This window comes from Plantactinospora sp. WMMB782 (assembly GCF_049179135.1).
Lineage (GTDB): Bacteria > Actinomycetota > Actinomycetes > Mycobacteriales > Micromonosporaceae > Plantactinospora.
In genome coordinates this window covers 7,840,149-7,897,819 of record NZ_JBMHMC010000007.1, presented here as the reverse complement: position 1 = coordinate 7,897,819, position 57,671 = coordinate 7,840,149, and the positions used below count along the sequence as shown (strand labels likewise).

Sequence of the window (57,671 nt, the reverse complement as noted above, 5' to 3'; positions counted from 1 at the left end):
CCCCGGACCGGGTGGGCCTCGGCGACGATCCGGGCCAACGCCCGCATCAGGTCAGGCTTCCCGGGCGCCCCTCCGTCCGTTCCGCCGTGCCCGGCCGCGACGACTCCGAAGTGGTCGACAGCGATGGCCGCACGGTGGTCGGAAGCAACGACCGGATCCAGTCGGCGACCTTCGTGGCTGCCGGATCCTCTACCAGGGAGAGGAAGACGGTCGGCAGCGTACCGCGCCGGGCGGCGGCGTCCCGGGCCATCACCGACAGGTCCGCACCGACAAGTGGGGCCAGGTCGGTCTTGTTCACCACGAGCAGGTCGGCGGCGGTCACGCCGGGGCCACCCTTGCGGGGTACCTTGTCACCACCGGCCACGTCGACAACGAAGATCTGCCGGTCCACCAGACCACGGCTGAAGGTGGCGGTCAGGTTGTCTCCGCCACTTTCCACCAGGATCAGGTCCAGCGGTCCGAGCAGGACCTCCAACTCCTCCACCGCGTCGAGGTTGGCCGAGATGTCGTCCCGGATCGCGGTGTGCGGGCAGCAGCCGGTCTCCACCGCCCGAATCCGCTCGGCCGGCAGCACTCCGTTGCGCAGCAGGAAGTCGGCATCCTCGGTGGTGTAGATGTCGTTCGTCACCACGGCCAGCCGCAGCTCCTCGGCGAGGGTCCGGCACAGGGCCGCGACCAGGGCCGTCTTGCCCGAGCCCACCGGACCGCCGATGCCGACCCGCAGCGGGCCGGCACCGACGGACCGGTCGACCGGCGGGTGGGGGTCCACCTCCGGGTCCGGATGCCGGTGTGGGACCTCGGTGTTCGACAGGTCAGGATGCAAAGAGACGCACCTCCCAGCTCGCGTGGACCTCGGCACCGATCTCCAGCAGCGGTGTGGAGTCGGCGGGTAGCAGGTCGACCGGATCGTCCGCACCGGCGGCAGCCAGCGCTGCCGTCCGGTCGCAGGCGTCAGCCAGGTCGGCCAGAAGCGAGTGCACCGCGTACGGGTCGAGGCCGAGAAGGCGTACGGCGGCGCTCGCCGGGCCGCTGACCGTCCCGTACGCCGCGGCGACCGCCGCCTCGGCCGGGGAGAGCCCGGCGGCGGCGGCCACCACACCGAGCGCCACCGGATGGTGCGAGTCCCGGATCGCGGGCTGCACCGGCCAGATCGCCCGGCCGGCGCGCAGCAGGGCCCGCCCCTGGGCCCGGGAGGCCCGGCGCAGCGCCGGTGACGGGGTGCGGGCGTCCATCCCCTCCTCGAGCGCACCGATCCGGGCGTCCGGCGGCGCGGGAGCGGCGCAGGCGGCTGCCGCGAAGGCGGCGGCCACCCGGCCCGTGCCGGCGAGCCGGCCCCGCAGGAACGCGGCCAGCCCGGTCAGGTCCCGGAGCCGCCCGCTGGTCACCGCCGCCTCCAGCCCGCCCGAATGGGCGTGGCCACCGGCCGGCAGCCGGCCGTCGGCGAGTACCAGCAGGGTGGCGAGTCGGGTCACGGCAGCGCCCGACTCAGAAGAGGAAGTAGCGCTGCGCCATCGGCAGCTCGGTCACGGGTTCCGCCTCCACCACGTCGCCGTCGATGCGTACGGTGAAGGTGTCCGGCTCCACCTCGATGCGCGGCAGGGCGTCGTTGCCCGGCAGGTCGGCCTTGCCCCGGCCGCGGGTGTCGGCAACCGGGGCCAGCAGCCGGCGCATGGCGATCCGGTCGGCGAGCAGCGCGTCGATGGCGGCCGGGGCCACGAAGGCGAGGCTGGTGGCCGACGGCGCCGCGCCGTAGGCGCCGAACATCGGCCGCGGCAGCATCGGCTGCGGGGTGGGGATCGAGGCGTTCGCGTCGCCCAGTTGGGCGTACGCGATCATGCCGCCCTTGACCACCAGGTGCGGGCGTACCCCGAAGAAGGCCGGGTCCCAGAGCACCAGGTCGGCGAGCTTGCCCGGCTCGACGGAGCCCACCTCGCCGTCGATGCCGTGCGCGACGGCCGGACAGATCGTGTACTTGGCGACGTACCGGCGGGCCCGCAGGTTGTCGGCGGCACCGTCGCCGGGCAGCGCCCCGCGTCGGGCCTTCATCACGTGTGCGGTCTGCCAGGTCCGGATGATCACCTCGCCGATCCGGCCCATCGCCTGCGAGTCCGAGCCGATCATCGAGATCGCGCCGAGGTCGTGCAGCACGTCCTCGGCGGCCATCGTGCTGGGCCGGATCCGGCTCTCCGCGAACGCCAGGTCCTCCGGCACCGTCGGGTTGAGATGGTGGCAGACCATCAGCATGTCGAGGTGCTCGTCGAGGGTGTTCCGGGTGTACGGCCGGGTCGGGTTCGTCGACGACGGCAACACGTTCGGCTCGGCGGCGACCCGGATGATGTCCGGCGCGTGCCCGCCGCCCGCCCCCTCGGTGTGGTACGCGTGGATGGACCGCCCGCCGATCGCCCGCAGCGTGTCCTCGACGAAGCCCGCCTCGTTGAGTGTGTCGGTGTGGATCGCCACCTGCACCCCGGAGGCGTCGGCGACCCGCAGGCAGGCGTCGATGGCGGCCGGGGTGGTGCCCCAGTCCTCGTGCAGCTTGAAGCCGCCCGCACCGCCGCGCAGCTGCTCCCAGAGGGACTCCTCGCTCACCGTGTTGCCCTTGCCGAGCAGCAGCACGTTCACCGGCCAGGGGTCGAGCGCCTCCAGCATCCGGCCCAGATACCACGGGTTCGGAGTGACGGTGGTCGCCTTGGTCCCCTCGGCGGGGCCGGTGCCGCCGCCGATGATCGTGGTGATCCCGCTGGCCAGCGCAGTCTCCAGCAGTTGCGGACAGATCAGGTGTACGTGGCTGTCGACCGCACCGGCGGTGAGGATCTTGCCGTTGCCGGAGATGATCTCGGTGCCCGGCCCGATCACCAGGTCCGGATGCACTCCGTCCATGGTGTCCGGGTTGCCGGCCTTGCCGAGGGCTACGATCCGGCCGTCCCGGATGCCGACGTCGGCCTTGACCACACCCCAGTGGTCCAGCACCAGGGCGCCGGTGATCACGGTGTCCGGTGCGCCGTCGGCCCGGGTGACCAGGGACTGCCCCATCGACTCGCGGATCACCTTGCCGCCGCCGAAGACGGCCTCGTCGCCGTATCCGCAGTGGTCCTGCTCGACCTCGATCAGCAGGTTGGTGTCGGCGAGCCGGACCCGGTCGCCGACGGTGGGACCGTAGAGGGCGGCGTACCGGCGCCGGTCCAGGGTGCTCACGCCACCTCCCCGGCGGAGTCCCGCCCGGTCGTGCCGGTCGGCTCGACCGCCCCGGCCTGGTCGGCCCCGGCCTGGTCGGCCCCGGCCTGGTCGGCCCCGGCCTGGTCGGCCCCGGCCTGGTCGGCCCCGGCCGGCTCGCTCACGTCGAGCGGGCCGGCGCACTCGCCGCGCAGTCCGGGAACTATCCGGGCGCCGCCGAGCGGCACCAGGTCGACGTCCCGGTCGATGCCGGGCTCGAACCGCACCGACGTGCCGGCCGGTACGCCGAGCCGGTGGCCCCAGGCCGCCGACCGGTCGAACTCCAGTGCCGGGTTCGCCTCCGCGAAGTGGTAGTGCGAGCCGACCTGGACAGGTCGGTCCCCGGTGTTGCGCACGCTCAGGGTGCGGACCGGACGGCCAGCGTTGATCGTCACGTCGCCCGAGCCGGGCAGCAGTTCACCGGGGATCACGCCCGCCCCCGTCACGGAATCGGCTCGTGTACGGTCACCAGCTTCGTACCGTCCGGGAAGGTCGCCTCCACCTGCACCTCCGCGATCATCTCCGGAACACCGTCGAGTACGTCGTCGCGGCCGAGCACGGTCCGCCCGGCCTCCATCAGCTCGGCGACGGTACGCCCGTCCCGGGCGCTCTCCAGCAGGAACGCCGTGATCACGGCGACCGCCTCCGGATGGTTGAGCCGCAGCCCGCGCTCGCGCCGGCGCCACGCGAGATCGGCGGCGACATGGACCATCAGCCGCTCCTGCTCGTGACGGGTGAGGAACATCAACAACCTCCGCAGCGGGGCCGAACTCTGCGGATCGTGTCAGTCAGAGATTTCGATGAGGTTACGGACGCTGCGCGTCGGGACCGACCCGCCGAGGAGGTTCGGCGTCGGCGGCCAGGCCCCGGGTCGGGTCGGATCCGCGTCGACGCTCGATGTCACGCAAGACCTCCGGGTCCCATTTCGAGGCGTCCCAGTCGTCGGTGCTGACCAGCGCCGGCCTGCCGGCAAGGGTCGGCTGGCCGCTCCGGCGCCTGATCTGGGCGCGGGCCAGCAGCACGCCGCCGACCAGGACGAGGACGCCTCCGATGCGCAGCCCCGCGTCGACGGCTACCGCGCCGCCGACCGTGGGCATCCGCAGGGGGAGTACGAAGGCCGACGCGACGAGCAGGAGGCAAAGGACCAGCCCGCCGTAGCCGGCGAGCCCGGGACCGGCCGGCGTCAACCGGTGGGCGCTGACGATCCAGACCACTGTGGAGATCAGCAGGCCGAGCAGGCAGACCAGCGCCACCAGGCCACCGAACGCGGCGACGATCAGGGCGGACCCGTTCAGCTCGGTGGGTTGGGCCGCGCCGCCGCGGATCGTCGCGAAGCCGGCCGCGCCGAGAGCGTTGACGGTCGCCACCACCACCGCGTAGACGACGCTGAACCGGACCACCCGGCGGCTGGCCAGCGAGAAGGTGTCGGCGGAGGGGTTGGGCACCCCTGCACCGGACCCGCAGGCGTGACCCTGACCGGGCCGGTCCAGTGGCGTGGCACAGATCTCACATCGCATTTGTCGTCTCCTGGCTGGTCGGCCGTCCCGCGTTCGACGTGCCCGGCGAAGCCGGCCCTCCGGTCCGCGGAGATCGTCGGGCGCATGGTGCCAGATGATCGCCAGTGGCTGGTGCCCTCGGGAATCGGCCGCCCCGGTCGGCTCGGTCGACAGGCTCTGTTCCGGCGGCGGGGCATCCGGGTTCGGTGTAGCACGGTGGCGGTATCGTCTGCGCCACCGTTCCCGGCGGTATCGGGCACCGTTGTCATTCGGTTGTGTCGCCGGAGGTCGGTCGTCGACACGGACGAGGTCCGCATCGGGCAGATGGTGCCGACATGGACGATGATGGGAGGCTTCGTTGACGTGTTCGGGGGCACGAATGGCGCTGCTCGTCGGAATGCTCGTGGTCGGACTGGCCGGGTGCGGTGGACCGAAGGCACCGGCACCGTCTTCGGAACTTCCGGACCCGTGTGCGCTGATCGGTGACGACCTGCTGGCCCGACTCGCGCCGGGCTCCAAACCGGAGGCCTGGTCGCACCTGAGTGAGTTCAGCGGCACCCGGACCTGCACCGTGGACCTGACCTCCGGCACCGGCGGGATGTCCGGGGACATCGGGTTCACCATCGCGATGGACGGCACCGAGACCTACGACGAGGCGTGGCGAGCGAGGCGGTGTGCGAAGGGCGGCGCCGCACCGACGAAGGAAGGACCGGGGGACCACTCCTGTTTCGTCGTCAGGCCGTACCAGGACGGGGAGGCGCGGATCGACGGGTGGGCGTGGGTCGGCGCCGACTTCGAGGTCTACGTCGCGTACCAGTTGATCAAGCCGGAGACGTTCCCGCCCGGCGCCGAACAGGACTTCCGTGAACTGCTCGCGGCCGGGGTGGCGGCGTTGCCGACGGAGTGACCGGACGGCGGCCATGCGGCGCGACGCATCTGGTCACTCCGACGAAGGTCATCGCAGGTGCCCGCCCAGGAAGGCGAGGATCTCGCGGCGCGCGGGTCGGGCGGCCGGCACCAGACCCGGTGTACTCAGGAACGTGTGGGTGGCTCGCGGGTAGCAGCTCAACTGGGCTTCGGTGCCGTCCTCGCGGAGCCGTTCGACATAGCGGCGCCCCTGATCGGCCAGCGGGTCCAGCGCGGCGGTGACGACAAGCGCCGGCGGCAGGTCGGCGAGGTTGTCGAACTTCAGCGGGGAGATGCTGCGCGGGTCGAGGGTCGCCGGCACGCTCAGCCTGCGGGCCGCGCGCAACCGGGACGGCGGCAGGGTGGGGTTGTCGGCGTTCTGCGGAAACGAGGGATAGTCCTCCATCGTCTCGGTCCAGTCCGCGCCCGGGTAGTTCAGCACCTGGGCGCGCAGCGCCGGGCCGTCCTTGCGGGCGCGCAACGCGATGAGCGCCGCGATCGTGCCGCCGGCGCTCTCGCCCAGCACCGCGACCCGGGCCGGATCGACGCCCCATCGGCCTGCGTCGTCGACGATCTGGACAAGCGTGTCGTAGCCGTCCTCGACCGGCGCCGGCAGCGGGTGTTCCGGGGCGAGCCGGTATTCCACCGACACGACCACCGTCGGACAGCGGGCCGCCAGGTGACTGTTCAACCAGTCGTTCTGCGCGGCGGTGCCCGCGATGAATCCTCCGCCGTGGAACGAGACGACGAGCGGCAGCCGATGGTCGGACCGCTTCGGGCGGTGTACCCGCAGGGTCAGCCGGCGGCCCGGAAGTTCGATCGACCGCTCCTCGATCCGGGCGTTCCGGTCCGGCCAGCCGGTGACGATCCGGGCGGCGGGAGAGAACACCATCCGGTTGGCCCGCTCCCGCGCGGCGATCACCTGGTCGTCGGTGAAGGAGTCCCAGTCGTGGGTGTCCTTGAGGATGCGGGTGCCGAACGGTGCCTTGCCGCGCATGATGCTCCCCCAGATCACTGCGATTACGCTACGAGCGGTAGCGTAATCGCTAGAGTACCCTGACCCGGTGTCGGTTTCCACCCCGTCCGCAGCGGGACGTCCCCGCTCGGACCTGCACGCGACCGTGTTCGCGGCCACCCTGCGCACGGTTCACGAGCTGGGCTACGTGAACGCGACGATGGACCGGATCGCGGCTGCGGCAGGCGTCGCGAAGACCACGCTCTACCGGCGGTGGCCGTCGAAGGGCAGCCTGATCACGGACTGCCTCGTCGCCACCTTCGACGAGATGCCGCTGGCCGGCGCCACGCGTGCGGAGATCGTGACGTCGGGCGCCCGCATTCTCGTCGCGAAGATCGGCGAGCCCGGGGTGGGCGCGGCGTTCGCCGGCGTGTTCGTGGAGGCGATGAGCGATCCCGGGCTGCGCGAGGTGCTCTCCACCCGGCTCCAGGATCCGTACCGTCTGCTGCTCCAGGAGGTGCTGGGTCAGTCGGAGCAGCGGGTCCTGCTGCTCATCGACGTCCTCGTCGGCACCATGCTGCACCGGATGGGGATGACCGGCGAGCCGATGGGCGAGGCCGACGTGGCCGCGCTTACCGAGATGGTCCTGCACCTGCTCGATGACTGACGAGTCCCAGGCCTCGGCCGCCTCGACCGAGGGCGATCGGCGGTCGATCGAGGCAGGGGCAGGTCGGCCAGCGGTTCGGTCGACGGGACCACGGTTCGTCGCCGGCTGCCCCGGATGGGCGGGGAGACGGCTCAGGCGACGCCGGCCGGCCGGAACTGCACACTGACCCGAGGACCGACCGAACGGGACGTCTTCGGGATGGCGTGTTCCCAGGTGCGTTGGCAGGAGCCGCCCATCACCACCAGGTCCCCGTGGCCGAGCGGAAAGCGCAGGGTCGAGGCCCCGCCGCCCCGACCGGTGTCGCGTCGGGCGGGCGTGCCGGCGCGCGGTCGCAGCAGCAGCGGGCGGGGCGAGCCGAAGGAGACGATCGCGACAATCGTGTCCTCGGTGGCGGAGCGGCCGATGGTGTCGCCGTGCCAGGCGACGCTGTCCCGCCCGTCCCGATAGAGGCACATCCCGGCGGTGACGAACGGCTCGCCCAGCTCGTCGGCGTAGTGCCGGGTGAGGTCCTGCCGGGCCGCCGTCAGCACCGGGTGCGGGAGCCGCTCGCCGCCCGCGTACCAGCGGAGCAGCCGGGGGACGTCGACCACGTCGTCGTACATCCGGCGGCGCTCGGCCTGCCAGTCGACCTCGTCGAGCAGGACCCGCAGCACGGCGTCGGAGCCGTTGACCCAGCCGGGCAGGTGGTCGACCCAGGCGCCGGAGCCCAGCTCGTGCCGGCGGAGCGCGCCGCCGAGCCGGCCGAGGGTGGCGCCGTCCCCGGCGATCCCCTCGCCGGTGGCCAGGTCCAGCATCGAGGGCTGGTACGCGCCGACTGCCATCCGCCCATCGTAGCCGCCGTCGAACGCACGTACGAACCGGCTCCGGCGCGAGGCTGCGAGACGTCGGATGGCGGCGGCCGTCTCGGGTGGGCGCCCGGTGCCACCGGCCACCCTGACAGAATGTCGGGGCAGAATCGGTCACCGGAACGCCCGCCACCGCCGTGCGGCGTCACACCCGTGAGGAGACACCTGTCGTGATCCGTACCCATGATGCCGGCACGTTGCGTGCGACGGACGCCGGCAGCGCGGTGACCCTCGCCGGCTGGGTCGCCCGGCGGCGGGACCACGGCGGGGTGATCTTCGTCGACCTGCGGGACGCCTCCGGCGTGGTGCAGGTGGTCTTCCGCGAGGGAATGGACTCGGCCCACGCGCTGCGCAACGAGTTCTGCGTCAAGGTGACCGGCGAGGTGACCCGCCGGCCGGAGGGAAACGACAACCCCGAACTGGCCACCGGCGAGATCGAGGTGACGGTCGACCGACTGGAGATCCTCTCCGAGGCGGCGCCGCTGCCGCTGCCGGTGGACGACCAGGTGGAGGCCGGTGACGACGTACGCCTCAAGTACCGCTACCTCGACCTGCGGCGCGGCGGCCCGGCGAGGGCGCTGCGGCTGCGCTCGGCGGCCAACCAGCTCGCCCGGCGGGTGCTGCACGACCGCGACTTCCTGGAGATCGAGACGCCGACCCTGACCCGGTCGACCCCGGAGGGTGCCCGCGACTTCCTGGTGCCGGTACGCCTCCAGCCCGGCACCTGGTACGCCCTGCCGCAGTCCCCGCAGCTGTTCAAGCAGCTGCTGATGGTCGGCGGGCTGGAGCGGTACTACCAGATCGCCCGCTGCTACCGGGACGAGGACTTCCGGGCCGACCGGCAGCCGGAGTTCACCCAGCTCGACATCGAGATGTCGTTCGTCACCGAGGACGACGTGATCGACCTCGGTGAGGAGATCGTCGCGACCCTCTGGCGGGAGCTGGCCGGCCACGAGATCGACCGGCCGATTCCCCGGATCACCTGGCACGACGCCATGGACCGGTACGGTTCCGACAAGCCCGACCTGCGCTACGGCGTCGAGCTGACCGAGCTGACCGACTACCTGCGCGGCACCGGGTTCCGGGTCTTCGCCGGGGCGATCGACGCGGGCGGCTACGTCGGCGCGGTGGTGATGCCGGGCGGTGCCGGGCAGAGCCGCAAGGAACTCGACGGCTGGCAGGACTGGGCGACGGCGCGGGGCGCCCGTGGCCTGGCGTACGTGGTGCTGGATGCCGAGTCCGGCGAGGCCCGGGGGCCGGTGGCGAAGAACCTGTCGGCCGAGCACCTGGCCGGGCTGGCCGACGCGGTCGGCGCCAAGCCGGGCGACGCGGTCTTCTTCGCCGCCAGCGCGCAGCGGCGGGAGGCGCAGGAACTCCTCGGCGCCGCCCGGATCGAGATCGCCAGGCGGGCCGGCCTGGTCGACGAGAGCGCCTGGGCGTTCTGCTGGGTGGTCGACGCGCCGATGTTCGAGCCGGCCTCCGATCAGGAGAGCGGCCGGGCGGGTGGCTGGACGGCCGTGCACCACCCGTTCACCTCGCCGAACGCCGACTGGGTCGACCGGTTCGAGGAGGCGCCGGACCGGGCGCTGGCGTACGCGTACGACATCGTCTGCAACGGCAACGAGATCGGTGGCGGGTCGATCCGTATCCACCGTGCCGACGTGCAGCGCCGGGTCTTCGACCTGCTCGGCATCAGCCCGGAGGACGCGGCCGACAAGTTCGGCTTCCTGCTGGAGGCGTTCAAGTACGGCCCGCCGCCGCACGGCGGGATCGCCTTCGGCTGGGACCGGGTCTGCATGCTGCTGGCCGGGGCGGACTCGATCCGCGAGGTGATCGCCTTCCCGAAGACCCGGGGCGGGTTCGATCCGCTGACCAGCGCACCGACCCCGATCACCGCACAGCAGCGGGCCGAGGCGGGCATCGACGCGAAGCCGAGGCCGGCGGCACCGGCGCACGGCGGGACCGCCGGGGTGGCGGCACCGGTCGAGCCCTCCTGAGCCCGCGTCGGTCGACGGTCGACTCCTCCTGAGCCCGCCGTCGGTCGACGGTCGACTCCTGGTTCGAGGCGGCGCTCCGGGACGGCCGGGGGTGGGCGGCAATCGACTTGCCTCGGATGCTCATACTCGGTCCATGGCGCCCAACCCTGATCTGTTCATCGACCTGGACCCGAGCGAGGCGGGATCCGAGGTCGTCAAGACCGTCGTCCTGCCCTGGTCGGGCCAGAGCACCCCACTGCGGATCCCGGCCGGGCTCGGCGACGGCACCGTGCTGCGGCTGCCCGGCATCGGTCCGGCCACCGTCCCCGGCGGCCCACCCCGGGACGCGTACGTCCAGATCCGGATCGTGCCGGGCGGAGGCGGCGCGGTCCCCGCGAGCTTCGGAGCCGCACCGTTCGGTACGCCCGGCCCGGTCCCGCCGGTGACCTCAGCCCCGCCGAGCACCCCGTTCGGCGCTCCGCCGCCGGTCTCCGCTCCACCGACCACTCCGTTCGGCGCTCCGCCGCCGGTCTCCGCTCCACCGAGCACCCCGTTCGGCGCTCCGCCGCCGGTTTCCGCTCCACCGACCACCCCGTTCGGGGCGGGACCGCCGACCACTCCGTTCGGCGCTCCGCCGCCGGTCTCGGCTCCGCCGACCACGCAGTTCGGGGCGGGCCCGCCGGTATCGGGTCCGCCGACCGCGCCGTTCGGCACCCCGCCGGTCTCGGGTCCGCCGACCACTCCGTTCGGGGCTCCGCCGCCGGTGTCGGGTCCGCCGGGGGCTCCCTTCGCGGGCGGTCCAGGCGGTCCGGGCGGACCGCCGTTCGGTGCGCCGCCGCAGTTCGGCGCGTTCCCGCCACCGCCGCCGGCCAGGTCGGGGCGCGGCAAGATCATTGCCATCGTCGGCGGCGCCGTCGCCGTCGTCCTGCTGGTGGCGCTGGCGGTGCCGCTGGCCATCTGGGCCGCCAGCCGGGGCTCGGACGACCCGCCCTCGAACCGGAACACCTCCGGCCAGGGCGCGGAGCCCTCGCCGAGTGCCGCGCCGGTCACCGCGCAGGAATACCAGGCGCTGCTGGCCCAGGTCGACAAGGCGATCGCCCCCGGCTTCACCCAGCTCGGCGCGGCCAAGAACCCCAAGGCGGTGAGCGCCGCCGCCGGGACCATCGGCCGGACCCTCGACCAGCAGATCACCGCGCTCTCCGGCGTGGTGCCGCCGGAGAACGCCGCGACGGCGCACGCCGACCTGCTGCGCGGACTGGAGGGCATGGTCGACTCGATCACCGAGACGGGCTCCGCCGCCGGGGCCGGGGAGGTCTGCCTGGGCTCGTCGGCGCTGGCCCGGGTCAGCCGGGATCCGGCCGCCGAGGACGTACGCACCGCCGGGCAGGCGCTGGCGGCGGCCGACCCGGCGCAGCCGTACCAGGTCGGCGCGTTCGTGCCGAAGAAGACGGCGGACGGCAACCGGCGGCTCGGCAACGGCTCCTACCTCAAGCGGGTACGCAGCGGTCAGGGACAGCTCAAGATCGAGAACGGCGGCAGCAGCGACGCCGTCATCAACCTGGTGCTCGGCAGCGCCAAGAGCCCGACGGTGAGCGTCTACGTCCGGGCCAAGGGCAAGCACACCGTCTCCTCGATCAAGGACGGCACCTACCGGATCTACATGACCGGTGGCAAGGACTGGGACGCCCGGGCCAAGGCGTTCAGCCGGAACTGCAACTTCCAGCGGTTCGAGGACACCTTCAAGTTCAGCACCACCTCCACCCAGTACACGATCTGGACGATCACGCTGACTCCGGTCGCGGGTGGCAACGCGCGGACCAGCGAGGTCGACCCGAACACGTTCCCGGGCGGCTGACCGGGAGCGATTCCGCAGGGGACGGCGCCAGCCGAAGGGCGTACCGGCCGGATCGAGGGATCCGGCCGGTACGCCCGTTTTGTCGGAAGGCGCTGCGCGGTGACTGCACAGATGTTGTGCACAATAGTTGTGCACAAGTCGTGTGCACAGTTACTGTGCATGCATGGCAGCCGAGACGACCGGCGGCGACCCGCGGGCACCGCAACCGTCGGCAAGTGACGCCCCCGCGCCCTCGGTGGTGACGCTGGACAGCGCGCAGATCCGGATCCTGGCCCACCCGCTCCGGTCCCGGCTGCTCGTCGCGCTCCGCTCCGACGGCCCGGCCACCGCGACCGGGCTGGCCGAGACGCTCGGCACCAACACCGGGGCCACCAGTTACCACCTGCGGCAGCTCGCCGATGCCGGGCTCGTGCTGGAGGAGCCGGACCGGGGCAGTGGACGGCAGCGCTTCTGGCGGGCGGCGCACCAGTTCAGCAGCTGGAGCGACGCCGACTTCGCCGACGATCCCGACGCCCGGGCGGCGGCCGACTGGCTGACCCGCAACGCGGTGCGCCTGCACGCGAGCCTGGCCGAGCGCTGGCTGAACGACCGGCACAGCTATCCGGTCGAGTGGCAGCAGGCCACTACCTTCTCCGACGTGCTGCTCCGGCTCACCCCGGCACAGCTGCGGCAGCTCAACGACGAGCTGTGGGAGGTGGTCGGGCGCTACCGGGCGGCCCTACCGCCGATCGAGCGGGTGCCGGCGGCGCAGCCGGGGGACGACACCGAGCACGTACTGCTCTATCTACAGAGCTTTCCGGTGCGCGGCCCGGTCCCGCTGGCCGGCGGCGGCACCGGGCCGGGGGAGTCGTCGTGAGCACCCTCACCGCCCGGCAGGTGGGCCGGCGCTACCTGATCCTGCACGCGCTCCGCTGGCTGCCCAGCGGGCTGATGATCCCGGTACTCATCCTGCTGTTGCTGGAACGCGGGCTCAGCCTGCCGCAGGTCGGCTTCGTCGCCGCGGCGCAGGGCGTGGTGGTGCTCGCGCTGGAGCTGCCGACCGGCGGACTCGCCGACGCGCTGGGCCGCAAGCCGGTGCTGGTCGCGGCCGTACTGGTCAACCTCGGATCGCTGTTCCTCTTCCTGGCCGCCGACTCCTTCGGACTCTTCCTGCTCGCCTTCGTGTTGCAGGGGATCTTCCGAGCCCTGGACAGCGGCCCGCTGGAGTCCTGGTACGTCGACGCCGCCCTGGCCGCCGACCCGGACGCGCCGATCGAGCGGGGACTCAGCGCCGGTGGGGTCGTCCTGGGCGTCGCCATCGGAGCCGGCGCGCTGCTCAGCGGCGGTCTCGTCGCGCTCGGCCCGGTCGGCGGGATCAGCGCGCTCACCCTGCCGCTGCTGGTCGCCATCGCCCTGGAGGTGGTCGCCCTGACCGCCCTGCTCCTGCTGCTGGTCGAGGTACGCCCGGCCGCCGGGATGGCCGCGCTGCGCGGTTCGCTGCGGGCCGCACCGGCCGCGGTCGGTGGCGCGCTGAGGCTGGCCCGCCGCTCCCGGATCGTGCTCGCGCTGATCTCCGTCGAGCTGTTCTGGGGCTTCGGGATGGCCACCTTCGAGTCCCTGCTGCCGGTCCGGCTCGCCGAGGTGCTGGGCGACCCGGACCGGGCGGCGGCACTGCTCGGGCCGACCGCCTCGGCGGCCTGGCTGGCCTCGGCCGGCGGCGCGGCGGTGATCGCGTACGCGAGCCGGTGGCTGGGCGTGCCGCTCTGCGCCGGGCTGCTCCGGATCCTCCAGGGGGCCACGGTCGTCGGGATGGGACTGCTCGCCGGGCCGGTCGGGATCATCGCGGCCTACCTGCTCTGTTACGCCGTGCACGGCGCGTCCAACCCGCTGCACGCCGGACTGCTGCACCGGCAGGTCGACGGCCCGTACCGGAACAGCGTGCTCTCGCTGAACTCGATGGTGGCCCAGCCGTCCGGCGCGCTCGGCGGCGTACTGCTCACCTCGCTGGCCGCCGCGACCTCGGTGAGTACCGCGATGGTCGTCGGCGGGGTGGTGCTGGCCGTCGCCGCACCGCTCTACCTGCCCGCCTGGTTGGCCGGCCGGTCCAACCCGGCGTCCGCCGCCCTCCCGGACCCGCAGCCGCAGCCGGAGCCGGACCCGAAGTCGGCCCCGGTCCCAGCCCCGGAGCCCGTCCCGATTCCGGTCCCGTCCGATCGAACCGGTGGGCCTGCTATGACCGGGTCTGATCGGGTCTGACGAAGCCGGGACGATCCTGCGCCGGGTGGTGCACCCGACCCTGTCCCGGCGGGTGGATTGGCCGGTGAGGCGCCCGGGTACATCCTGGCCGACCTACTGGGACCCCCGCCGGGAGGAACTCATGCTTGCCTATATCGCCGCCGGTGTCTTCGGCTTCGCGCTGCTGTTGGACCTGTTCGACGAGGACCTGGGTGCGCCCGACCTGTTCAGCACCTCCACCCTGATGTTGATCGGCCTGCTCTGCCTGGCCCTCTACCTCGCCGGAGTGGGCCGTGGCCCGGGTGCCGGCGGCGGTGGCGGCCGGTGGTACCGGGGACGTCGGCCCGGTCGGGGCTGAGGTCGGCCGGGATCGCGACCGGCCCGGTTATCGGTGCATTTCCGGCACCGGAAACCGGGCCGGTAGTGTCTTCCCGATGGAGTCCGACGGCCTGTTCTCTCTCGTCGATCCCGCTGGTGGGCGCACCCCGCCGGCCGGGACCGCCGCCGACGGCTTCACCGTACCCGGCGCCGACTCGCCGTTGCCGGTCCGGATGCGTCCGGCCAGCCTGGACGAACTCGTCGGACAGGACCACCTGCTCGCCCCCGGCGCCCCGCTGCGACAGCTGGTCACCGGGGCGTCGCCGATGTCGGTGATCCTCTGGGGGCCGCCGGGCAGCGGCAAGACCACCATCGCGCACCTGGTGGCCGGCGCGACCGAGCGGCGCTTCGTGGCGATGTCGGCACTCTCCGCCGGGGTCAAGGACGTCCGCGCGGTGATCGACACCGCCCGCCGGGAGCGACGGGCCGGGGGGCGCCCGACAGTGCTCTTCATCGACGAGGTGCACCGGTTCAGCAAGACCCAACAGGACTCCCTGCTGGCCGCAGTGGAGGACCGCACCGTCACGCTGCTGGCGGCGACCACCGAGAACCCGTACTTCTCGGTCATCTCGCCGCTGCTGTCCCGGTGCGTACTGCTCACCCTGCAACCGCTGGACGACGACGCCGTACGCGGGCTGCTCCGCCGGGCCGTCGCCGACGAGCGCGGCCTGGCCGGCACGCTCACTCTGGCGGCCGACGCCGAGGAGCACCTGGTCCGGCTCGCCGCCGGGGACGTACGCAAGGCGCTCACCGCGCTGGAGGCGGCGGCCGGTTCGGCGACCGCGCTGGGCGGCAGCGTCATCGACCTGGCCACCGCCGAGCAGGCCGTCGACGTGGCGGCGGTGCGCTACGACCGCGACGGCGACGCCCACTACGACGTGGTGAGCGCGTTCATCAAGAGCATGCGCGGCTCCGACGTGGACGCCGCACTGCACTGGCTGGCCCGGATGCTGGTGGCCGGCGAGGACGCCCGGTTCATCGCCCGGCGGATCGTGATCTTCGCCAGCGAGGACGTCGGGATGGCCGACCCGGGTGCGCTGGGCGTGGCCACCGCCGCCGCGCACGCCGTCGAGTACGTCGGCCTGCCCGAGGCGCAGCTCAACCTCGCCCAGGCCGTGATCCACATGGCCACCGCGCCGAAGTCCAACTCGGCGACCACGGCGATCGGGGCGGCGGTCGGCGACGTACGGGCGGGGCGGGGCGGTGCGGTGCCCCGGGCGTTGCGCGACGCACACTATCCCGGGGCACGTGGACTGGGACACGGCACCGGTTACCGCTATCCGCACGACGACCACCGGGGGGTGGTCACCCAGCAGTACGTCCCGGACGACCTTGTCGGGGTGGACTACTACCAGCCGAGCGGGCACGGTGCCGAGCGCGCCGTCGGCACCCGGCTGCCACTGCTGCGCCGGATCGTCCGGGGACAGCCCGCACCGCCACCACCGGAGACTGCCGTCGACGGCAGGCCGGCGACGGACGGTGGCGGGAAAGTCGAGGGGGAGGAACACCAGTGAGATCGCGCGGTTCGGACCGGGGCGACGACGGCCACGACGAGCGGCGGGAACCACAGGGCAAGGCACGCCGGTGGGGCCGGGGCAGGTCGCCCGAGGCTCCGCCCGTGGAGCCGGAGGTCAGCGGCGAGGAACTCGGCTGGATCTCCGACCTGCGTACCGCCAAGGAGCAGAAGGCCGACATCGGTCCGGCCGACGGCTCCAGCCCGACCGATCCGCCGCCCCGGCTGCCCGCCGCCTACGAGCGGCTGCCCGAGGCCGGCCCGGAGGCCGCCGGGTCGATGCGGCCTGCCGGGGCACCGCCGGCCGATCCGCCGGTCGGTCCGGCCCGGCGGCGCGACGACGAGCCGACACCCCCCGGCCCGGCCCGGCGGGCCCCGGAGCCCGACGACGCCGCCCCACCGCCCGCCCGTGGTGCCGGTGCGCAGCCGCCACACCCCGAGCCGAGGACCTCGGCCCCGCCGGTCGTGCCCGCGCCGCCGCTCGGTCGACCCGGCCGTGCGGCCGAGCCGGTCGCCCCGACGGCCTGGTCCGGGCCGGCGCCGGAGCGCCGCCCGGCCGGTGACCGGGACGAGCCGGCGATCCGGCCGGGCAGCACACCGTGGCCGGGTGAGCCGGTACCGTCCGCCGGGCACCAGCCACGGCACGGCGCCGCGTCACTCGAACCGGGTCCGGTCCGGCGGGCGTCGGAGGCCCGGGGCGACGAGCCGAGCGCACGCCGGTCGGCCGCACCCGGGGAACCCGGCGAGGGCCGGCACGGCCGCCCGCCCGGCCACGCCGCCGGTGACCTCGCCGGTCCGGGCAGCCCAGCCGGTCCGGGCAGCCCGGCCGGTCCGGGCAGCCCGGCCGGTCCCGGCGACCGGTTCGGAGCACCGACGGTTCCGGCCACCGGTGATTTCGTCGTACCGGCCTCCGGCAACGCCCCGCCGCTGCCGACCGCTCCGGGTCGACCGGGTGCCGCCGAGCGTGACCCGGACGGGCCGGGACGCGGTGGTCCGGTGCTCGGCGCCCGGCGTACCGACGCCGTCCCGCCGCACTCCGGTGGCCGTGCCGCCGGTCCGCCCCCCGCCGCCGGATACTCCCCGGCCACCGGGGCGCACGCCGCCGGCGGCGCGCACCCGGCGGGCAGGGACATCTCCGCCGCTCCCGCCGGCCCGCACACCTCGGCTGCGGGCGGGCGTTCCGCCGGCACCGGCGGGGTGCACCCGGGCGGCGGCGCGCACGCCGCGGTCAGCGGTCCGCCCGGAGCGGGAGCGGCGTCCGCTCCGGCCGGTGCCCACGCGGCCGGCGAGCCGGAGACCCGCCCGCCCGGCCATCCGGAGCGACCCGGGGACTGGATCCGCAAGAGGGGAAGCGTCCGGCCGGTCACCCCGGCCGCCGGGTACGGGCCGGCTGCCCCGATATCCGGAGCCGGTGCGCCCGGATATCCGCCGTCCGGCCCGGCCGGTGGCCCGGACTCGGTTGGCCGGTCGCCCGGCCACGGATCGGCAACCGGACCGGACCTGACCACCGGTTCGGGCCGGGCAACCGCTCGCCCACCGTCCGGGTTGGACGACTTCGACGCCGCACGACCGGGTCCGGGCCGGCACGGGGCGCCGCCTACCGACGAGCTCCGGGACGGCGGGCGGGTGCCCCGGGTACGCCCCGGCGCCGGTGTGTCCGGTCCGCCGTACGACGGTGCGGGCGGTGGGCGGCACGGTGCGCCGCCGGTGGTACCGGGTCGGCACGGCGCGGTCGCGCCGCCGGCCGGAGGCCCGCGCGGCGACCGTCCGGTCAGCGGGGACCCGTCCGGAGCCCTGCCGGGACCGGGTGGCTCACGCAGTACGCCGCCGCGCGGTGGCATCCCCCGGCACGGCGAACCGGATGACGAACCCCGGGCGGCGGCCGGGCTCGGCCGACCCGTGGAACCCCCGGACCGGCGTGCTGCCCCGGGCGGCAGGTACGGCGTCGAGCCGGCCGACCGTCCCGGACCGCCGGTACCCGGCCGGGGTGACGTCCCGGCCGACCGCCCTACCAGCGGCCGCGCGGCCGCGCCGGCCGACGCTGGACCGGCGGGGCGAGGCAGTGGTGGTGGTACAGCCTTCGAGGGTGCCGCTGGCCGAACCGGTGGTACCGCCTTCGACGGTGCGCAGGGCCGAACCGGTGGTACCGCCTTCGACGGTGTCCCGGGTAGACCCGCCGGCACCACACCCGGCGGCCCGCCCCGGGCGTCCGCCCGGGGAGCCGTCGCCCCGGTCCAACCCGGACCCGCGTCCGCCCCGCCGGCCCGGGACCAGGGTGCCGGTGCGGCCACCCGTTCCGGCCCGGCCGAGGCCGGCCGCGGCGCCACCGCCCGGCCGACCTCCGGGCGGCTGGACGGCCGACCACGGGACGAGGCGGTCCGGCCCGACCCACCGGTCCGGCCCGACACCCCGCCCCGGGCAGTCCGCCCCGACACCGGCCGCCCGGACGGCGTCGGTCGCCCGGACGACGCAGCCCGCCCCGGCGGTGCCGGCGGGCCCGACGGTCCGCCCCGGCCGGATCCGGCGATCCGGGCCGCCGCCGGGCCGCCGGCCGCCGGCCCTCGCCGGGATGCCGGACCGGACCGGTCCGCGGAACCGTCGGCGGAGCCGGCCCGGGGCGCCCGGGCCGAGCTGCGCCGCCAACTCCGCGAGCAGCGGCGGTTGAAGACGATCGCCCTGCTCCTGGCCAGCCTGCTGGTGCTCGGCGCGCTGCCGACGTACTTCGGTGTCCGGGCCGCGACCCGGGATCCGGTGTTCAACTCCCTCGACGCGCTGGCGGTGCCGGCCTGGGCCGCCACCGACACGGTCGACGGGGTCAGCGGCAGCCGGTGGTGCTTCATCGAGTGCCGGTTCCGGGAGCGGACCGTGCAGTCGGACCGGGGGTGGGAGGAGACGGCACAGGTCTACGAGACCGCCCTGAACCGCGAGGGGTGGCGGCCGTGGAAGGTGGCGCTCTGCCCGGAGCAGCCGGTGGAGGGGCACTACACGTGCTGGCGCCGGGACGAGCTGACCCTCGACATGTGGGTACGCCAGCCGGCCTGCCCCGACCCGTCGGTCGCCGCACCGGGCGCGGCCCCGGCGCCGGCCGCCACCGGGCCGGGAGGGGTGAAGTGTGACGGTGCGCTGGTCTCGATCAAGGTCCGCAACGCGATCGCGGACGACCGGATCGGTCCGCAGCCGACCACCGACCCGTCGCTGACCGGGGTGGATCCGGATCCACTCTTCACCGACGATCCGCTCGGCGGGCTGACGCCCACCCCCACCCCGTCGTGAGGCCGGCACTCGTCACCGACGGTAGGGTTGCGGGTTGGTACTCCGAGGGGCATTCCGGGTAACCGTCGTGACGCGGTGCCGGACGTCCCGGTGAGACGCCTGGCGCGCGATTCCGAGATGGTGCGTTTCCGCGAGACGGTGCATTTCCGAGACGGTGCATGGAGGAGGACGGGTGGACGCTGGAGAGATCGGTCAGATCGCCGCGCTGGTCGCGGCGGGTGCGTTCCTGATGCTGGTGTTGGTGCTGGCCAGGCCGATCTGGCGGCTGGGCAACACGGTGGACGCGGCGACCCAGGCGATCAACGACATCAACGAGCGAACCGCGCCGCTGCTTACCAACATGAACGTCACGGTGGAGAACGTGAACACCGCGCTGGGCCAGGTGCAGACCTCGCTGGACGGGGTGAACATCCAGCTTGCCAAGATCGACACGATGACCGGGCACGCCCAGAACGTCACCGCCAACATCGCGAACCTGAGCACCGTGGTCTCGGCCGCCGCGGCGAACCCGCTGGTCAAGGTGGCCGCCTTCGGGTACGGCGTGCGCAAGGCCGCTTCCGCCCGGCGTCGCGCCGAGGACGAGCGCGAGGTGCGTACGACCCTGAAGCAGCAGCGTCGGGCCGCCCGGCGCGGCGGGCACTGACCCCCGCGCAGCGGCGACCCGGCACGGAGGAAGGATGAGGCCATGAGACGACTGCTCTGGTTGGGCATCGGGCTGGCCGTCGGCGCGCTCGTCGTCCGGAAGCTGACCCGCACCGCACAGGCGTACACGCCGCAGGGGATCGCCGGCTCGCTGGCGCAGTCCGCTGGTGGCCTGGTGCAGTCGCTGCGGGACTTCGCCGACGACGTGCGGGACGGCATGGCCGAGCGTGAGCAGGAGATCCACCAGGCGTTCGCCGAGGGGGTCGCGTTCGACGACCGCTTCGAGGAGCTGCGCGAGGACCCCCGCATCGGCGACCGCGAGTTGTTTCCGGAGGAAGGCACCCGATGAGAACGGCGGAAGTCAAGCGGCGCTACCTGGCGCACTTCGAGGCCAACGGGCACACGGTGGTGCCGTCCGCTCCGCTGCCGGCGATCGACGACCCGAACCTGTTGTTCGTCAACGCCGGCATGGTGCAGTTCGTGCCGTACTTCCTCGGGCAGCAGACGCCGCCGTTCCGGCGTGCGGTGTCGGTGCAGAAGTGCATCCGTACCCCGGACATCGACGAGGTCGGCAAGACCTCCCGGCACGGCACGTTCTTCCAGATGAACGGGAACTTCTCGTTCGGTGACTACTTCAAGGAGGGCGCGATCGCGCTCGCCTGGGAACTGGTCACCAAGCCGGTCGCCGAGGGCGGGTTCGGGCTCGACCCGGAACGGATCTGGCCGACTGTCTACCTGGACGACGACGAGGCCGAGGCGATCTGGCGCCGCACCGGGGTGCCGGCGGAGCGGATCGTCCGGCGCGGCAAGGCGGACAACTTCTGGTCGATGGGGATCCCGGGACCGTGCGGGCCGTGTTCGGAGATCTACTACGACCGGGGCCCGGCGTACGGCCGCGAGGGCGGCCCGGCCGTCGACGAGGACCGCTACCTGGAGTTCTGGAACCTCGTCTTCATGCAGTTCGAGCGGGGTCCGGGCACCGACAAGGAGAACTTCCCGATCCTCGGTGACCTGCCGGCGCAGAACATCGACACCGGGATGGGCCTGGAGCGGATGGCCGCGATCCTCCAGGGTGTCGACAACCTCTACGAGATCGACGAGGTGCGGCCGATCCTGGACCGGGCGGCCGAGCTGACCGGCCGGCGCTACGGCGCCAACTCCGGGCACGCGGCGAGCGAGTCGCACCCGGACGACGTACGGCTGCGGGTGGTCGCCGACCACGTGCGGACCGCGCTGATGCTCATCGGTGACGGTGTGACCCCGGGCAACGAGGGGCGCGGCTACGTGCTGCGCCGGATCATGCGTCGGGCGATCCGGGCGATGCGGCTGCTCGGCTGGCAGGAGCGGGCGCTGCCCGAGCTGCTGCCGGTGGCCCGGGACTGCATGTCCCCGTCCTACCCCGAGGTGGCGACCGAGTTCGACCGGATCTCCTCCTACGCGTACGCCGAGGAGGACGCCTTCCTCTCCACGCTGCGGGCCGGCACCACGATCCTGGACACCGCGATCGCCGAGACCCGCTCGTCTGGCGGCGGGAAGCTGTCGGGGGACAAGGCGTTCCAGCTGCACGACACGTACGGCTTCCCGATCGACCTGACCCTGGAGATCGCCGCCGAGCAGGGGCTGTCGGTGGACCAGGACGGGTTCCGCCGGCTGATGGCCGACCAGCGGGCCCGGGCGAAGGCGGACGCGCAGGCCCGCAAGACCGGGCACGTCGACCTGTCGGCGTACCGCTCGGTGTTGGACTCCGGCGGGCCGGTCCAGTTCACCGGCTACACCGAGGTGTCCCGGGAGTCGTCGGTGCGGGCGCTGCTCGGTGCCGGCGGTACTCCGGTCGAGGTGGCCGGTGAGGGTGAGACGGTCGAGCTGGTGCTGGACGCCACCCCGTTCTATGCCGAGGGCGGTGGCCAGCAGCCGGACGTCGGCCTGGTCACGGTCGGCGCCGGCCAGGTCGAGGTGCTCGACGTGCAGCAGCCGATCCCGGGGCTCATCGTGCACCGGGCCCGGGTGGTCCGTGGCGAGGTACGCACCGGCGAGGCCGGCCTGGCCGAGATCGACGTGGTACGCCGCCGGGCGATCTCCCGCTCGCACACCGCGACCCACCTGGTGCACCAGACGATGCGCAACTTCCTCGGCGAGGCGGCGACCCAGGCCGGTTCGCTGAACGCACCGGGGCGGCTCCGGTTCGACTTCAACACCCCGACCGGGGTGGCGCCGAGCGTGCTGCACGACGTGGAGCAGCAGGTCAACGAGGTGCTGCTGGCCGACCTGGAGGTGCACGCCTTTCTCACCTCGCAGGAGGAGGCCCGCCGGCTCGGCGCGATGGCGCTGTTCGGCGAGAAGTACGGCGACGAGGTCCGGGTCGTCGAGGTCGGCGACTACGCGCGGGAGCTGTGCGGCGGTACCCACGTGGCCCGATCGGCGCAGCTCGGTCTGGTGAAGATCCTCTCCGAGTCCTCGATCGGTTCCGGGGTGCGCCGGGTGGAGGCGCTGGTCGGGCTGGACGCGTTCCGGTTCCTCGCCAAGGAGCACCTGCTGGTCTCCCGGCTGGCCGAGCTCTACCGGGTGCCGGGCGAGCAGGTGGCCGACCGGGTCGAGCAGACCGTGGCACAGCTCCGGGACGCGGAGCGGGAGCTGGAGAAGCTCCGCGCCCAACTGGTGCTGGGCGGTGCGGCGACGCTCGCGGCGAACGCCCGGGATGTCCGGGGGGTGGCTTTCGTCGGCACCGAGGCGCCGGAGGGCGCGGGCGGCAACGACGTGCGTACCCTGGCCCAGGAGATCCGGGGCAAGATCGACCCGGCCCGGCCGGCGGTGGTCGCGGTGGCGGCCCGGAGCAACGGCAAGGCGTCGCTGGTGGTGGCGGTGAACGGCGCGGCGAAGGACCGGGGTGTCTCGGCGGCGGCCCTGGTCAAGGGTGCCCTCTCCGGCCGGGGTGGCGGCAACGCCGACCTGGCCCAGGGTGGCGGCCTGCCGGCCGGCGAGGCGCCGAGCCTGCTGGCGGCGGTCGAGAAGGCGCTCGCCGAGGCATGACCGTGCTGCCCCGTGGCGTACGGCTCGGCGTCGACGTCGGGCAGGTCCGGGTCGGCCTGGCGCTCTCCGACCCGGACGGCATCCTGGCGACGCCGCTGGTGACGCTGGCCCGGGACCTGAAGACCGGCATCGAGGCGGTTCCCGCCGACATCGCGGAGATCGGGCGGCTTGTCGGGCTGCACGAGGTGGTCACCGTCGTGGTCGGCCTGCCGGTCACCCTGGCCGGCGGCCACGGCCCGGCGGCGGTCCAGATCCAGGCGTACGCGCAGCGGCTGAGTGCGGCGATCGCGCCGGTGCCGGTGGAACTGGTGGATGAAAGGATGTCGACCGTCGTGGCTTCTCGTAGGCTAGCCGAGCGGGGCGTCCGAGGACGGCGTCAACGGGCGGTGGTCGATCAGGCGGCCGCGGTGGAGATTCTGCAGAGCTGGCTGGACAGGCAGCGGAGGCGGACAGGATGATCGACGACTTGGAGCTCGCGTTCGACGAGCGTGTGGAGAAGGGGCGGCACCGGCGCGGCGCGCAGCGCAAACGCAACGGCAAGCAGAAGCGTGGCGGGCGCGGCCGGACGGTCGCCGCCCTGCTCATGGCGTTCGTGCTGCTCGGCGTGCTCGGCGGCGCCGGCTGGTACGGCTTCGACCGGGTGCAGGGCTACTTCGTCACTCCGGACTACGACGGCACCGGCAGCGGCGAGGTGCAGGTCCAGGTCGAGGAGGGCCAGAGCATCGCGCAGATCGCCGACACCCTGGTCGCGGCCGGCGTGGTGAAGAGCACCAAGGCGTTCATCGAGGCGGCCCAGGAGAACTCCCGGAGCCAGAACATCCAGCCGGGCCTCTACAAGGTCCGCAAGGAGATGAACGCCGAGTCGGCGCTGGGCATGTTGCTCGACCTGAAGAACAAGCTGGTCAACGGCTTCCTGGTCCGGGAGGGCGCCACCGCCAAGCAGATCTTCAAGGCGCTGGCGGCCGAGACGAAGCTGCCGGTCAAGGACTTCGAGACCGCCGCCAAGGACCTCGAAGGGCTCGGCATCGCCGACTTCTGGTTCAAGCGCGACGACAAGCAGACGGCGCGCAAGTCGATCGAGGGCTTCATCTTCCCCGACACCTACGAGCTGCCGCCGAACGCCAGCGCCGAGTCGATCCTCAAGCTGATGGTGCAGCGCTTCATGTCGGTCGCCGAGGACATCGACTTCGTCGACCGGGTGCAGAAGGAGCGCGAGATCAGCCCGTACGAGGCGCTGATCGTGGCGTCGCTGGCCCAGGCCGAGGCGGGTAACCCCGACGACCTGGGCAAGATCGCCCGGGTGGCGTACAACCGGATCTACAGCGGCGACCACTACTGCAAGAACGGCGACGGCCTGACCGGCTGTCTGGAGTTCGACGTCGGGGTCAACTACTACTGGGAGTTGACCGGCAAGAAGACCAAGCGCTCCGCGGACATGACGAACGCCGAACTCTTCGACTCGAAGAACCCGTACCGGATGCACGGCAAGGCCGGGCTGCCGCCGGGGCCGATCAACAACCCGGGGCAGAAGGCCCTGGAGGGGGCGATGGACCCGCCGAAGGGCGACTGGCGGTTCTTCGTGGCGATCGACAAGGAGGGCCACTCGGCGTTCGCGGAGACGGCCGAGGAGCACGCCCGCAACGAGCAGAAGGCCCGAGAGAACGGCGTGCTCTGAGGTGACGGCGAGCGAGGTGGGTGTGCGGCGCCGGGCGGCGGTGCTGGGCAAGCCGATCGCCCACTCGCTCTCCCCGGTGATCCACAACGCCGGGTACGCGGCGGCCGGGTTGACCGGCTGGTCGTACACCGCGATCGAGTGTGCCGAGGTCGAGCTGGCGGACCGGGTGGCCTCGTTCGGCCCGGAGTGGGCGGGGCTCTCCCTGACCATGCCGCTGAAGGAGGCGGCGCTCGCGGTGGCCGGCGAGGTCTCGCCGGTCGCCGCCGCGACCGGTGCGGCGAACACTCTGGTACGCCGACCCGACGGCTCCTGGGCCGCCGACAACACCGACGTACCCGGGATGGTCGACGTGCTGACCGACGCCGGTGTGCCGGCCGGCGCCGAGGTGGTGCTGCTCGGCGCCGGCGGCACGGCCCGGGCCGCGCTCGCCGCCGCCGTCCGGCTGGCCGCCCGCCGGGTCACCTGCCGGGTGCGGCGCCGCGCCGCCGGGGAGGAACTGGCCCGGCTGGCCGACACGCTCGGGCTGCGGTTCGAGATCGCGGACTGGGCGGCTCCGACGGAGGCGGACGGCGCGGATCTGGTGATCTCGACCGTGCCGAAGGGCGCCGCCGACGACTTCGCGACGGCGGCCCGGTCCTGGCGTCCCAAGACGGTCTTCTTCGACGTCGTCTACGACCCCTGGCCGACCCCGCTGGCCGCCGCCGCCTCGGCCGCCGGCTGCCGGATCGTGTCCGGGCTCGACCTGCTGCTGGCCCAGGCGGTCGGGCAGTTCGAGCAGTTCACCGGAGTGCCCGCCCCGGTCGCCGAGATGCGCTCCGCGCTCGCCGCCGCCCGTTCCGCACGCTGAGCCCCGGGTTTCGGCCCTGGCGCACAGCGGCCCGCCCCGGAGCGCCGAGGGGAAGGCGGCGGACCGAGGCGGGCCGGTCGGGTGCCGAGGCAGGTCATTGGCGGCGCCGGGGCACCCAATACAGGATCTGTCCGGCGATCAGCGCGGGGTGGGTGTCCGGCATGGCTTGCATGGCGCGGGTGAGGTGTACGCCGAGGTACATCATCAGTCCGACCCGGTTGCCGTTGAAGCCGATCAGCAGGGCCAGGCGGGCCGGCGCGCAGGGCCAGGGATCCTGACAGCTCCGGCAGCTGTACGACGGCGCCGGAACGTGTCCACCGGCCGGGTAGCGACGCTGGGCGAGCCGTCGCATGTGTCGGTACCAGCGTTCCTGCGGCCCGATCACGGCTACGTCCGCTCCGACCGCGTGACCCTGGGGGAGAACGCCTCCATGCCGGCCCGGTACTCCGCCTCGGTCATCGGTCGCAGCGGGGGGCCGAATGGCAGCGGAACCCTTTTCACTGAGTCTGGGCAGACCCAGCGGTGGCCGCAGCGGCAGTAGCGCCACAGCCGTCGCCAGTCTCGTCGGTGGGGCCGCCCTTCCTGCGTCATCGGGTCACCTCTCAGTCTCTTCGGCTGCATTCCACCCTGGACTCAAAGCCATCTGGAGCGGAATATGAGCGAGCGAGAGTATCGAGAGATATCGGCTGGTTGATCGGGAGTCAGGTGGATTAGATGAGCGACCTACGCGAGATCCTCAGGACACAGCGAACTCGGGCGAAGCGAACCAGGGATCAGGTCGGGGCGGCCGTCGGCCTGAGTGGCGCGTCGATCGCGGCGTTCGAGCAGGGCCGGATGATTCCCCAGCCGGACACCGCCGAACGCCTTGACGCGTATTTCAAGACCGGTGACCAGATCCAGCGTGCGACGACGGAGGCGCGGAATGATGCCCGGCCCATCTGGCTGCGCCCCTGGACGGAGCAGGAGCAGCGGGCAACCATGTTGCGCTGCTTCGAGCACAGCCTGATTCCCGGACTACTCCAGACCGAGGCGTACACCCGGGCGCTGCTGGCCAGCGGCAGGCTGCCCGAGGAGGTGATCGAGCGGACGACGCAGGTGCGGCGTGAACGGCAAGCCGCGACGATCAACCGGCCCAACCCGCCGATGTTGTCTGCGCTCATCTGCGAGGTGGCCCTCAGCTATGGGCCTGCCGACGTCATGAAGGAGCAGTTGGAGCATCTGGTCGAGCTGAGCCGCCGGCCGCAGGTGCAGATCCTGGTTGTGCCCCGGGCCGCTGGCCTCCACCCTGGTCTAGCGGGAGCGTTCGTGTTGGCGACCCTGCCGGCCCGGGGCCGGGCCGTCTATCTTGACGACCAGCTTCGAGGACGGTCGGTGACCGACGGGACGGACGTGGACGAACTTGAGCGAGTGTGGGAGATCGTCCGCGGTCTGGCCCTGCCGGTAAGCTTGTCGCGAGATCTGATCATGAAGGCGGTCAACAACCATGACTGAGCCGAACTGGCACAAGAGCAGCCGCAGCAGCACCAACCAGGGCAACTGCGTGGAGGTTGCCGACAACCTTCCGGGCCGGGTGCTGGTCCGGGACACCAAGGACCGGGCTGGCGGCACCCTGACGTTCGGGCCGGCCGCCTGGCGGGCGTTCGTCGGCGAGGTGACCCGGCGGCCGTAGCCAGCGCAGGGACCTGATCCGCGCGCCCGTCCGTCCGTAGAGCGGGACAGCACGGGCGGTACGCGGCAGCCTGCCGGCGCCGTGCCAAACTTGACGGCTGGCGGGCGGCCGGCCCGGGTCGCGGCGAGGAGAGGGTTGCTGTCGTGTTGCGCTGGTTGACGGCGGGAGAGTCGCATGGACCCGCCCTGGTGGCGGTGCTCGAAGGGTTGCCGGCCGGGGTCGAGGTGACAAGCGAGGAGATCGTCCACCAGTTGGGCCGTCGCCGGCTCGGCTACGGCCGGGGCGCCCGGATGGCGTTCGAGCGGGACGAGGTCGAGATCGTCGGCGGTCTCCGGCACGGCCGGACCCTGGGCAGCCCGGTGGCGATCCGGGTCGGCAACTCCGAGTGGCCGAAGTGGCAGACGGTGATGGCGGCCGATCCGGTCGACGCGGAGGTGCTGGCCGGGCAGTCCCGGAACGCACCGCTGACCCGCCCTCGCCCCGGGCACGCCGACCTGGCCGGCATGCAGAAGTACGGCCACACCGACGCCCGGCCGATCCTGGAGCGGGCCAGCGCCCGGGAGACCGCCGCCCGGGTCGCGGTCGGCACCGTCGCCCGGTCCCTGCTCCGGCAGGCGCTCGGCGTCGAGATCGTCTCGCACGTCGTGGAACTCGGCTCGGTGGCGGCCAAGCCGGGCCTCCAGCCCCGCCCCGAGGACGCCGAGCGGATCGACGCCGACCCGCTGCGCTGCCTCGACCCGGAGGCGAGCGCCCGGATGGTCGCCGAGGTGGACGCCGCCAAGTCCGACGCCGACACCCTCGGCGGGATCGTCGAGGTGTTGGCCTACGGCGTGCCGCCGGGGCTGGGCAGTCACGTGCAGTGGGACCGCAAGCTCGACGCCCGGCTCGCCGCCGCGCTGATGTCGATCCAGGCGATAAAGGGTGTGGAGATCGGCGACGCCTGGCAGCAGGCCCGGTCCCGGGGCTCGGCGGCGCACGACGAGATCGTCCCGACCGCCACCGGGGTACGCCGGGTCACCGACCGGGCCGGCGGCCTGGAGGGCGGGATCACCACCGGCGAGCCGCTTCGGGTACGCGCTGCGATGAAGCCGATCTCCTCGCTGAACCGGGCGCTTTCCACCGTGGACGTGGCGACCGGCGAGCCGGCGACCGCGATCAACCAGCGTTCCGACGTCTGTGCGGTGCCCGCCGCCGCGATCGTCGCCGAGACGATGGTGGCGCTGGTGCTGGCCGAGGCGGCGCTGGAGAAGTTCGGCGGCGACTCGGTCGCGGAGATCCGCCGCAACGTCGCCGGCTACCTGGACAACCTGGTGATCCGGTGAGCGCGAGGAGAGAGCCGGGTCTGCGAGCCCCGCAGTCGCGAACGGAACGGGAGCGCTGCTGATGGCGCCGGTCTGTGTCCTGGTCGGTGTGATGGGTGCCGGCAAGACCAGCACCGGGCTGCTGGTCGCCAAGGGGCTCGGGGTCGACTTCCGGGACACCGACAGCGACATCGAGGCGATGGCCGGCAAGCCGATCCCGGAGATCTTCGTCGACGACGGCGAGGAGCATTTCCGCACCCTGGAACGGGCTGCGGTGGCGACCGCGCTGGCCTCCTTCGACGGGGTGCTGGCGCTCGGTGGCGGTGCGATCCTGGCCGAGGAGACCCGGGCCGCCCTGGCCGGGCACCGGGTCGTCCACCTCTCGGTGGAGCTGCCGGACGCGGCCAGGCGGGTCGGCCTCGGTGCGGGTCGGCCATTGCTGGCGATCAACCCCCGGGCCACCCTGAAACACCTGCTGGACCAGCGGCGTCCGCTCTACGCCGAGGTGGCGACCCTGACCGTGGTGACCGACGGGCGGACCCCGGAGCAGGTCGCCGACGAGATCCTGACGACTCTCGCCGGCGACGCCGGATAGCTACTTACTGACCGCCCGGCCGATCTGGTCCAGCAGGTCGGTGAGGCGTTTCGGTTCGCTGAGCATCGGCCAGTGCCCGGTCGGCAGGCCGTGCAGGTCGGCACCGGCCAGCCCGGCGAAGAACGGATGCCCCTCGTCGATCATCTGCCGGACCATTTCCACCGGGAAGGTGCAGGCGATCAGCGCGGCCGGCACCCGGCCGCCGTGCGGCAGCCGTACCGGGTCGGTGGCGGCGCGCAGTGGCTGGGCGGTGGCGCGGCTGCGGAGCAGGCCCAGCAGCTCGTCGTCCAGGCCGGCCAGGTTCGGGTCGTCGGCCGGTTGCCATGCCTGTGGCGGCAGCAGGTGCCCGTCGCCGACCAGCGCCAGCAGTGACTCCCGCTCGTCCGGCTCGACGGTGTCCATCTGCGCCGTACCCTCCGGCAGCGGTCCACTGTCGACATAGACCACCCGGGCGATCCGGTCGGCGATCCGGTCCGCCGCCTGCTGGACCGGCATTCCGCCGCCGGAGTGCCCGACGAGTACGACGTCGTGCAGTTCCTCGGTCTCGATCAGCTCGACGATGTCGAGGGTGTGCGTCTCCAGGCAGGTCTCCGGGCCGGCCAGGTGGGCCCGGTCGGCCACCCCGGTCAGGGTCAACGGGTACGCCCGGTGCCCGGCCGCGCGCAGCCCCTCGGTCACCTCCCGCCAGGCCCAGGCGCCGAGCCAGAAACCGGGTACCAGGACGAACGTGGCCATCTCTGCTCCTTCATCTCGGGTGGTTCGGCGCCCACGCTAGAGTCGAATCCGGGCGACTTCCGCCCGGATTAGGAGCGTGACCCGTGCCACATCCGGCCGCCCGGGTGCTCGGGATGCTCGAACTGCTGCAGAGTTCCCACCGGCTGACCGGCACCGAGCTGGCCGCCCGGCTCGGCGTCGACGAGCGGACCGTCCGGCGGTACGCCGAGACCCTCGTCGACCTCGGCATCCCGGTGACCGCCGCCCGGGGCCGGTACGGCGGCTACCGGCTCCGGCCCGGCTACCGGCTGCCGCCGCTGATGCTCACCGACGACGAGGCGGTGGCCGTACTGCTCGGGCTGGTCGCCGCCGAACAGCTCGGGCTCGGCACCGCCGCCCCGGCCACCGACCTCGCCCAGGCGAAGATCCGCCGGGTACTGCCGCAGCCGCTCGCCGACCGGCTGGACGCGGTGACCGAGAGCCTCGGATTCAGCCTGCGACGGCGCGAAGACGCCGCCCGGCCGGCCACCGCGACCCTGCTGGCGCTCGGCGCGGCGACCCGGGCCCGGCAACGGGTCACCATCGACTACCGCTCCTTCGGCGGCGAGTCGTCGGTGCGCGACCTCGACCCGTACGGGTTGGTCTTCCACTCCGGTCGCTGGTACGTCACCGGTCTCGACCACCGGCGCGACGAGATCCGCACCTTCCGGCTCGACCGGATCGTCTCGGTCGAGGCCGGGACTGGGACCAGGGCCGGAACCGGGAGCGGGACCAAGGCCGGGAGCGGGCCGTTCTCCGTGCCGCCCGGATTCGACCCGGTCGGGCACGTGACCCGGTCGCTGGCCGGAGTGCCGTACCGGTGGGAGGTCGAGGTGCTGCTGGAGACGGAGCTGGAGCAGGCCCGGCGACGCATTCCGCCCGGCGTCGGCGAGCTGGCCGCCACCGACGACGGCATCCTGCTGCGCACCCGGGCCGAGAACCTGACCGGGATGGCGCAGCTCCTCGCCGGACTCGGCTGGCCGTTCACCGTGCTCCGCCCGGACGAGCTGCGCATTGCCGTCACCGGATACGCCGACACCCTCGCCCGGTACGCCGCCCGTCGGCCACCGGTTCCGGGAAGTCCCATCGACTAGGCTCTAGCCCGATGGACGAGCTGACCCGCATACCGGTCGGCGGCGACCGGCCGTACGACGTACTCGTCGGCCGGGATCTGCTGGCCGCGTTGCCGCCACTGCTTGACGGTGCCGAGCGCGCCGCCGTGCTGCACGCCCCGCCGCTGAAGGCGCACGCCGACGAGCTTGCCGAGCGGCTGCGCGCCGCCGGCATCGAACCGCTCACCGTGCCGGTGCCGGACGCCGAGGCCGGCAAGGACATCGAGGTGGCGGGCGACTGCTGGGCGCGACTGGGCGCGGCGGGCTTCACCCGTACCGACGCGGTGGTCGGGGTCGGCGGCGGTGCGGTGACCGACCTGGCCGGCTTCGTCGCCGCCTGCTGGCTGCGCGGGGTCCGCTGGGTGCCGGTGCCGACCTCGCTGCTCGGCATGGTCGACGCGGCGGTCGGTGGCAAGACCGGGATCAACACGGCCGCCGGCAAGAACTTGGTCGGCGCCTTCCACCCGCCGGTCGGGGTGCTCTGCGACCTGGGGATGCTCGACTCGCTGCCGGCGGTGGACCTGACCGCCGGGTTGGCCGAGGTGGTGAAGTGCGGCTTCATCGCCGATCCGGCCATCCTGGACCTGATCGAGTCCGACCCTGCCGCCGCGACGGACCCGGCCGGGCCGGTGGTTCGGGAGCTGGTCGAGCGGGCGATCCGGGTGAAGGCCGACGTGGTCTCCGGGGACCTGCGCGAGGCCGGCCGGCGGGAGATCCTGAACTACGGCCACACCCTCGGGCACGCGATCGAGAAGGTGGAGGGCTACCGCTGGCGGCACGGGCACGCGATCTCGGTCGGCCTGGTCTACGCCGCCGGGCTGGCCCGCCGGGCCGGCCGGCTGGACGAGTCGACCGCGGCCCGGCACCGGGCCCTGCTGACCACGCTCGGGCTGCCGACCAGCTACCGGGCGGACGCCTGGCCGGAGCTGCTGGCCGCGATGCGGGTGGACAAGAAGGCCCGGGGCAACCGGCTGCGTTTCGTGGTGCTGGACGGGCTGGCCGTGACCGGCATCCTGGACGGCCCGGACGACCAACTGCTCTTCGACGCCTACGCCGAGGTGGCGGAATGAAGGTCTACGTACTCAACGGGGTCAACCTGGGCCGGCTCGGCACCCGCCAGCCCGAGGTGTACGGCGCGACCAGCCACGCCGAGTTGGCGGCGAGCTGCCAGGCCACCGGCAAGGAGCTGGGGCTGGACGTGGAGGTCCGGCAGACCGACGTCGAGCCGGAGTTGATCGGCTGGCTGCACCAGGCGGCCGACGAGGAGGCGGGGGTGGTGCTGAACCCGGCCGCCTGGTCGCACTACTCCTACGCGCTCCGGGACGCCTGCGCGATGCTGCGCGGCCCGCTGGTCGAGGTGCACATCTCCAACATCCACGCCCGGGAGGAGTTCCGGCACCACTCGGTGGTCTCGGCGGTGGCGACCGGGGTGATCTGCGGCCTCGGGCTGGACGGTTACCGGCTGGCCCTGCTGCACCTGGCCGCGTTGCGGGACCGGTCCGCCCGGGGCTGACCGGCGCTGACCGGGCCTCCCGGGGCGGCGAAACGGGCTGGTCATCATCAACTGGACGCTGCTTGTAGACTTGCCGGGTCCGTCCGCCCGTATTGAAGATCAAGGCAGGAAATGGCCACCACCAACGACCTGAAGAACGGTCTGGTCCTCAACCTCGACGGCGAACTCTGGTCGGTCGTGGAGTTCCAGCACGTCAAGCCCGGCAAGGGTGGCGCCTTCGTGCGCACCACGCTGAAAAACGTGCTGTCCGGCAAGGTGGTGGACAAGACGTTCAACGCGGGCACCAAGGTCGACACGGCCACCGTCGACAAGCGGACCATGCAGTACCTCTACGCCGACGGCGAGGACTACGTCTTCATGGACCTGGAGACGTACGACCAGATTCCGGTTCCCGGCGGCACGGTCGGCGAGGCGGCCAACTACCTGCTGCCCGAGGCCGAGGCGATCGTCGCCACCCACGAGGGCGTGCCGCTCTACGTCGAGCTGCCGACAAGCGTCGTGCTGGAGATCACCTACACCGAGCCGGGCCTCCAGGGCGACCGCTCCACCGGTGGCAACAAGCCGGCGACTGTCGAGACCGGGGCCACCGTCCAGGTGCCGCTCTTCATCACCACCGGCGAGAAGATCAAGGTCGACACCCGCGACGGCCGCTATCTCGGCCGAGCCTGATGGCGGAGGGCCCCAAACAGCAGATGCCGGCCCGCCGCAAGGCGCGCAAGCGGGCCCTGGACGTCCTCTACGAGGCGGACCTGCGGGCCCGGCCGGTGGCCGAGGTGTTGACCGGCTATCTCCAGCGGTTGGAACGGCCGCACCCCGAGCACCTGGGCTACGCGATCGGGCTGATCGAGGGCGTGGCGGAGAACCAGGCCCGGATCAACGAGCTGATCGACAGCTACGCCGAAGGCTGGACGCTGGACCGGATGCCGGTGGTCGACCGTAACCTCGCCCGGATCGCCATCTACGAGCTGCTCTACGTCGACGAGATCGACGACGCGGTGGCGATCAGCGAGGCGGTCGAGTTGGCCCGGCAGATGTCGACAGACGACTCGCCCCGATTCCTCAACGGCCTGCTGGGCCGGATCGCCGAGTACGCCACCCGCTGAGCCGCTGCCTGCTGCCCGGATGCTGCCTGCTGCACCCGTGCTGCCCGCCGCCCGGGTGCGGCGCGGCCGATCGAGGCTGGCTGTCGAGCTGCCTTGTTCGCATCTCGCATCTCGCATGTCCGGGACGGTTTGGTTGCCGTGGGCGGTTCGGTCGCCGTGGGTTGTCTGTGGTGGAGACTGTCGAGCTGCCCCGTCTGCGCTCCCGCTGAACGCCCGGCGTGCCCGGCGGCGGCCGGCTCTGCCGGGTCGCGGACGGGCAGTCGATGGGCGCACAGGCGGGGCAGCTCGACAGTCTCCGCGTCGAGGTAGCCCTGCCAGCAGGCGGGGGCCGGGCGAGACTGCGGGGCCGGGCGAGACTGCGGGGCCGGGCGAGACTGCGGGGCCGGGGGAGCTTGCGGGGCCGGGCGAGCTTGCGGGGGCCGGGCGAGGCCGGAAACGGCTCGCGGGGTCCGTGCCGGGTGGGCACGGACCCCGCGATGCCGGGTGGTCAGGACGCGAAGAGCGCCCGGGGATCGGCGACGAGCACACCGTGCTCGGTGAGCCGCTCGATCAGGCCGGAGGGGGAGGAGTCGTAGACGATCGCGAGCGCCCGGAGGTCGTCCGCGCGAATCGACAGCACCCGTCCGTTGTAGTCGCCACGCTGCTGCTGGATGGCCCGGGCATAGCGGGCGACGTAGGCGAGATCCTCGGATGCCTCGTCGTACAGGCGCTCGAGGTCGAGCACGATCTTGTTCGTCGGCTCGTGACGGACGCCACTGCCGTCGGGCAGCAGTTCCGAGACGGGCACCCGGTAGAAGTCCGCGAGTTCGGCGAGACGGGACACCGTCACCGCCCGGTCGCCCCGCTCGTACGAGCCGACCACGACGGCTTTCCACCGTCCGTTTGACTTCTCCTCCACCCCCTGCAGGGAGAGTCCCTGCTGCTGACGGATAGAGCGCAGGCGCGCGCCCAACGACTTGGCGTATTCAGAGGGCATTCGGCACTCCCAGTGCTGGTCGGGGATCTCCCCAGCGATCGCTACGGAGCGTGACGGTACGGGGATTACGACACGTGGTCAAGTGCTAGTTACCTACCTATTACAAAGATCGTGTTCGGCCGGGCGGTTTCGACTTGCTGATCCGAGGGTCAGCGGCCCGCCGAGGCCGGCGCCGTGGCCAGTGGTAACGTGACGAGAGCCCCGGCCCGGGCCCCGCGAGGCAAGCGCCGGAATCCGACGTCCTTTAACGACCCGTCCCGTGAGGCGGGGAAGGGGGTCCGCCGTGGCGTACCCGCAGGCTGCCCAGCCGCAGCCGCCCCCACCACCGTCCGTGAAGGTCATCCTGACCAGCGCCGAACTGGCCCGGGTGGTGGACCGCATCGCACACCAGATCCTGGAGAAGACCCAGGGTGCCGCCGGTACCGTACTGCTCGGTATCCCCACCCGGGGCGCTCCGCTGGCCCGCCGGCTGGCGGCCCGGATCAACGCCTTCGAGGGCATCGCCGTACCGGTGGGTGTGCTCGATATCACTCTCTACCGTGACGATCTCCGCCGGCACGCGGTACGCGCGATCGGGCCGACCCAGGTGCCCCCGGAGGGGATCGACGGCAAACGGGTGATCCTGGTCGACGACGTCCTCTTCTCCGGCCGGACCGTCCGGGCCGCCCTGGACGCGCTGAACGATCTCGGCCGGCCCAGCTCGGTGCAGCTCGCCGTACTCGTCGACCGGGGCCACCGGGAACTGCCGATCCGGGCCGACTACGTGGGGAAGAACATCCCGACGGCGCTCGCCGAGAGCGTCAAGGTGACCCTCGCGGAGACCGACGGCACCGACGAGGTCAAGCTGATCGGAGGGGCGGCATAGTGCTCAAACATCTGCTTTCCGGGGCTGATCTCGACGCGGCCACCGCGACGCTGATCCTGGACACCGCCGCCGAGATGGCGACCGTGGCCGGCCGCGAGGTGAAGAAACTGCCGGCGCTGCGCGGCCGTACCGTGGTCAACCTCTTCTACGAGGACTCCACCCGGACCCGGATCTCCTTCGAGGCGGCGGCGAAGCGGCTCTCCGCCGACGTGATCAACTTTTCCGCCAAGGGCTCCAGCGTCTCCAAGGGCGAGAGCCTGAAGGACACCGCGCTGACCCTCCAGGCGATGGGGGCCGACGCGGTGGTGATCCGGCACCCCGCCTCCGGGGCGCCGCACCGGCTCGCCAACTGGGTCGAGGGCTCGGTGCTCAACGCCGGGGACGGCACCCACGAACACCCGACCCAGGCGCTGCTGGACGCGTACACGATGCGGTCCCGGCTGGGCCGGGTGGCCGGCCTCTCGGTCGCGGTGGTCGGGGACGTGCTGCACAGCCGGGTCGCCCGCTCCAACGTGCTGCTGCTGGCCACCCTGGGCGCCAAGGTGACCCTGGTCGGGCCGCCGACGCTGATCCCGGTCGACATCGGCACCGCGCTGGCACCCGGCACCGAGGTCTCCTACGACCTCGACGCCGTGCTGCCCACCTCGGACGTGGTGATGATGCTGCGGGTGCAGCGGGAGCGGATGGCCGACTCCTTCTTCCCGTCCGCCCGGGAGTACGCCCGGCGCTACGGGCTCGACGGGCCCCGGATGGCCCGACTCCCGGACCACGCCATCGTGATGCACCCGGGTCCGATGAACCGCGGGATGGAGATCGCGCCCGAGGTGGCCGACTCGTCCCGCTCCACGATCGTCGAACAGGTCGCCAACGGCGTCTCCGTCCGGATGGCCGTCCTGTACCTGCTGCTGGGGGGAATGAACTGATGACCGAGTTGACGGCCGGAGGTGACCCGGAGGCCGCGTACCTGATCCGGGGCGTGCGGGTGCTCGGCGCCGAGCCGACCGACCTGCTGCTGACCGGCGGGGTGGTCGCCGAGACCGGGTCCGGCCTGGCCGCCCGGGGAGCCCGGGTGGTCGACGGGGACGGGCTTGTCGCGCTGCCCGGCCTGGTCGACCTGCACACCCACCTGCGGGAGCCGGGCCGGGAGGACGCCGAGACGGTCGAGTCCGGCTCGCGGGCGGCGGCGCTGGGCGGCTACACCGCCGTCTGCGCGATGGCGAACACCTCGCCGGTCGCCGACACGGCCGGCGTGGTCGAGCAGGTGTGGCGGCTCGGCCGGGAGGCCGGACTTGTCGACGTGCAGCCGATCGGCGCGGTCACCGTCGGGCTGGCCGGCGAGCACCTGGCCGAGCTGGGCGCGATGGCCGAGTCCGCCGCCCGGGTCCGGATCTTCTCCGACGACGGGCACTGCGTCGCCGACCCCCGGCTGATGCGCCGGGCGCTGGAGTACGTCAAGGCGTTCGACGGGGTGATCGCCCAGCACGCCGAGGAGCCCCGGCTGACCGAGGGCGCCCAGATGCACGAGGGCGAGGTCGCAACGAGGCTCGGCCTGACCGGCTGGCCGGCGGTGGCCGAGGAGGCCATCATCGCCCGGGACGTGCTGCTCGCCGAGCACGTCGGCAGCCGGCTGCACGTCTGCCACCTCTCCACCGCCGGCAGCGTCGAGGTGCTCCGGCACGCCAAGGCCCGGGGCGTCCGGGTCACCGCCGAGGTGACCCCGCACCACCTGCTGCTGACCGACGAACGCGCCGCAAGTTACGACCCGGTGTTCAAGGTGAACCCGCCGCTGCGTACCGCCGCCGACGTCACCGCGCTGCGCGCCGCACTCGTCGAGGGGATCATCGACGTCGTCGCCACCGACCACGCCCCGCACGCGCTGGAGGACAAGGAGTGCGAGTGGGCGTACGCCCGGCCGGGGATGCTCGGGCTGGAGACGGCGCTCCCGGTGCTGCTCGACGTACTCGGCGAACGGTGGGACCTGATCGCCGAGCGGATGTCCCGGACCCCGGCCCGGATCGCCGGGCTGGCCGAGCACGGCCGGACCCCCGCACCGGGAGTACCGGCGAACCTGACCCTGGTGGACCCGGCCGCCCGACGCACCGTCGACCCGGGCGAGCAGGCCAGCCGCAGCCGCAACACCCCATACGCCGGGCTGACCCTGCCCGGCCGGATCGTCGCCACCTTCCTGCGCGGCGAGCCGACGGTGCTGGACGGAAAGGCCGTGAAGTGATCCGAGCGAGGAGTGAGCTTGCGAGCCCCGCAGTCCGGATCGGGGGCGAGGCATGAGCGGGCGGCGGCGACCCGCGATCCTGGTCCTGGAGGACGGCCGGAGCTTCCGTGGCGAGGCGTACGGCAGCGTGGGGGAGACCTTCGGCGAGGCGGTCTTCAACACCGGGATGACCGGCTACCAGGAGACGCTCACCGACCCGTCGTACCACCGTCAGGTGGTGGTGCAGACCGCGCCGCACATCGGCAACACCGGGGTCAACGACGAGGACGACGAGTCGGGCCGGATCTGGGTGGCCGGGTACGTCGTCCGGGACCCGGCCCGGCTCGGCTCCAACTGGCGGGCCACCGGCGCCCTGGAGGACCGGCTCGCCACCGAGGGCGTGGTCGGGATCGCCGGGGTGGACACCCGGGCGCTGACCCGGCACCTGCGGGAGCGCGGCGCGATGCGGGTCGGCATCTCCAGCCGGACCGAGGACCCGGCGGAGCTGCTGGTCCGGGTGCGCCAGGCGCCGAAGATGACGGGTGCCGACCTCTCCGCCGAGGTGACCACCGCGAAGCCGTACGTCGTGCAGGCCGAGGGGGAGCACCGGTTCACGGTGGCCGCTCTCGACCTGGGGATCAAGCGGAACGTGCCGCGTCGGCTCGCCGCGCGCGGGGTCACCACGCACGTGCTGCCGGCCTCGTCCAGCATCGAGGACCTGCTGGCCACCGGCGCCGACGCGGTCTTCTTCTCGCCCGGTCCGGGCGACCCGGCCACCGCCGGACATCCGGCCGGCCTGGCCCGCGAGGTGATGCGCCGACAGCTCCCGCTGTTCGGGATCTGCTTCGGCAGCCAGATCCTCGGCCGGGCGCTCGGCTTCGGCACCTACAAACTGGGGTACGGCCACCGGGGCATCAACCAGCCGGTGCTGGACCAGGCCACCGGCAAGGTCGAGGTGACCAGCCACAACCACGGGTTCGCGGTCGACGCGCCGCTGAACAAGGTGATCGACACCGACTTCGGCGGGGTCGAGGTGAGCCACGTTTGCCTGAACGACAACGTGGTCGAGGGGCTGCGGGCGAAGGACGTGCCCGCGTTCACCGTGCAGTACCACCCGGAGGCGGCGGCCGGCCCGCACGACGCGGACTACCTCTTCGACCGCTTCGCCGAGCTGATCGGCGACAGGCAGAGTGAAGGCGGCAAGCATGCCTAGGCGGACAGACCTCAAACACGTACTTGTGATCGGGTCGGGGCCGATCGTGATCGGCCAGGCCTGCGAGTTCGACTACTCCGGCACCCAGGCGTGCCGGGTCCTGCGCGCCGAGGGGCTGCGGGTCAGCCTGGTCAACTCCAACCCGGCGACCATCATGACCGACCCGGAGTTCGCCGACGCAACCTACGTCGAGCCGATCACTCCGGAGTTCGTCGAGCTGGTGATCGCGAAGGAGCGGCCGGACGCCCTGCTGCCCACCCTGGGCGGGCAGACCGCGCTGAACACCGCGGTGGCGCTGCACGAGTCCGGCGTGCTGGCCAAGTACGGCGTCGAGCTGATCGGCGCCGACATCGACGCGATCCGGCGCGGTGAGGACCGGCAGCTCTTCAAGGAGATCGTCGCCAAGGCCGGCGGCGAGACCCCGCGCAGCCGGGTCTGCCACTCGATGGACGAGGTCCGGGCCACCGTCGCCGACCTCGGCCTGCCGGTGGTGATCCGGCCGTCGTTCACGATGGGCGGGCTCGGCTCCGGGATGGCGCACACCGACGAGGACTTGGAGCGGATCGCCGGAACGGGGCTTTCCGCCAGCCCGGTGCACGAGGTACTCATCGAGGAGAGCGTGCTCGGCTGGAAGGAGTACGAACTCGAACTGATGCGGGACAGGCACGACAACGTCGTGGTGGTCTGCTCGATCGAGAACGTCGACCCGATGGGCGTGCACACCGGGGACAGCGTGACCGTCGCCCCGGCGATGACCCTCACCGACCGGGAGTACCAGCGGCTGCGCGACCTCGGCATCGCGGTGCTCCGCGAGGTCGGGGTGGACACCGGCGGCTGCAACATACAGTTCGCGGTAAACCCGCGCGACGGCCGGCTGGTCGTGATCGAGATGAACCCCCGGGTCTCCCGGTCGTCGGCGCTGGCGTCCAAGGCGACCGGCTTCCCGATCGCCAAGATCGCCGCGAAGCTGGCTGTCGGTTACACGCTGGACGAGATCCCGAACGACATCACCCTGAAGACTCCCGCCGCGTTCGAGCCGACCCTCGACTACGTGGTGGTGAAGATTCCCCGGTTCGCCTTCGAGAAGTTCCCGGCCGCCGACCGGGAACTCACCACCACGATGAAGTCGGTCGGCGAGGCGATGAGCCTGGGCCGGAACTTTCCCGAGGCGCTGAACAAGGCGATGCGCTCGATGGAAACCAGGGAGGGCGGCTTCTGGACCACGCCGGACCCGGAGGGCGCGACCCTGGAGTCGACCCTGGCGGCGCTGCGGATGCCGCACGACGGGCGGCTCTACGGCGTCGAGCGGGCGTTGCGGCTCGGTGCCTCGGTGGCCCAGGTCGCGGAGGCGTCCGGCGGGATGGACCCCTGGTTCCTGGACCAGATCGCCGGGCTGGTCGAGCTGCGCGCCGAGATCGTCGCCGCCGCCGTACTCGACGAGGAGCTGCTGCGCCGGGCCAAGCGGGCCGGCATCTCCGACCGGCAGCTCGCCGCGCTCCGCCCGGAACTCGCCGCCGAGGACGGGGTGCGGACGCTGCGGCACCGGCTCGGGGTACGCCCGGTCTACAAGACCGTCGACACCTGCGCGGCCGAGTTCGCCGCCGGTACGCCGTACCACTACAGCAGTTACGACGAAGAGACCGAGGTGACCGGATCGGACCGGCCCAAGGTGCTGATCCTGGGTTCCGGTCCGAACCGGATCGGCCAGGGGATCGAGTTCGACTACTCCTGCGTGCACGCCGTGATGGCCCTCCGGGAGGTCGGCTACGAGACGGTGATGGTCAACTGCAATCCGGAGACCGTCTCCACCGACTACGACACCGCCGACCGGCTCTACTTCGAGCCGCTGACCTTCGAGGACGTGCTGGAGGTCTGGCACGCCGAGGACAGCTCGGGCAGGGCGGCCGGCGGGCCGGGCGTGGTCGGGGTGATCGTGCAGCTCGGCGGGCAGACCCCGCTGGGCCTGGCACAGCGGCTCAAGGACGCGGGTGTGCCGATCGTCGGCACCAGCCCGGAGTCGATCCACCTGGCCGAGGAGCGGGGCGCGTTCGGCGCGCTGCTGGACCGGGCCGGGCTGCGCTCGCCCGCGCACGGCACCGCCACCTCGTTCGAGGAGGCCCAGGGAATCGCCGCCGAGATCGGCTATCCGGTACTGGTCCGGCCGTCGTACGTGCTCGGCGGGCGGGGCATGGAGATCGTCTACGACGACGAGACGCTGCGCGGGTACATCAACCGGGCCACCGACATCTCGCCGGACCATCCGGTGCTGGTGGACCGCTTCCTCGACGACGCGATCGAGATCGACGTTGACGCGCTCTGCGACGCCGACGGCGAGGTCTACGTCGGCGGGGTGATGGAGCACATCGAGGAGGCCGGCATCCACTCCGGCGACTCGTCCTGCGCACTGCCGCCGATCACGCTGGCCAGCTCGCACCTGGCGGCGGTACGCCACTACACCGTGCAGATCGCCCGGGGCATCGGGGTGCGCGGCCTGCTCAACGTGCAGTACGCGCTCAAGGACGACACCCTCTACGTGTTGGAGGCGAACCCGCGGGCCTCGCGTACCGTGCCGTTCGTCTCGAAGGCGACGGCGGTGCCGCTGGCCAAGGCGGCGGCCCGGATCATGCTCGGCGCCACCATCGCCGAGCTGCGCGCCGAGCGGCTGCTCCCGCCCAGCGGGGACGGCACGACCACCCCGGCCGACGCCCCGGTGGCGGTGAAGGAGGCGGTGCTGCCGTTCAAGCGGTTCCGTACCCCGACCGGCAAGGGCATCGACTCGCTGCTCGGCCCGGAGATGAAGTCCACCGGCGAGGTGATGGGCATCGACACCGCCTTCGGGCACGCCTTCGCCAAGTCCCAGGCGGCGGCGTACGGCTCGCTGCCGGTCAAGGGCAAGGTCTTCGTCTCGGTGGCCAACCGGGACAAGCGCGGCATGATCTTCCCGGTCAAGCGCCTCGCCGACCTCGGCTTCGAGATCGTCGCCACCACCGGCACCGGTGAGGTGCTGCGCCGGCACGGCATCTCCTGCACGCTGATCCGCAAGCACTACGAGGAGGGCGCCGACTCGCCGGACGCGGTCTCGCTGATCGCGGCCGGCGAGGTGGACCTGGTGATCAACACCCCGCAGGGTTCCGGGGCGAGCGCGCGTTCCGACGGGTACGAGATCCGCAGCGCGGCGGTCGGCGCGGACATCCCGTGCATCACCACCGTGCCGGGTGCGGCGGCGGCGGTGATGGGGATCGAGGCGCTGATCCGGGGCGACATGGCGGTCCGGCCGCTCCAGGAGCTGCACGCGGCACTGCGGGCCGGCGAGTGAGCGCGCCGACCAGCACGGCGCCGGGCCGGAGCGCGGCGGGCGGGGGAGCGGTCTTCGACCGGATCGTCCGGCCGGCGCTGTTCCGGCTCGGCGGCGGGGACGCCGAGACCGCGCACGAGTGGACGCTGCGCCGGCTGGCCGGGTTGTCCCGCAGCCCGGCCGCGCTGGCGCTGCTGCGCGCCCGGTACGCCGTCGCCGCCCCGCGCACCGTCTTCGGGGTCAGCTTCCCCAACCCGGTCGGGCTGGCCGCCGGGATGGACAAGGACGGCGCCGCGCTGCCGGCCTGGCCGGCACTCGGCTTCGGCTTCGTCGAGGTCGGCACGGTCACCGCGCGCCCGCAGCCGGGCAACCCCCGGCCGAGGCTGTTCCGGTTGCCGGAAAGCGCGGCGGTGATCAACAGGATGGGCTTCAACAACGCCGGGGCGGAGGCGCTGGCCGCCCGGCTGGCCGCGCTGCGCCGGCCGCTGGGGGTGCCGCTCGGCATCTCGCTCGGCAAGTCCAGGGTCACCCCGCTGGCGGACGCGGTCGCCGACTACCTGGACTCGTACCGGGCGCTGGCGCCGTACGGGGACTACTTCGCGGTGAACGTCTCCTCGCCGAACACCCCGGGGTTGCGTAAGTTGCAGGACGCGGCGCATCTCGACGCGCTGCTGACCGCCCTGGTGGGTGAGAAGCCGGTCCTCGTCAAGATCGCTCCGGACCTGACCGAGCCGGCCATCGCGGAACTGCTGGCGGTCTGCCTGGACCGGGGTGCGGCCGGGGTGATCGCCACCAACACCACGCTGGGCCGGGACGGGATCGCCGACTCCGACGCGCACCGGGCCGGCGAGCCGGGCGGGCTCTCCGGGCGGCCGTTGACCGCGCGTACCCGCGAGGTGGTCTCGTTCGTGCGCCGCGAGACCGGCGGCGCGCTGCCGGTGGTCGGGGTGGGCGGCATCCTCGACCCGGCCGACGCCACCGCGCTGCTCGACGCCGGAGCCGACCTGGTGCAGCTCTACACCGGCTTCGTCTACGGCGGGCCGGGACTGGTCCGCGCGGTGGCCCGGGCGACCGCGCGGTGAGCACCGGGGAGCCCCCGACAGCGGGGCCGCAAGGTACGCCGATGACCCCGGCGCAGATCGTCGAGGCCGACCGGGCGCACGTCTGGCACCCGTACGCCCCGATGCCGGCCCGCACCGACCCGTACGTGGTGTCCGGCGCCGAGGGGGTGCGGCTGCGCCTGGCCGACGGGCGGGAACTCGTCGACGGGATGTCGTCGTGGTGGGCGGCGATCCACGGCTACCGGCATCCGGTGCTGGACGCCGCCGTCACCGACCAGCTCGGCCGGATGAGCCACGTGATGTTCGGCGGGCTGACCCACGAGCCCGCCGTCCGGCTCGCCGGCACCCTGGTCCGGCTCACCCCACCCGGCCTGGAGCACGTCTTCCTCTGCGACTCCGGCTCGGTCTCGGTCGAGGTGGCGGTCAAGATGGCGGTGCTGTACCAGCGGGGCCGGGGGCGGCCGGAGCGGCACCGGCTGGCGACCTGGCGGGGCGGCTACCACGGGGACACCTTCCACCCGATGAGCGTCTGCGACCCCGAGGGCGGGATGCACTCGCTCTGGACCGGCGTACTGCCCCGGCAGGTCTTCGCCGGCCCGCCCCCGCCCGGCGTCGACACCCCGGTCGACCCGGCGTACGCGAGCGCGCTCGCCGACGCGCTGCACCGGCACGCGGGCGAACTGGCGGCGGTGGTCGTCGAGCCGGTGGTGCAGGGTGCCGGCGGGATGCGCTTCCACAACCCGGAGTACCTGCGGCTGCTCCGGGAGGTCTGCACCGCGCACGACATCGTGCTGATCTTCGACGAGATCGCCACCGGCTTCGGCCGGACCGGGGCGCTCTTCGCGGCGGAGCACGCTCGGGTCACCCCGGACGTGATGTGCCTGGGCAAGGCGCTCACCGGCGGCTACCTGAGCCTGGCCGCCACGCTCTGCACCCCGGCGGTCGCCGACGGCATCTCCGCGACCGGGGTGCTGGCGCACGGTCCGACCTTCATGGGGAACCCGCTTTCCTGTGCCGTCGCGAACGCCTCCATCGGGCTGCTGGAGGCCGGAAACTGGGCATCCGACGTTTCGAGGATCTCCGCCGCGCTCTCGGCCGGCCTGGCGCCGTTACGGGGCGCCGCCGGGGTGGCCGACGTCCGGGTGCTCGGCGCGATCGGTGTGGTGCAGCTCGACCACGACGTGAAGCTGGCCGAGGCGACCGAAGCGGCGGCGGCACACGGGGTCTGGCTGCGCCCGTTCCGGGATCTGGTCTACACGATGCCGCCGTACGTCACCGGCGACGCCGACCTGTCCCGGATCTGTACGGCGATCGGCGCCGCTGCCGCCGCCGGCTGACCGGCACCGCTCGCCCGTGCACCGGGCGGTCGACGGCCGGGTGTACCTGACAGATGGTCGCGGCTACCTGGCAGAGGGTCACGGTGGTCGTCGGAGGAGGGAGAGTCCGATGGAGAACTTCGGCAGTCGGTTGCACCGGGCGATGGCGGAGCGCGGACAGCTCTGCGTCGGCATCGACCCGCACCCCGGACTGCTCGCCCGCTGGGGGTTGCCCGACGACGTCGACGGGTTGACCCGGTTCTGCGGGACGGTGGTCGAGGCGCTCGGCGACCGGGTCGCGGTCTTCAAGCCGCAGTCGGCGTTTTTCGAGCGGTTCGGCTCGCGCGGGGTCGGAGTTCTTGAGTCAATTATCCGACAGTTGCGGGGCGCGGGAGCGCTCGTTCTGCTTGACGTCAAGCGCGGCGACATCGGCTCCACGGTCGCCGCGTACGCCGACGCGTACCTCGATCCATCCAGCCCGATGTATGTCGACGCGATCACCGCGAGCCCCTTCCTCGGGGTCGGCTCGCTCGCCCCGATGTTCGACACGGCACGCAAGTACGGCGGCGGCGTCTTCGTGCTGGCGCTCACCTCGAACCCCGAGGGCGCGAGCGTGCAGCGTGCCGTCGGCGCGGACGGACGGACGGTCGCGCAAACGATCATCGAAGAGATTTCGCAGCTCAACAGGGGTGCGGAACCGCTCGGTAGCTTCGGGCTGGTGGTCGGCGCCACCGTCGGCGAGACCGGACACGACCTCTCCGGGGTGGGCGGCCCGCTGCTCGCTCCGGGCCTCGGCGCGCAAGGTGCACGCCCCGACGACCTGCGTACGGTCTTCGGCGGCGAGCTCGCCAAGGTGCTCCCGTCGTACTCCCGGGAGGTGCTCGGAGCGGGCCCGGAGTCGGCCGCGCTGCGCGCCGCGGTGGACCGGACGCTCGCCGATTGTCGGGCCGCACTGACCGCTGCCGGTCAGTGATCTTCCGATTACGCTGACATGATCATGGCGTGCCCACGTTGCCGAAAGCTCCGATGGCCGCTAGTTTTCCCCGCGCTGGGAACCACATACCCCTTTGGTTGCCAGGCACACCACGTTTCACAGATGCGACGGCGCGTCCCGCCCGTCGCGATAGGGACCTGAGGAGAACTGGTGCCGCTCCCCCAACTGAGCCCCGAACAGCGCGCAGCCGCGCTGGAGAAGGCCGCGGAGATCCGCAAGGCCCGGGCGAAGCTCAAGGAAGAGCTCAAGCAGGGCAAGACCAACCTCGCCGCCGTCCTCGACCGTGCGGAGTCGGACGACGTCGTCGGCAAGCTGAAGGTATCGGCCGTACTTCAGGCCATGCCGGGAATCGGCAAGATCCGAGCCACCCAGATCATGGAGAAGCTCAAGATCGCCGACAGCCGTCGCCTCCGTGGCCTCGGCGAGCAGCAGCGCAAGGCACTGCTTGGAGAATTCTCGGCGAACTAGCTCCAGCCGCCGTGTAGAAACAAGCAGTGGGTACGCATGACGATGTCCGCCCAGCGGCTCGTCTCACGGTCCTTGCCGGTCCCTCCGGGGCCGGCAAGGACAGCGTGACGCAACTCGTCCGGGCCCGATCGCCACGGCTGTGGCTGCCGGTCCCGGTCACCACCCGCCCCGCTCGGCGATACGAGGTCGACGGGGTGCACTACCACTTCGTCGACCGGGCCGAGTTCGGCCGGCTGCTCGACGGCGGGGCGCTGCTGGAGTGGTCGGACATCGGCGTCCACCGGTACGGCACCCCCGCCGGGCCGGTGCGGCTCCGGTTGTCGACCGGTCGGCCGGTGCTGCTCCCCATCGACCTGCGCGGGGCCCGCCAGGTGCGCACGGCGCTGCCGTCGGCCCGACTGGTCTACCTCGCCCCGAGCCGGGCCGACGCCGACGCGGCCGGTCGGGAATTCGACGCCACGGTCGTCAACGACGTTGTCGGGCGTGCCGCTGACGAACTGGTAAGCTTGCTCGGTTCGTCCTTTCTGACGCCGACCTGAGACACGCCGACCCGGGCCTTCCCCGCCAGGGGTCATGCCGGTTCGCCCCGCCAGGGGTCATGCCGGTCCGGTCGGCGCGGATTCGGGTCGGGCACAGACCGAGTCGGGCACAGACCTGAGCCAACTCCGACCCGACCGCCACGCCCGGCGGTCGAGAGACACCGAGGTTTATCTCCCGTGGGATCCATCGCCAGTCCCGAAGGCATCACCAACCCGCCGATCGACGAGCTGCTCGAGAAGACCACCTCGAAGTACGCTCTGGTGATCTTCGCCGCCAAGCGTGCCCGCCAGGTGAACGCCTACTACAGCCAGCTCGGCGAGGGCCTGCTCGAGTACGTCGGCCCGCTGGTGGAGACCACTCCGCAGGAGAAGCCGCTCTCGATCGCGATGCGGGAGATCAACGCCGGTCTGCTCACCGCCGAGCCGACCGACCAGCCGTAGGGCCGCACCGGGCGTTCGCGATGACCGAGGTCGTGCTCGGGGTGGGCGGCGGAATCGCCGCCTACAAGGCCTGCGAGCTGCTCCGGCTCTTCACCGAGTCGGGGCACCGGGTCCGGGTGGTGCCGACCGCCTCCGCGCTGCATTTCGTCGGTGCGCCGACCTGGGCGGCCCTGAGCGGCCAGCCGGTCGCCGACGACGTCTGGGCCGACGTGCACGAGGTGCCGCACGTCCGGCTCGGCCAGGCCGCCGACCTGGTGGTGGTCGCCCCGGCAACGGCCGACCTGCTGGCCAGGGCCGCGCACGGGCTCGCCGACGACCTGCTCAGCAACACCCTGCTGACCGCCCGCTGCCCGGTGGTGCTCGCCCCGGCGATGCACACCGAGATGTGGGAGCACCCGGCCACGGCGGAGAACGTGGCCACGCTGCGCCGCCGGGGCGTGCTGGTGATCGAGCCGGCGAGCGGCCGGCTGACCGGCGCCGACACCGGCAAGGGCCGGCTGCCGGACCCGGCCGAGATCTTCGCGGTGGCCCGCCGGGTGCTGGCCCGGGGCGTCGCCGAACCCCGCGACCTGGCCGGTCGGCGGGTGGTGGTGACCGCCGGTGGCACCCGCGAGCCGCTGGACCCGGTCCGGTTCCTCGGCAACCGCTCGTCGGGCAAGCAGGGCTACGCCTTCGCCCGCACGGCGGTGGCCCGGGGAGCCCGGGTGACGCTCGTCGCCGCGAACGTCGCCCTGCCGGACCCGGCCGGCGCGGAGGTGGTCCGGGTCTCGACCACCGAGGAGCTGCGCAAGGCCACCCTGGAGGCCGCCGAGACCGCCGACGCCGTGGTGATGGCGGCGGCACCGGCGGACTTCCGGCCGGCGACGTACGCCGCCCAGAAGATCAAGAAGTCGGACCGGGGCGGCGCGCTCACCGTCGAACTGGTGGCCAACCCCGACATCGCCGCCGAGCTGGGCGAGCGTCGGCGACCGGAGCAGGTGCTCGTCGCCTTCGCCGCCGAGACCAGCGACGCCGAGGCCAACGCCCGGGCCAAGCTGGCCCGTAAGCGGGCCGACCTCATCGTGGTCAACGAGGTGGGGCCGGACAAGGTGTTCGGTGCCGACCACAACACCGCGGTCGTACTCGGCGCTGATGGTTCGACGACAGCGTTTCCGGAGCAATCCAAGGAAGATCTCGCCGACGGCGTCTGGGATCTGGTAGTAACGCGCTTAACCGGCCTGTCATGACCGGGCAGCACGCTACCGGGCAGGGTCGGGGGACCGGGCGGCCGTGACTACACTGCCGCGTCAACTGAATTCGGAATCTTTAGGAGCACCGTGGTACGTCGCTTGTTCACCTCGGAGTCGGTCACGGAAGGCCACCCCGACAAGATCGCTGACCAGATCAGCGACGGCATTCTCGACGCGCTGCTGGACCAGGATCCGCGGAGCCGGGTCGCGGTCGAAACTCTCATCACGACCGGCCAGGTGCACGTCGCGGGCGAGGTGACCACGAAGGCGTACGCCGACATCCCGGCGATCGTCCGCGAGACGATCCTCGGTATCGGCTACGACTCGTCGAAGAAGGGCTTCGACGGCGCTTCCTGCGGCGTCAGCGTGTCGATCGGCTCGCAGTCGCCGGACATCGCGCAGGGTGTGGACAGCGCGCTCGAGCTGCGCTCCGGCTCCTCGGAGAGCGCGCTGGACGCCCAGGGCGCCGGCGACCAGGGCATGATGTTCGGCTTCGCCTGCTCGGAGACGCCCGAGCTGATGCCGCTGCCGATCGCCCTGGCGCACCGGCTGGCCCGCCGGCTCTCCGCCACCCGCAAGGACGGGACCATCCCCTACCTGCGACCGGACGGCAAGACCCAGGTGACGATCGAGTACGACGGGCTGCGCCCCGTCCGGCTCGACACGGTGGTGGTCTCCAGCCAGCACGCCGCCGACATCTCGCTGGAGTCGCTGCTCACCCCGGACATCCGCGAGCACGTCATCGCGCCGGAGCTGGAGGAGCTGGGCCTCGACATCAGCGGCTACCGGCTGCTCGTCAACCCGACCGGCCGGTTCGAGATCGGCGGCCCGATGGGCGACGCCGGGCTGACCGGCCGCAAGATCATCGTTGACACCTACGGCGGGTACGCCCGGCACGGCGGCGGGGCGTTCTCCGGCAAGGACCCCTCCAAGGTCGACCGCTCGGCCGCGTACGCGACCCGCTGGGTGGCGAAGAACGTGGTCGCCGCCGGGCTGGCCGAGCGCTGCGAGGTCCAGGTGGCGTACGCGATCGGCAAGGCGCACCCGGTGAGCACCTTCATCGAGACCTTCGGCACCGAGAACGTGCCGGTGGACCGGATCGAGCACGCGGTCCGCGAGGTCTTCGACCTCCGGCCGGCGGCGATCATCCGGGACCTGCACCTGCTCCGCCCGATCTACCGGCAGACCGCCGCATACGGCCACTTCGGCCGTGAGCTGCCCGACCTGACCTGGGAGAGCACGGACCGCGCCGCCGACCTCAAGTCGGCCGCGGGAGCCTGACGACCGGCAAGCGCAGCGACCGGCAGCCCGCATCCGGGCTGCCGGTCGCTCGCGTCTGCGTCGACGTGCCACTGGCCCACCTGGACCGGCCCTTCGACTACCTGGTCCCGGCGGAACTGGCCGAGCAGGCCCGGCCGGGCACCCGGGTCCGGGTCCGCTTCGCCGGCCAGCTGGTCGACGGCTGGCTGCTGGACCGGGCCGAACTCTCCGCACACGACGGCCGGCTGAACTACCTGGAGCGGCTTGTCTCGCCCGAACCGGTGCTGACCCCGGAGATCGCCCGGCTGGCCCGGGCGGTCGCCGACCGGTACGCCGGCAACCTCGCCGACGTGCTGCGGCTGGCCGTCCCGCCCCGGCACGCCCGGGTCGAACGCGAGACCACCCCTCCCACGCCGGCACCCGACGCCACTGCCGTCGAGGCCCCCGCTGCCGTCGGGAAGCCCGCCACTGTCGCGGAGGCCGGTGCCGTCAGCGATGTGGCTGCCGTTGTGGAGGCCGGTGCCGTCGGCAACGCGGCTGCCGTCGCGGAGGCCGGTGCCGTCGACGACGTGGCTGCCGTCGTGGCCCCCGGTGCCGTCGGAAAGGCGGCTGCCGTCGACAGGGCCGGTGCGGTCGGGGAGGTTCGCGCCGAGCCGGTCACGGTGCCGGCCGACGAGGGCTGGCCGGACTATCCGGCCGGGCCGGGATTCCTGCGGGCGCTGGCCGACGGGCGGGCACCCCGGGCCGTCTGGTCGGCGCTGCCCGGCGAGGACTGGCCGGCCCGGTTCGCCGAGGCGGCGGCGGCGACCGTGCGCGGCGGCCGGGGCGTGGTGGCGGTGGTGGCCGACGCCCGGGACCTGGAACGCCTCGACGCCGCGCTCACCGCCCTGCTCGGCGCCGGGCGGCACGTCGCGCTCTCCGCGGCACTCGGGCCGGCCCGCCGGTACCGGGCGTTCCTGGCCGCCTGCCGGGGCCGGGTGCCGGTGGTCATCGGTACCCGGGCCGCGATGTTCGCCCCGGTCACCGACCTCGGACTGGTGGCGATCTGGGACGACGGGGACGACCTGCACGCCGAACCCCGGGCGCCGTACCCGCACGCCCGGGAGGTGCTGCTCACCCGGGCGCGGCTCGGCGACGCGGCGGTACTCGTCGGCGGGTACGCCCGGACCGCCGAGTCGCGACTGCTCATCGAGACGGGCTGGGCGAAGGAGATCGTGCCGGACCGGTCGACGCTGCGGGCGCGTACCCCGAGGATCACGCCGACCGGTGACGACCCGCAGCTGGCCCGCGACCCCGCCGCCGCCTCGGCCCGGCTGCCGAGCCTGGCCTGGGAGGCGGCCCGGGCGGCGCTGAAGGCCGACACGCCGGTACTCGTGCAGGTGCCCCGGCGCGGCTACCTGCCGGCGGTGGCCTGCGCACACTGCCGGGCGCCGGCCCGGTGCCCGCACTGCGCCGGCCCGCTCGCCCTGCGCTCGGCAGGCTCCGTCCCGGCCTGCCGCTGGTGCGCCCGGGTCGCCGCCGGGTACGCCTGCCCGCAGTGCGGCGGGCGGCGGCTGCGCGCGGCGGTGGTGGGTGCCCGGCGGACCGCCGAGGAACTCGGGCGGGCGTTCCCCGGCGTGCCGGTCCGCACCTCCGGCCGGGAGGAGGTGCTGCGCGGTGTGCCCGGTGAGGCGGGTCTGGTGATCGCCACGCCGGGCGCCGAGCCGGTGGCCGACGGCGGTTACGGCGCGGTGCTGCTGCTCGACTCCTGGGCGTTGCTGACCCGGGCCGACCTGCGGGCCGGGGAGGAGGCGCTGCGTCGCTGGCTGGCGGCGGCGGCGCTGGCCCGGCCCGGCCCGGCCGGCGGTCGGGTGGTGGTGGTCGCGGACGGGTCGCTGGCCCCGGTGCAGGCGCTGCTGCGCTGGGATCCGGGCTGGTTCGCCGGCCGGGAGCTTGCCGAGCGGCGTGAGCTGGGCTTTCCGCCGGCCGCCCGGATGGCCAGCCTGACCGGGACGGCGGCGGCGGTGGCGGAACTGCTCGACGAGGCCCGGCTGCCGCCGGCCGCCGAGGTGCTCGGCCCGGTGCCGGCGCCGGACGGGCAGCAGCGGATGCTGGTCCGGGTGCCCCGGTCCCAGGCGCCGGCACTGGCGCTGGCCCTGCACGAGGCGGCCGGGGTCCGGACGGCCCGCAAGGCCGGCCAGCCGGTGCGGATCCAGGTCGACCCGCAGGACATCTTCTGAAACGTCCGTCGGCTGCCCTCCGGATGCAGGCCGGCTCCGGTCGGGCGGCGGTCCGGCGTTCGGAATCCGACACGGAGGGTGGTTTCGGCCCTGACTCTCGGTGGGTATCGGAACTCCGACGGACGCGGAGTCCGACCGGTGGGTGGGGATTCGGGTGATACCATCGCCCATCTGCTGCACGCCTGACGCGTGACGGAGAGTGACCGCGCCGGTTCGGCGTACCAAATATCGAACAACCTGCGATCAGGGGTGGGTAGGTCGTGACCGGTCGTCAGTCGATCGTCCTGAACGGTGACCTCGGCAGTGGCAAGAGCACCGTCTCCATCGAGCTCGCCAAGCGGCTCGGCCTGCGCCGGGTGAGCGTCGGTGACCTCTACCGCGAGATGGCCCAGCAGCGGCAGATGACAGCGCTCCAGCTCAACCTGCACGCCGAGCTGGACCAGGCGGTCGACGGCTATGTCGACCAGCTCCAGCAGGACATCGCCGACTCCGGCGAGCAGTTGATCGTGGACAGCCGGCTCGCCTGGCACTTCTTCAAGGACGCCCTGAAGATCCACATGATCACCGAGCCGACCGAGGCGGCCCGCCGGGTGTTGGCCCGGCCCTCCGGCCCGGCCGAGAGCTACACCTCCATCGAGGAGGCCCGGGCCAAGCTCCAGGAGCGCAGCGAGAGCGAGCGCAACCGCTTCCTCGTCCGGTACGGCGTCGACAAGGCGAAGCTGCGCAACTACGACCTGATCTGCGACAGCACGAAAGCCTCGGCGGACGAGGTCGTCGAGCACGTCATCGCCGCCTACGAGGGTGCGTTCGGCCAGCAGATCCTGCGGGACACCCCGCCGCTGCTGCTGCTCGACCCGGCCAGGATCTATCCCACCCAGGAGATCCAGGGGCTGCGCGGGCTCTGGGAGTCGGACTTCGTCGCCCAGGTCGGGCAGGCCGGCGAGGAGGCCCTGGAGCCGCTGCGGATCGGCTACACCGGCGAGAAGTTCTTCGTGGTCGACGGGCACCGCCGGCTCAGCGCCGCACTGCGCAACGGCTTCAAGCTGGTGCCGGGGCAACTCGTCGCCGAGTGCGACGAGCCGGTGGTCGGCGGGCTCAGCGCCATCGAGTACTTCCGGGCCGAGGTCGGACTGAGCGTGATCTACGACTGGGACGCCGCGCACGGTACGGCGCTTCCGCTGCCCGAGCACATCCTGGAGCGCACCGACGCCGTCGTACTGGCCGGTGAGCCGGGCACCCAGCCCTGACCAGCCTCCCCCGGGGCAGCGTCCGGCGGGCCGGCGCAGTCCGGCCAGGCGGCACAGCGCCGTGATCCGGGCCACGGCCGGCTCGACGGCCGGCCCGACTGCCGTCCCGACCTCCGGTCCGCCCGACCCGGCCCGGACCGGCTCGCCCGTCGGTCGCCAGGCGCGCCCGTAGACTGGGTGTGGCACCACCGAACCCATCCGTGAAGGAGCCGTCCCGCGTGACCGTCCAGCCCATCCGCCTGTTCGGGGACCCGGTGCTGCGCACCCCGGCCGACCCCGTCGTCGACTTCGACGCCGAGCTGCGCAAACTGGTCGCCGACCTGACCGACACGATGCGGGAGCAGAACGGCGCCGGCCTCGCCGCGCCGCAGCTCGGGGTGGGCCTGCGGGTGTTCGCCTTCGACGTCGACGACGTGCTCGGGCACCTGGTCAACCCGGTGCTGGAGTTCCCCGACTCCGACGAGCAGGACGGCCCGGAGGGCTGCCTCTCCATCCCCGGGCTCTACTTCGACACCAAGCGCCGGCTCAACGTCGTCGCCAAGGGCTTCAACGAGTACGGCGACCCGATGCAGATCGTCGGCACCGGGTTGATGGCCCGGTGCGTGCAGCACGAGACCGACCACCTCGACGGGGTGCTCTTCCTGGACCGCCTCGACGCCGAGGGGCGCAAGGAGGCGATGAAGGCGATCCGGGCGGCGGACTGGTACGACACCGACGCCCCGCCGACGGTCAAGGTCAGCCCGCACGACCCGCCGGCCAACCGGCGCCAGGGGTTCGCCGCCAAGCTGGGACTGGGCGGCTCCGAGCGTTCCGCCAGCCCGTTCGGCCTGGGTCGGTGACCGGCCGGTGCGCCTGATCTTCGCCGGTACGCCGGCCGTCGCCCTGCCCAGCCTGGACGCCATCGCCGCCTCCGGGCACGAACTGCTGGCCGTGGTGACCCGGCCGGACGCCCCGGCCGGGCGGGGCCGGGGGCTGCTCCGGTCACCCGTCGGCGCCTGGGCCGACGAGCGGGGGATCGAGGTGCTCACCCCGGCCCGGCCCCGGGAGCCGGAGTTCCTCGACCGGCTGCGCGCGCTCGCCCCGGACTGCGTACCGGTGGTCGCGTACGGCGCGCTGGTGCCGCCCGAGGCACTGGAGATCCCCGCGTACGGCTGGGTCAACCTGCACTTCTCGCTGCTGCCCGCCTGGCGCGGTGCCGCCCCGGTGCAGCACGCGGTGCTGCACGGCGACCAGCTCACCGGCGCCAGCGTCTTCCAACTGGAGGCCGGGCTGGACACCGGGCCGGTCTTCGGCACCGTGACCGAGGAGATCCGCCCGACAGACACCTCAGGTGACCTGCTGGAGCGGCTCGCCAGCAGCGGTGCCGGGCTTCTGGTCGGCGTGCTCGACGCGATCGGCCAGGGCGGCGCCCGGGCGGTCCCGCAGCCGGCCGACGGGGTGACGCTGGCGCCGAAGCTGACCGTCGCGGACGGCGAGGTGCGCTGGTCGGAGCCGTCCTTCGCGGTGGACCGGCGGATCCGGGCGGCCACTCCGGCACCAGGTGCCTGGACCACCTTCCGGGGTGACCGGGTCAAGCTCGGCCCGGTGCGGCCGGTCGGCAACGGGCCCGAACTCAAGTCCGGCGAGCTGCTGGTGGAGCGGGGCCGGGTGCTGGCGGGTACCGCGAGCACACCTGTGGAGCTGGGCGAGGTGCGGGCGGCCGGCAAACGCGCCATGGCGGCGACCGACTGGGCCCGGGGCGTCCGGGTCGCGGCAGGGGAGCAGTTCGGGTGAGCGACCGTACCGGACAGTTCGGCGGCACCCCACGGGCCGGTGCCGGCCGGGACCGCGACGCCCGGGGACGTACCGACCAGGGGCGTGACGGTCGCGGGCGCCCCGACCGGGGACGCGACGACCGGGGACGCGACGACCGGGGACGCGACGACCGGGGACGTGCCGGACGGGGCGGCGACCGGCGGGACGGGCGGCCGGTCCGGACGGGGCGGCCGGCGGTGGACCTGCCCCGGCAGGCGGCGTACGAGGCGATCGAGGCGGTGCACCGGGACGACGCGTACGCGAACCTGGTCCTGCCCGGCATCCTGCGCGACCGGCGGCTGCACGGCCGGGACGCCGCCTTCGCCACCGAGCTGACCTACGGCACGCTGCGGGTCCGGGGCACCCTGGACGCGATCCTCACCGCCGCCGCCGGCCGGGAGGTGGCCCGGATCGACCCGCAGCCCCGGGACGCCCTGCGGCTCGGCGCCTACCAGATCCTCTACACCCGGGTCCCGCCGCACGCCGCCGTCTCGGCAACCGTCGACCTGGTCCGCTCGCTCGCCCCGGGGGCGTCCGGGTTCGCCAACGCCGTGCTGCGGGAGGTCGCCGGCAAGGACCTGGACACCTGGCTGGCCGAGCTGGCCCCGTCGGCCGAGACCGATCCGGTCGGCAACCTGGCGCTCACGCACAGCCATCCGGAGTGGATCGTGCGCTCCTTCGCCGAGGCGCTCGGCGGCGACCTGGCCGAGACCACCCGGCTGCTGATCGAGGACAACCAGCGGCCGGCGGTGCACCTCTGCGCCCGGCCGGGCCGGGCCGACGCGGTCGAGGTGGCCGACGAGGTGGGCGGGGCGCCGGGCGCGTTCTCGCCGTACGCGGTCTACCTGCCCGGCGGTGCCCCCGGCGAGCTGGCGGTGCTGGCCGACGGCCGGGCGCACGTCCAGGACGAGGGTTCCCAGCTGGTGGCCGCCGCGCTCACCGCAGCCGAACTCGACGGCGGCGACGAACGCTGGCTGGACCTCTGCGCCGGGCCGGGCGGCAAGGCCGGGCTGCTCGGCGCGCTGGCCGCGCAGCGGGGAGCCCGGCTAACCGCCGTCGAGGTGGCCGAGCACCGGGCCCGGCTGGTCTCCCAGGCCGTACGCGGGCTGCCGGTGACCGTGCTGACCGCCGACGGGCGGACCGTCGGCCGCGACCAGGACCTGCCGGAGGACTCCTTCGACCGGGTACTCGTCGACGCCCCCTGCACCGGTCTCGGCTCGCTGCGGCGGCGCCCGGAGTCCCGCTGGCGCCGCCAGCCGTCCGACCTGCCGGCGCTGACCCGGTTGCAGCGGGAGTTGCTCGGTGCGGCGCTGCGGGCGGTCCGTCCCGGCGGCGTGGTGGCCTACGTGACCTGCTCGCCGCACGTGGTGGAGACGCACGTCTCGGTGACCGAGGCGGCGCGCCGCTCCGGCGCGTCGGTCGACTTCGTCGACGCCCGGCCGCTGCTGCCGGCCGGGATGCCCGGTCTCGGCGACGGCCCGACCGTGCAGCTCTGGCCGCACCGGCACGGCACCGACGCGATGTTCCTGGCGGTACTCCGCCGAACCTGACCGTCCGCCCCGACCGGGCGTCGCACCGTCCCGTCCGCGACCAACGCCGCGCCGCCCCCCGGAACCAACGCCGCGCCGCCCCCCGGGACCAACGCCGCGCCGCCCCCGGACCGGCGCGGCACCGTCCGCTCACGCCGGCGCCGGCACTGCCGGCCGGACGATGTGCGGGTGACGCTTCCGGCGAAAGCGGGTGGACGGGGGCGTCGGGTTACATACATTGCAGGTGTGGACGGGATGACCCTGCCGGTCCGAGTCATCGGCACTCCGCTGGACCGGTTCGACGGGCCGGCGAAGGTCACCGGGACGGCCCGGTACGCCTTCGAGCACCCGGTCGACCGGCCGGTCTATCTGTTTCCGGTGCAGGCGACGGTGGCGGTGGGCCGGGTCGTCGCCGTGCACGCCGAGGCGGCGCTCACCGAGCCGGGCGTGCTGGCGGTGCTGACCCACGAGAACGCGGCCCGGATCGCCTCCTTCGACGACCCGGAGCTGGTCGTCCTGCAGACGCCCGAGGTGGCGTACCGGGGGCAGTTCGTCGCCGGGGTGGTGGCGGAGACCTCGGAGGTCGCCCGGTGCGCCGCCGACCTGGTGCAGCTGGACTACCGGCCCGGTCCGCACGACGTCGTACTCGACGCCGACCATCCGGACCGGTACGCCCCGGAGGTGATGAACGGCGGGTTCGCCACCGACAGCATGCTCGGTGACCCGGAGACGGCGCTGGCCGGCGCGGCGGTACGCCTGGACGCCACCTACAGCACCCCCTGGTACCAGCACGCCCAGCTGGAACCGCACGCCACCATCGCGCAGTGGGTCGACGACCGGCTCACCCTGCACGTGGGCACCCAGGGCGTGCACCGGCTGCGGCAGTCGCTGGCCACCCTCTTCGGGCTCGACGAGGAGCAGATCCGGGTGGTCTCGCCACACGTCGGCGGTGCTTTCGGCGGCAAGCTGCACACCCATCCGGACGTGGTGCTGGCGATCCTGGCCGCGTTCGCCGTGCCCGGCCGTCCGGTGAAGCTGGCGCTCAGCCGGCAACAGATGTTCTCGCAGGTCGGCTACCGCACCCCGTCGATCCAGCGGATCCGGCTCGGCGCCGGGCCGGACGGCCGGCTGGTCGCGGTGAGCCACGCGGTGGTGCAGCAGACCGCGCGGCACAAGGAGTTCGCCGAGCAGACCGCCACGCCGACCCGGGTGATGTACGCGGCGGAGCACCGCAGCACCACGCACCGGATGGTCCGGCTCGACGTGCCGGTACCGACGATCATGCGCGCCCCGGGCAAGGCCCCCGGGATGTACGCGCTGGAGTCGGCGATGGACGAGATGGCGATCGCCTGCGGGCAGGATCCGGTCGAGTTCCGGATCGCCAACGAGCCGCCCCGCGATCCGGAGCTGGACAAGCCGTTCTCCACCCGCAACCTGGTCACCTGCCTGCGCGAGGGAGCCCGCCGGTTCGGCTGGGCCGGTCGGGAT

Annotated in this window: 54 protein-coding genes and 1 pseudogene (2 of these 55 cut by a window edge); 43 read left to right on the top strand and 12 right to left on the bottom strand. The window is 73.1% G+C overall.

Features of this window, described 5'->3' with window-relative positions:
• From ACN28A_RS37200 to ACN28A_RS37170, 7 genes and pseudogenes are all read right to left on the bottom strand, one after another.
• Positions 1-47 carry the 5' portion of an urease accessory protein UreD gene (locus ACN28A_RS37200; RefSeq protein WP_421403587.1) on the bottom strand. Its footprint begins 838 nt before the window's first position, so only the first 47 of its 885 coding nucleotides appear in the window; it begins with the start codon at positions 45-47; its stop codon lies beyond the left edge, outside the window.
• Positions 47-823, bottom strand: coding sequence for an urease accessory protein UreG (gene ureG / locus ACN28A_RS37195; protein ID WP_421403586.1), 777 nt, complete (start codon positions 821-823; stop codon positions 47-49). The genes ACN28A_RS37200 and ureG overlap by 1 nt, the downstream gene beginning before the upstream one ends.
• A complete protein-coding gene (locus ACN28A_RS37190; protein WP_421403584.1) occupies positions 813-1,472 on the bottom strand; it encodes an urease accessory protein UreF in 660 nt (219 codons plus the stop codon). Before ACN28A_RS37190 ends, ureG begins: the two co-directional genes overlap by 11 nt.
• Before the next feature lie 13 nt (positions 1,473-1,485).
• The gene (locus ACN28A_RS37185; RefSeq protein WP_421403582.1) at positions 1,486-3,195 is read right to left on the bottom strand and encodes an urease subunit alpha; all 1,710 of its coding nucleotides are present in this window, start codon (positions 3,193-3,195) and stop codon (positions 1,486-1,488) included.
• 143 nt (positions 3,196-3,338) lie between these two features.
• Positions 3,339-3,644 (bottom strand): annotated as a pseudogene (locus ACN28A_RS37180) (urease subunit beta); the annotation flags it as partial.
• A gap of 11 nt (positions 3,645-3,655) precedes the next feature.
• Positions 3,656-3,958, bottom strand: coding sequence for an urease subunit gamma (locus tag ACN28A_RS37175; RefSeq protein ID WP_278062759.1), 303 nt, complete (start codon positions 3,956-3,958; stop codon positions 3,656-3,658).
• A 61-nt stretch (positions 3,959-4,019) separates the two neighbouring features.
• Positions 4,020-4,658, bottom strand: a complete 639-nt coding sequence (locus ACN28A_RS37170; protein ID WP_421403580.1) for a hypothetical protein — start codon at positions 4,656-4,658, stop codon at positions 4,020-4,022.
• A 430-nt stretch (positions 4,659-5,088) separates the two neighbouring features.
• Here ACN28A_RS37170 and ACN28A_RS37165 point away from each other — a divergent pair, with 430 nt between their 5' ends.
• Positions 5,089-5,616, top strand: a complete 528-nt coding sequence (locus ACN28A_RS37165) for a hypothetical protein (RefSeq protein WP_421403578.1) — start codon at positions 5,089-5,091, stop codon at positions 5,614-5,616.
• A gap of 48 nt (positions 5,617-5,664) precedes the next feature.
• Here ACN28A_RS37165 and ACN28A_RS37160 read toward each other — a convergent pair whose 3' ends face one another.
• On the bottom strand, positions 5,665-6,507 hold the full coding sequence (locus ACN28A_RS37160) for an alpha/beta hydrolase (RefSeq protein ID WP_421404845.1): 843 nt from the start codon (positions 6,505-6,507) through the stop codon (positions 5,665-5,667).
• 172 nt (positions 6,508-6,679) lie between these two features.
• Between ACN28A_RS37160 and ACN28A_RS37155 the strand changes: the two genes are divergently transcribed.
• Positions 6,680-7,237 (top strand): TetR/AcrR family transcriptional regulator, encoded by a 558-nt coding sequence (locus tag ACN28A_RS37155; protein WP_421403576.1) that lies wholly within the window; start codon positions 6,680-6,682, stop codon positions 7,235-7,237.
• Between the two features lie 131 nt (positions 7,238-7,368).
• On the opposite strand, the gene ACN28A_RS37150 is transcribed toward ACN28A_RS37155, so the two are convergent.
• Positions 7,369-8,058, bottom strand: a complete 690-nt coding sequence (locus ACN28A_RS37150; RefSeq protein WP_421403574.1) for an alpha-ketoglutarate-dependent dioxygenase AlkB — start codon at positions 8,056-8,058, stop codon at positions 7,369-7,371.
• A 194-nt stretch (positions 8,059-8,252) separates the two neighbouring features.
• On the opposite strand from ACN28A_RS37150, the gene aspS reads away from it, so the two are divergent.
• The 13 genes from aspS (at position 8,253) to ACN28A_RS37085 (ending at position 25,482) form a co-directional block, all read left to right on the top strand.
• Positions 8,253-10,079 (top strand): aspartate--tRNA ligase, encoded by a 1,827-nt coding sequence (gene aspS, locus ACN28A_RS37145; protein ID WP_421403572.1) that lies wholly within the window; start codon positions 8,253-8,255, stop codon positions 10,077-10,079.
• A gap of 133 nt (positions 10,080-10,212) precedes the next feature.
• Positions 10,213-11,913: a hypothetical protein gene (locus ACN28A_RS37140; protein WP_421403570.1), complete on the top strand. Its 1,701-nt coding sequence runs from the start codon at positions 10,213-10,215 to the stop codon at positions 11,911-11,913.
• Between the two features lie 163 nt (positions 11,914-12,076).
• Positions 12,077-12,769, top strand: coding sequence for an ArsR/SmtB family transcription factor (locus ACN28A_RS37135; RefSeq protein WP_421403569.1), 693 nt, complete (start codon positions 12,077-12,079; stop codon positions 12,767-12,769).
• Positions 12,766-14,148, top strand: a complete 1,383-nt coding sequence (locus ACN28A_RS37130) for an MFS transporter (protein WP_421403567.1) — start codon at positions 12,766-12,768, stop codon at positions 14,146-14,148. Before ACN28A_RS37135 ends, ACN28A_RS37130 begins: the two co-directional genes overlap by 4 nt.
• Positions 14,149-14,212: 64 nt before the next feature.
• Positions 14,213-14,485 (top strand): hypothetical protein, encoded by a 273-nt coding sequence (locus ACN28A_RS37125; protein ID WP_421403565.1) that lies wholly within the window; start codon positions 14,213-14,215, stop codon positions 14,483-14,485.
• A 76-nt stretch (positions 14,486-14,561) separates the two neighbouring features.
• Positions 14,562-16,019, top strand: coding sequence for a replication-associated recombination protein A (locus tag ACN28A_RS37120; protein WP_421403563.1), 1,458 nt, complete (start codon positions 14,562-14,564; stop codon positions 16,017-16,019).
• 2,630 nt (positions 16,020-18,649) lie between these two features.
• Positions 18,650-19,291: a hypothetical protein gene (locus ACN28A_RS37115; protein WP_421404844.1), complete on the top strand. Its 642-nt coding sequence runs from the start codon at positions 18,650-18,652 to the stop codon at positions 19,289-19,291.
• Between the two features lie 172 nt (positions 19,292-19,463).
• Positions 19,464-19,934, top strand: a complete 471-nt coding sequence (locus ACN28A_RS37110) for a DUF948 domain-containing protein (protein WP_421403561.1) — start codon at positions 19,464-19,466, stop codon at positions 19,932-19,934.
• Positions 19,935-19,976: 42 nt separating this feature from the next.
• A complete protein-coding gene (locus ACN28A_RS37105; RefSeq protein WP_421403559.1) occupies positions 19,977-20,282 on the top strand; it encodes a hypothetical protein in 306 nt (101 codons plus the stop codon).
• Entirely contained in the window at positions 20,279-22,960 is a 2,682-nt protein-coding gene (alaS, locus tag ACN28A_RS37100) for an alanine--tRNA ligase (protein ID WP_421403558.1), read from the top strand. The genes ACN28A_RS37105 and alaS overlap by 4 nt, the downstream gene beginning before the upstream one ends.
• Positions 22,957-23,418, top strand: coding sequence for a Holliday junction resolvase RuvX (ruvX, locus tag ACN28A_RS37095; RefSeq protein ID WP_421403556.1), 462 nt, complete (start codon positions 22,957-22,959; stop codon positions 23,416-23,418). The genes alaS and ruvX overlap by 4 nt, the downstream gene beginning before the upstream one ends.
• Positions 23,415-24,635, top strand: a complete 1,221-nt coding sequence (gene mltG / locus ACN28A_RS37090; RefSeq protein ID WP_421403554.1) for an endolytic transglycosylase MltG — start codon at positions 23,415-23,417, stop codon at positions 24,633-24,635. The genes ruvX and mltG overlap by 4 nt, the downstream gene beginning before the upstream one ends.
• A gap of 40 nt (positions 24,636-24,675) precedes the next feature.
• Positions 24,676-25,482 carry a shikimate dehydrogenase gene (locus ACN28A_RS37085; RefSeq protein WP_421404842.1) on the top strand — a complete coding sequence of 269 codons (807 nt, stop codon included), beginning with the start codon at positions 24,676-24,678 and terminating at the stop codon, positions 25,480-25,482.
• A 94-nt stretch (positions 25,483-25,576) separates the two neighbouring features.
• Here ACN28A_RS37085 and ACN28A_RS37080 read toward each other — a convergent pair whose 3' ends face one another.
• Positions 25,577-25,867, bottom strand: a complete 291-nt coding sequence (locus ACN28A_RS37080) for a hypothetical protein (protein WP_421403552.1) — start codon at positions 25,865-25,867, stop codon at positions 25,577-25,579.
• 329 nt (positions 25,868-26,196) lie between these two features.
• Between ACN28A_RS37080 and ACN28A_RS37075 the strand changes: the two genes are divergently transcribed.
• The 4 genes from ACN28A_RS37075 (at position 26,197) to ACN28A_RS37060 (ending at position 29,047) form a co-directional block, all read left to right on the top strand.
• Positions 26,197-26,973 carry a helix-turn-helix domain-containing protein gene (locus ACN28A_RS37075; protein WP_421403550.1) on the top strand — a complete coding sequence of 259 codons (777 nt, stop codon included), beginning with the start codon at positions 26,197-26,199 and terminating at the stop codon, positions 26,971-26,973.
• Positions 26,966-27,151 (top strand): DUF397 domain-containing protein, encoded by a 186-nt coding sequence (locus tag ACN28A_RS37070; protein ID WP_421403548.1) that lies wholly within the window; start codon positions 26,966-26,968, stop codon positions 27,149-27,151. The genes ACN28A_RS37075 and ACN28A_RS37070 overlap by 8 nt, the downstream gene beginning before the upstream one ends.
• A gap of 143 nt (positions 27,152-27,294) precedes the next feature.
• Positions 27,295-28,473 (top strand): chorismate synthase, encoded by a 1,179-nt coding sequence (aroC, locus tag ACN28A_RS37065; RefSeq protein ID WP_421403546.1) that lies wholly within the window; start codon positions 27,295-27,297, stop codon positions 28,471-28,473.
• Positions 28,474-28,534: 61 nt separating this feature from the next.
• On the top strand, positions 28,535-29,047 hold the full coding sequence (locus ACN28A_RS37060; RefSeq protein ID WP_421403544.1) for a shikimate kinase: 513 nt from the start codon (positions 28,535-28,537) through the stop codon (positions 29,045-29,047).
• On the opposite strand, the gene ACN28A_RS37055 is transcribed toward ACN28A_RS37060, so the two are convergent.
• On the bottom strand, positions 29,048-29,782 hold the full coding sequence (locus tag ACN28A_RS37055; RefSeq protein WP_421403542.1) for an alpha/beta fold hydrolase: 735 nt from the start codon (positions 29,780-29,782) through the stop codon (positions 29,048-29,050).
• Positions 29,783-29,865: 83 nt separating this feature from the next.
• On the opposite strand from ACN28A_RS37055, the gene ACN28A_RS37050 reads away from it, so the two are divergent.
• The 5 genes from ACN28A_RS37050 (at position 29,866) to nusB (ending at position 33,528) form a co-directional block, all read left to right on the top strand.
• The gene (locus ACN28A_RS37050) at positions 29,866-30,894 is read left to right on the top strand and encodes a helix-turn-helix transcriptional regulator (RefSeq protein WP_421403540.1); all 1,029 of its coding nucleotides are present in this window, start codon (positions 29,866-29,868) and stop codon (positions 30,892-30,894) included.
• A gap of 11 nt (positions 30,895-30,905) precedes the next feature.
• The gene (aroB, locus tag ACN28A_RS37045) at positions 30,906-31,982 is read left to right on the top strand and encodes a 3-dehydroquinate synthase (RefSeq protein ID WP_421403538.1); all 1,077 of its coding nucleotides are present in this window, start codon (positions 30,906-30,908) and stop codon (positions 31,980-31,982) included.
• Positions 31,979-32,425 (top strand): type II 3-dehydroquinate dehydratase, encoded by a 447-nt coding sequence (aroQ, locus tag ACN28A_RS37040; RefSeq protein WP_421403536.1) that lies wholly within the window; start codon positions 31,979-31,981, stop codon positions 32,423-32,425. The genes aroB and aroQ overlap by 4 nt, the downstream gene beginning before the upstream one ends.
• A gap of 111 nt (positions 32,426-32,536) precedes the next feature.
• Positions 32,537-33,094, top strand: a complete 558-nt coding sequence (gene efp / locus ACN28A_RS37035) for an elongation factor P (protein ID WP_421403534.1) — start codon at positions 32,537-32,539, stop codon at positions 33,092-33,094.
• 23 nt (positions 33,095-33,117) lie between these two features.
• Complete coding sequence (gene nusB / locus ACN28A_RS37030; RefSeq protein WP_421404840.1) at positions 33,118-33,528, top strand: transcription antitermination factor NusB; 411 nt, start codon at positions 33,118-33,120, stop codon at positions 33,526-33,528.
• 487 nt (positions 33,529-34,015) lie between these two features.
• Here nusB and ACN28A_RS37025 read toward each other — a convergent pair whose 3' ends face one another.
• On the bottom strand, positions 34,016-34,504 hold the full coding sequence (locus ACN28A_RS37025) for a transcriptional regulator (RefSeq protein ID WP_101366736.1): 489 nt from the start codon (positions 34,502-34,504) through the stop codon (positions 34,016-34,018).
• Between the two features lie 283 nt (positions 34,505-34,787).
• Here ACN28A_RS37025 and pyrR point away from each other — a divergent pair, with 283 nt between their 5' ends.
• From pyrR to ACN28A_RS36930, 19 genes are all read left to right on the top strand, one after another.
• Positions 34,788-35,369: a bifunctional pyr operon transcriptional regulator/uracil phosphoribosyltransferase PyrR gene (gene pyrR, locus ACN28A_RS37020; protein WP_421403532.1), complete on the top strand. Its 582-nt coding sequence runs from the start codon at positions 34,788-34,790 to the stop codon at positions 35,367-35,369.
• On the top strand, positions 35,369-36,292 hold the full coding sequence (locus tag ACN28A_RS37015; protein ID WP_421403530.1) for an aspartate carbamoyltransferase catalytic subunit: 924 nt from the start codon (positions 35,369-35,371) through the stop codon (positions 36,290-36,292). The genes pyrR and ACN28A_RS37015 overlap by 1 nt, the downstream gene beginning before the upstream one ends.
• A complete protein-coding gene (locus ACN28A_RS37010; protein ID WP_421403528.1) occupies positions 36,292-37,599 on the top strand; it encodes a dihydroorotase in 1,308 nt (435 codons plus the stop codon). The genes ACN28A_RS37015 and ACN28A_RS37010 overlap by 1 nt, the downstream gene beginning before the upstream one ends.
• A 52-nt stretch (positions 37,600-37,651) precedes the next feature.
• A complete protein-coding gene (gene carA, locus ACN28A_RS37005; RefSeq protein ID WP_421403526.1) occupies positions 37,652-38,791 on the top strand; it encodes a glutamine-hydrolyzing carbamoyl-phosphate synthase small subunit in 1,140 nt (379 codons plus the stop codon).
• Positions 38,784-42,107, top strand: a complete 3,324-nt coding sequence (gene carB / locus ACN28A_RS37000; protein ID WP_421403525.1) for a carbamoyl-phosphate synthase large subunit — start codon at positions 38,784-38,786, stop codon at positions 42,105-42,107. The genes carA and carB overlap by 8 nt, the downstream gene beginning before the upstream one ends.
• On the top strand, positions 42,104-43,168 hold the full coding sequence (locus ACN28A_RS36995) for a quinone-dependent dihydroorotate dehydrogenase (protein WP_421403523.1): 1,065 nt from the start codon (positions 42,104-42,106) through the stop codon (positions 43,166-43,168). The genes carB and ACN28A_RS36995 overlap by 4 nt, the downstream gene beginning before the upstream one ends.
• A gap of 41 nt (positions 43,169-43,209) precedes the next feature.
• Positions 43,210-44,484 carry an adenosylmethionine--8-amino-7-oxononanoate transaminase gene (locus tag ACN28A_RS36990; protein ID WP_421403521.1) on the top strand — a complete coding sequence of 425 codons (1,275 nt, stop codon included), beginning with the start codon at positions 43,210-43,212 and terminating at the stop codon, positions 44,482-44,484.
• Between the two features lie 109 nt (positions 44,485-44,593).
• Entirely contained in the window at positions 44,594-45,436 is an 843-nt protein-coding gene (gene pyrF, locus ACN28A_RS36985; protein ID WP_421403519.1) for an orotidine-5'-phosphate decarboxylase, read from the top strand.
• 171 nt (positions 45,437-45,607) lie between these two features.
• Positions 45,608-45,925: an integration host factor, actinobacterial type gene (gene mihF, locus ACN28A_RS36980; protein WP_101366727.1), complete on the top strand. Its 318-nt coding sequence runs from the start codon at positions 45,608-45,610 to the stop codon at positions 45,923-45,925.
• A 26-nt stretch (positions 45,926-45,951) separates the two neighbouring features.
• Positions 45,952-46,464, top strand: coding sequence for a guanylate kinase (locus tag ACN28A_RS36975; RefSeq protein ID WP_421403516.1), 513 nt, complete (start codon positions 45,952-45,954; stop codon positions 46,462-46,464).
• A gap of 177 nt (positions 46,465-46,641) precedes the next feature.
• Positions 46,642-46,905, top strand: coding sequence for a DNA-directed RNA polymerase subunit omega (gene rpoZ / locus ACN28A_RS36970; RefSeq protein WP_101366725.1), 264 nt, complete (start codon positions 46,642-46,644; stop codon positions 46,903-46,905).
• A 20-nt stretch (positions 46,906-46,925) separates the two neighbouring features.
• Positions 46,926-48,131 (top strand): bifunctional phosphopantothenoylcysteine decarboxylase/phosphopantothenate--cysteine ligase CoaBC, encoded by a 1,206-nt coding sequence (coaBC, locus tag ACN28A_RS36965; RefSeq protein ID WP_421403514.1) that lies wholly within the window; start codon positions 46,926-46,928, stop codon positions 48,129-48,131.
• A 90-nt stretch (positions 48,132-48,221) separates the two neighbouring features.
• Positions 48,222-49,415 (top strand): methionine adenosyltransferase, encoded by a 1,194-nt coding sequence (gene metK, locus ACN28A_RS36960; protein ID WP_421403512.1) that lies wholly within the window; start codon positions 48,222-48,224, stop codon positions 49,413-49,415.
• A 65-nt stretch (positions 49,416-49,480) separates the two neighbouring features.
• On the top strand, positions 49,481-51,613 hold the full coding sequence (locus ACN28A_RS36955; protein ID WP_421403510.1) for a primosomal protein N': 2,133 nt from the start codon (positions 49,481-49,483) through the stop codon (positions 51,611-51,613).
• Positions 51,614-51,873: 260 nt separating this feature from the next.
• Complete coding sequence (locus ACN28A_RS36950) at positions 51,874-52,860, top strand: AAA family ATPase (protein WP_421403509.1); 987 nt, start codon at positions 51,874-51,876, stop codon at positions 52,858-52,860.
• 218 nt (positions 52,861-53,078) lie between these two features.
• A complete protein-coding gene (def, locus tag ACN28A_RS36945) occupies positions 53,079-53,699 on the top strand; it encodes a peptide deformylase (RefSeq protein ID WP_421403507.1) in 621 nt (206 codons plus the stop codon).
• 7 nt (positions 53,700-53,706) lie between these two features.
• Complete coding sequence (gene fmt, locus ACN28A_RS36940; RefSeq protein WP_421403505.1) at positions 53,707-54,633, top strand: methionyl-tRNA formyltransferase; 927 nt, start codon at positions 53,707-53,709, stop codon at positions 54,631-54,633.
• Positions 54,630-56,204, top strand: coding sequence for an RsmB/NOP family class I SAM-dependent RNA methyltransferase (locus ACN28A_RS36935; RefSeq protein WP_421403502.1), 1,575 nt, complete (start codon positions 54,630-54,632; stop codon positions 56,202-56,204). Before fmt ends, ACN28A_RS36935 begins: the two co-directional genes overlap by 4 nt.
• Before the next feature lie 234 nt (positions 56,205-56,438).
• Positions 56,439-57,671, top strand: partial view of a xanthine dehydrogenase family protein molybdopterin-binding subunit gene (locus ACN28A_RS36930; RefSeq protein ID WP_421404838.1) — the 5' portion only. 882 nt of this gene lie beyond the right edge of the window; the window shows 1,233 of its 2,115 coding nt (coding positions 1-1,233); it begins with the start codon at positions 56,439-56,441; its stop codon lies beyond the right edge, outside the window.

Bases quoted from the DNA above. Each gene is read 5' to 3' on its own strand.
- ACN28A_RS37025 (WP_101366736.1), bottom strand. From the start codon at position 34,504: ATGCCCTCTGAATACGCCAAGTCGTTGGGCGCGCGCCTGCGCTCTATC.
- coaBC (WP_421403514.1), top strand. From the start codon at position 46,926: ATGACCGAGGTCGTGCTCGGGGTGGGCGGCGGAATCGCCGCCTACAAG.
- pyrF (WP_421403519.1), top strand. From the start codon at position 44,594: ATGGAGAACTTCGGCAGTCGGTTGCACCGGGCGATGGCGGAGCGCGGA.
- ACN28A_RS37140 (WP_421403570.1), top strand. From the start codon at position 10,213: ATGGCGCCCAACCCTGATCTGTTCATCGACCTGGACCCGAGCGAGGCG.
- efp (WP_421403534.1), top strand. From the start codon at position 32,537: ATGGCCACCACCAACGACCTGAAGAACGGTCTGGTCCTCAACCTCGAC.
- ACN28A_RS36990 (WP_421403521.1), top strand. From the start codon at position 43,210: ATGACCCCGGCGCAGATCGTCGAGGCCGACCGGGCGCACGTCTGGCAC.
- ACN28A_RS37060 (WP_421403544.1), top strand. From the start codon at position 28,535: ATGGCGCCGGTCTGTGTCCTGGTCGGTGTGATGGGTGCCGGCAAGACC.
- nusB (WP_421404840.1), top strand. From the start codon at position 33,118: ATGCCGGCCCGCCGCAAGGCGCGCAAGCGGGCCCTGGACGTCCTCTAC.
- alaS (WP_421403558.1), top strand. From the start codon at position 20,279: ATGAGAACGGCGGAAGTCAAGCGGCGCTACCTGGCGCACTTCGAGGCC.
- ACN28A_RS37135 (WP_421403569.1), top strand. From the start codon at position 12,077: ATGGCAGCCGAGACGACCGGCGGCGACCCGCGGGCACCGCAACCGTCG.
- ACN28A_RS37010 (WP_421403528.1), top strand. From the start codon at position 36,292: ATGACCGAGTTGACGGCCGGAGGTGACCCGGAGGCCGCGTACCTGATC.
- ACN28A_RS37105 (WP_421403559.1), top strand. From the start codon at position 19,977: ATGAGACGACTGCTCTGGTTGGGCATCGGGCTGGCCGTCGGCGCGCTC.
- ACN28A_RS37165 (WP_421403578.1), top strand. From the start codon at position 5,089: ATGGCGCTGCTCGTCGGAATGCTCGTGGTCGGACTGGCCGGGTGCGGT.
- carA (WP_421403526.1), top strand. From the start codon at position 37,652: ATGAGCGGGCGGCGGCGACCCGCGATCCTGGTCCTGGAGGACGGCCGG.
- ACN28A_RS37075 (WP_421403550.1), top strand. From the start codon at position 26,197: ATGAGCGACCTACGCGAGATCCTCAGGACACAGCGAACTCGGGCGAAG.
- ACN28A_RS37070 (WP_421403548.1), top strand. From the start codon at position 26,966: ATGACTGAGCCGAACTGGCACAAGAGCAGCCGCAGCAGCACCAACCAG.
- carB (WP_421403525.1), top strand. From the start codon at position 38,784: ATGCCTAGGCGGACAGACCTCAAACACGTACTTGTGATCGGGTCGGGG.
- aroB (WP_421403538.1), top strand. From the start codon at position 30,906: ATGGACGAGCTGACCCGCATACCGGTCGGCGGCGACCGGCCGTACGAC.
- ruvX (WP_421403556.1), top strand. From the start codon at position 22,957: ATGACCGTGCTGCCCCGTGGCGTACGGCTCGGCGTCGACGTCGGGCAG.
- aroQ (WP_421403536.1), top strand. From the start codon at position 31,979: ATGAAGGTCTACGTACTCAACGGGGTCAACCTGGGCCGGCTCGGCACC.
- ACN28A_RS37120 (WP_421403563.1), top strand. From the start codon at position 14,562: ATGGAGTCCGACGGCCTGTTCTCTCTCGTCGATCCCGCTGGTGGGCGC.
- ACN28A_RS37055 (WP_421403542.1), bottom strand. From the start codon at position 29,782: ATGGCCACGTTCGTCCTGGTACCCGGTTTCTGGCTCGGCGCCTGGGCC.
- ACN28A_RS37160 (WP_421404845.1), bottom strand. From the start codon at position 6,507: ATGGTGTTCTCTCCCGCCGCCCGGATCGTCACCGGCTGGCCGGACCGG.
- ACN28A_RS37175 (WP_278062759.1), bottom strand. From the start codon at position 3,958: ATGTTCCTCACCCGTCACGAGCAGGAGCGGCTGATGGTCCATGTCGCC.
- ACN28A_RS37150 (WP_421403574.1), bottom strand. From the start codon at position 8,058: ATGGCAGTCGGCGCGTACCAGCCCTCGATGCTGGACCTGGCCACCGGC.
- mltG (WP_421403554.1), top strand. From the start codon at position 23,415: ATGATCGACGACTTGGAGCTCGCGTTCGACGAGCGTGTGGAGAAGGGG.